Source organism: Pedobacter sp. 05L430 (assembly GCF_056397585.1).
In genome coordinates this window covers 1-57671 of sequence record NZ_JBFTNT010000006.1, presented here as the reverse complement: position 1 = coordinate 57671, position 57671 = coordinate 1, and the positions used below count along the sequence as shown (strand labels likewise).

The 57671-nt window shown below is 37.4% G+C and carries 54 protein-coding genes and 2 tRNA genes (1 of these 56 running past the window's edge); 24 read left to right on the top strand and 32 right to left on the bottom strand.

The features are described from left to right. Window positions 1-120, top strand: the 3' end of a protein-coding gene (locus AC1DG9_RS03140; protein ID WP_288881884.1) for a thermonuclease family protein. It extends 453 nt beyond the left edge of the window; only the last 120 of its 573 coding nucleotides appear in the window; its start codon lies off the left edge, out of view; its stop codon occupies window positions 118-120. Window positions 121-352: 232 nt separating this feature from the next. Continuing rightward, window positions 353-2980, top strand: a complete 2628-nt coding sequence (locus tag AC1DG9_RS03135) for a zinc-dependent metalloprotease (protein ID WP_477634300.1) — start codon at window positions 353-355, stop codon at window positions 2978-2980. A 55-nt stretch (window positions 2981-3035) separates the two neighbouring features. Here the strand turns inward: AC1DG9_RS03135 and AC1DG9_RS03130 are convergent, their stop codons facing one another. Next, window positions 3036-3890 carry a PAS domain-containing protein gene (locus tag AC1DG9_RS03130; protein WP_288881888.1) on the bottom strand — a complete coding sequence of 285 codons (855 nt, stop codon included), beginning with the start codon at window positions 3888-3890 and terminating at the stop codon, window positions 3036-3038. A gap of 43 nt (window positions 3891-3933) precedes the next feature. Here AC1DG9_RS03130 and AC1DG9_RS03125 point away from each other — a divergent pair, with 43 nt between their 5' ends. The 3 genes from AC1DG9_RS03125 (at window position 3934) to AC1DG9_RS03115 (ending at window position 6763) form a co-directional block, all read left to right on the top strand. Further along, complete coding sequence (locus tag AC1DG9_RS03125) at window positions 3934-4713, top strand: SDR family NAD(P)-dependent oxidoreductase (RefSeq protein WP_172661628.1); 780 nt, start codon at window positions 3934-3936, stop codon at window positions 4711-4713. Window positions 4714-4965: 252 nt separating this feature from the next. Continuing rightward, window positions 4966-5772: a phytanoyl-CoA dioxygenase family protein gene (locus tag AC1DG9_RS03120; protein ID WP_337717271.1), complete on the top strand. Its 807-nt coding sequence runs from the start codon at window positions 4966-4968 to the stop codon at window positions 5770-5772. A gap of 166 nt (window positions 5773-5938) precedes the next feature. Continuing rightward, on the top strand, window positions 5939-6763 hold the full coding sequence (locus tag AC1DG9_RS03115) for an SGNH/GDSL hydrolase family protein (RefSeq protein WP_337717269.1): 825 nt from the start codon (window positions 5939-5941) through the stop codon (window positions 6761-6763). Window positions 6764-6772: 9 nt separating this feature from the next. Here AC1DG9_RS03115 and AC1DG9_RS03110 read toward each other — a convergent pair whose 3' ends face one another. Continuing rightward, on the bottom strand, window positions 6773-7363 hold the full coding sequence (locus AC1DG9_RS03110) for a GIN domain-containing protein (protein ID WP_337717267.1): 591 nt from the start codon (window positions 7361-7363) through the stop codon (window positions 6773-6775). Between the two features lie 354 nt (window positions 7364-7717). On the opposite strand from AC1DG9_RS03110, the gene AC1DG9_RS03105 reads away from it, so the two are divergent. Further along, complete coding sequence (locus AC1DG9_RS03105; RefSeq protein ID WP_337717265.1) at window positions 7718-8440, top strand: peptidase associated/transthyretin-like domain-containing protein; 723 nt, start codon at window positions 7718-7720, stop codon at window positions 8438-8440. Window positions 8441-8741: 301 nt separating this feature from the next. On the opposite strand, the gene AC1DG9_RS03100 is transcribed toward AC1DG9_RS03105, so the two are convergent. Then, window positions 8742-9221, bottom strand: coding sequence for an FKBP-type peptidyl-prolyl cis-trans isomerase (locus AC1DG9_RS03100; protein ID WP_337717263.1), 480 nt, complete (start codon window positions 9219-9221; stop codon window positions 8742-8744). A 121-nt stretch (window positions 9222-9342) separates the two neighbouring features. On the opposite strand from AC1DG9_RS03100, the gene AC1DG9_RS03095 reads away from it, so the two are divergent. Next, a complete protein-coding gene (locus AC1DG9_RS03095; protein WP_337717261.1) occupies window positions 9343-10077 on the top strand; it encodes a class I SAM-dependent methyltransferase in 735 nt (244 codons plus the stop codon). A gap of 26 nt (window positions 10078-10103) precedes the next feature. Here the strand turns inward: AC1DG9_RS03095 and AC1DG9_RS03090 are convergent, their stop codons facing one another. From AC1DG9_RS03090 to AC1DG9_RS03080, 3 genes are all read right to left on the bottom strand, one after another. Further along, window positions 10104-10373 (bottom strand): hypothetical protein, encoded by a 270-nt coding sequence (locus AC1DG9_RS03090; protein WP_048907616.1) that lies wholly within the window; start codon window positions 10371-10373, stop codon window positions 10104-10106. Window positions 10374-10483: 110 nt separating this feature from the next. Continuing rightward, window positions 10484-10969, bottom strand: coding sequence for an SRPBCC family protein (locus AC1DG9_RS03085; protein ID WP_337717259.1), 486 nt, complete (start codon window positions 10967-10969; stop codon window positions 10484-10486). After that, a complete protein-coding gene (locus tag AC1DG9_RS03080; protein ID WP_172661621.1) occupies window positions 10956-11297 on the bottom strand; it encodes an ArsR/SmtB family transcription factor in 342 nt (113 codons plus the stop codon). The genes AC1DG9_RS03085 and AC1DG9_RS03080 overlap by 14 nt, the downstream gene beginning before the upstream one ends. Before the next feature lie 157 nt (window positions 11298-11454). On the opposite strand from AC1DG9_RS03080, the gene AC1DG9_RS03075 reads away from it, so the two are divergent. Next, on the top strand, window positions 11455-11772 hold the full coding sequence (locus tag AC1DG9_RS03075) for an isoleucyl-tRNA synthetase (protein WP_288881901.1): 318 nt from the start codon (window positions 11455-11457) through the stop codon (window positions 11770-11772). On the opposite strand, the gene AC1DG9_RS03070 is transcribed toward AC1DG9_RS03075, so the two are convergent. The 8 genes from AC1DG9_RS03070 to AC1DG9_RS03035 all read right to left on the bottom strand — a co-directional run bounded on the left by AC1DG9_RS03070 (window position 11769) and on the right by AC1DG9_RS03035 (window position 20944). Further along, a complete protein-coding gene (locus AC1DG9_RS03070) occupies window positions 11769-14120 on the bottom strand; it encodes a phosphocholine-specific phospholipase C (RefSeq protein ID WP_477634299.1) in 2352 nt (783 codons plus the stop codon). The two genes, AC1DG9_RS03075 and AC1DG9_RS03070, sit on opposite strands and share 4 nt — an antisense overlap. Before the next feature lie 71 nt (window positions 14121-14191). Continuing rightward, window positions 14192-15544, bottom strand: a complete 1353-nt coding sequence (locus AC1DG9_RS03065; RefSeq protein ID WP_337717255.1) for an alkaline phosphatase family protein — start codon at window positions 15542-15544, stop codon at window positions 14192-14194. A 1-nt stretch (window position 15545) separates the two neighbouring features. Continuing rightward, window positions 15546-16754: a metabolite traffic protein EboE gene (gene eboE / locus AC1DG9_RS03060; RefSeq protein WP_477634298.1), complete on the bottom strand. Its 1209-nt coding sequence runs from the start codon at window positions 16752-16754 to the stop codon at window positions 15546-15548. Between the two features lie 2 nt (window positions 16755-16756). Further along, window positions 16757-17935 carry a 3-dehydroquinate synthase gene (locus AC1DG9_RS03055; protein WP_288881911.1) on the bottom strand — a complete coding sequence of 393 codons (1179 nt, stop codon included), beginning with the start codon at window positions 17933-17935 and terminating at the stop codon, window positions 16757-16759. 16 nt (window positions 17936-17951) lie between these two features. Next, entirely contained in the window at window positions 17952-18839 is an 888-nt protein-coding gene (gene eboC, locus AC1DG9_RS03050) for a UbiA-like protein EboC (protein ID WP_288881914.1), read from the bottom strand. 11 nt (window positions 18840-18850) lie between these two features. Next, window positions 18851-19837, bottom strand: coding sequence for a TatD family hydrolase (locus AC1DG9_RS03045; RefSeq protein ID WP_172661616.1), 987 nt, complete (start codon window positions 19835-19837; stop codon window positions 18851-18853). A gap of 10 nt (window positions 19838-19847) precedes the next feature. After that, window positions 19848-20558: an EboA domain-containing protein gene (locus AC1DG9_RS03040; protein ID WP_477634297.1), complete on the bottom strand. Its 711-nt coding sequence runs from the start codon at window positions 20556-20558 to the stop codon at window positions 19848-19850. Between the two features lie 11 nt (window positions 20559-20569). Then, on the bottom strand, window positions 20570-20944 hold the full coding sequence (locus AC1DG9_RS03035) for a transmembrane 220 family protein (protein ID WP_172661614.1): 375 nt from the start codon (window positions 20942-20944) through the stop codon (window positions 20570-20572). Between the two features lie 179 nt (window positions 20945-21123). Here AC1DG9_RS03035 and AC1DG9_RS03030 point away from each other — a divergent pair, with 179 nt between their 5' ends. Further along, complete coding sequence (locus AC1DG9_RS03030; RefSeq protein WP_172661613.1) at window positions 21124-21948, top strand: NHL repeat-containing protein; 825 nt, start codon at window positions 21124-21126, stop codon at window positions 21946-21948. 7 nt (window positions 21949-21955) lie between these two features. Here the strand turns inward: AC1DG9_RS03030 and AC1DG9_RS03025 are convergent, their stop codons facing one another. The 5 genes from AC1DG9_RS03025 to AC1DG9_RS03005 form a co-directional block, all read right to left on the bottom strand. Further along, the gene (locus tag AC1DG9_RS03025; protein WP_337717252.1) at window positions 21956-23374 is read right to left on the bottom strand and encodes an amidohydrolase family protein; all 1419 of its coding nucleotides are present in this window, start codon (window positions 23372-23374) and stop codon (window positions 21956-21958) included. Window positions 23375-23382: 8 nt separating this feature from the next. Beyond that, entirely contained in the window at window positions 23383-23985 is a 603-nt protein-coding gene (locus AC1DG9_RS03020; RefSeq protein WP_288881926.1) for an ankyrin repeat domain-containing protein, read from the bottom strand. Window positions 23986-24115: 130 nt separating this feature from the next. Further along, the gene (locus AC1DG9_RS03015) at window positions 24116-24958 is read right to left on the bottom strand and encodes a helix-turn-helix domain-containing protein (protein ID WP_288881929.1); all 843 of its coding nucleotides are present in this window, start codon (window positions 24956-24958) and stop codon (window positions 24116-24118) included. An 8-nt stretch (window positions 24959-24966) separates the two neighbouring features. Beyond that, entirely contained in the window at window positions 24967-25425 is a 459-nt protein-coding gene (locus tag AC1DG9_RS03010) for a lipocalin family protein (RefSeq protein ID WP_477634296.1), read from the bottom strand. A gap of 42 nt (window positions 25426-25467) precedes the next feature. After that, window positions 25468-26718, bottom strand: coding sequence for a hypothetical protein (locus tag AC1DG9_RS03005; protein ID WP_477634295.1), 1251 nt, complete (start codon window positions 26716-26718; stop codon window positions 25468-25470). Window positions 26719-26828: 110 nt separating this feature from the next. Here AC1DG9_RS03005 and AC1DG9_RS03000 point away from each other — a divergent pair, with 110 nt between their 5' ends. The 3 genes from AC1DG9_RS03000 (at window position 26829) to AC1DG9_RS02990 (ending at window position 29459) form a co-directional block, all read left to right on the top strand. Beyond that, window positions 26829-27014: a hypothetical protein gene (locus tag AC1DG9_RS03000; protein WP_288881935.1), complete on the top strand. Its 186-nt coding sequence runs from the start codon at window positions 26829-26831 to the stop codon at window positions 27012-27014. Between the two features lie 556 nt (window positions 27015-27570). Then, window positions 27571-28197, top strand: coding sequence for a helix-turn-helix domain-containing protein (locus AC1DG9_RS02995; RefSeq protein WP_337717249.1), 627 nt, complete (start codon window positions 27571-27573; stop codon window positions 28195-28197). 74 nt (window positions 28198-28271) lie between these two features. Continuing rightward, complete coding sequence (locus AC1DG9_RS02990; protein ID WP_288881939.1) at window positions 28272-29459, top strand: serine hydrolase domain-containing protein; 1188 nt, start codon at window positions 28272-28274, stop codon at window positions 29457-29459. A 77-nt stretch (window positions 29460-29536) separates the two neighbouring features. On the opposite strand, the gene AC1DG9_RS02985 is transcribed toward AC1DG9_RS02990, so the two are convergent. From AC1DG9_RS02985 to AC1DG9_RS02965, 5 genes are all read right to left on the bottom strand, one after another. Then, the gene (locus tag AC1DG9_RS02985) at window positions 29537-30979 is read right to left on the bottom strand and encodes a TlpA family protein disulfide reductase (RefSeq protein ID WP_477634294.1); all 1443 of its coding nucleotides are present in this window, start codon (window positions 30977-30979) and stop codon (window positions 29537-29539) included. A gap of 254 nt (window positions 30980-31233) precedes the next feature. Next, window positions 31234-31311: transfer RNA gene (locus tag AC1DG9_RS02980), tRNA-Val, on the bottom strand. 75 nt (window positions 31312-31386) lie between these two features. Next, a tRNA-Val gene (locus AC1DG9_RS02975) sits at window positions 31387-31464 on the bottom strand. A gap of 114 nt (window positions 31465-31578) precedes the next feature. Beyond that, window positions 31579-32304: a DNA repair protein RecO gene (gene recO, locus AC1DG9_RS02970; protein WP_172661605.1), complete on the bottom strand. Its 726-nt coding sequence runs from the start codon at window positions 32302-32304 to the stop codon at window positions 31579-31581. Between the two features lie 3 nt (window positions 32305-32307). After that, entirely contained in the window at window positions 32308-32655 is a 348-nt protein-coding gene (locus AC1DG9_RS02965) for a diacylglycerol kinase family protein (RefSeq protein ID WP_172661604.1), read from the bottom strand. A 103-nt stretch (window positions 32656-32758) separates the two neighbouring features. On the opposite strand from AC1DG9_RS02965, the gene rlmF reads away from it, so the two are divergent. After that, the gene (rlmF, locus tag AC1DG9_RS02960; RefSeq protein WP_337717245.1) at window positions 32759-33703 is read left to right on the top strand and encodes a 23S rRNA (adenine(1618)-N(6))-methyltransferase RlmF; all 945 of its coding nucleotides are present in this window, start codon (window positions 32759-32761) and stop codon (window positions 33701-33703) included. A gap of 6 nt (window positions 33704-33709) precedes the next feature. On the opposite strand, the gene AC1DG9_RS02955 is transcribed toward rlmF, so the two are convergent. Genes AC1DG9_RS02955 through AC1DG9_RS02945 form a run of 3 tightly spaced genes read right to left on the bottom strand, consistent with a single transcriptional unit; the run spans window position 33710 to window position 35993 of the window. Then, window positions 33710-34018, bottom strand: a complete 309-nt coding sequence (locus tag AC1DG9_RS02955) for a hypothetical protein (RefSeq protein WP_337717243.1) — start codon at window positions 34016-34018, stop codon at window positions 33710-33712. Window positions 34019-34027: 9 nt separating this feature from the next. After that, entirely contained in the window at window positions 34028-35314 is a 1287-nt protein-coding gene (locus AC1DG9_RS02950) for a DUF2130 domain-containing protein (protein ID WP_288881952.1), read from the bottom strand. 10 nt (window positions 35315-35324) lie between these two features. Then, window positions 35325-35993 carry a metal-dependent transcriptional regulator gene (locus AC1DG9_RS02945; RefSeq protein WP_172661600.1) on the bottom strand — a complete coding sequence of 223 codons (669 nt, stop codon included), beginning with the start codon at window positions 35991-35993 and terminating at the stop codon, window positions 35325-35327. Between the two features lie 121 nt (window positions 35994-36114). Between AC1DG9_RS02945 and AC1DG9_RS02940 the strand changes: the two genes are divergently transcribed. The 4 genes from AC1DG9_RS02940 to AC1DG9_RS02925 all read left to right on the top strand — a co-directional run bounded on the left by AC1DG9_RS02940 (window position 36115) and on the right by AC1DG9_RS02925 (window position 41879). Then, window positions 36115-38394 carry a TonB-dependent receptor gene (locus AC1DG9_RS02940; protein WP_337717241.1) on the top strand — a complete coding sequence of 760 codons (2280 nt, stop codon included), beginning with the start codon at window positions 36115-36117 and terminating at the stop codon, window positions 38392-38394. Window positions 38395-38417: 23 nt separating this feature from the next. Continuing rightward, a complete protein-coding gene (locus AC1DG9_RS02935; protein WP_172661598.1) occupies window positions 38418-39560 on the top strand; it encodes a putative sensor domain DACNV-containing protein in 1143 nt (380 codons plus the stop codon). A 406-nt stretch (window positions 39561-39966) separates the two neighbouring features. Continuing rightward, the gene (locus AC1DG9_RS02930) at window positions 39967-40332 is read left to right on the top strand and encodes a PadR family transcriptional regulator (protein ID WP_048907523.1); all 366 of its coding nucleotides are present in this window, start codon (window positions 39967-39969) and stop codon (window positions 40330-40332) included. Then, window positions 40332-41879 carry a PspC domain-containing protein gene (locus AC1DG9_RS02925; RefSeq protein ID WP_477634293.1) on the top strand — a complete coding sequence of 516 codons (1548 nt, stop codon included), beginning with the start codon at window positions 40332-40334 and terminating at the stop codon, window positions 41877-41879. Before AC1DG9_RS02930 ends, AC1DG9_RS02925 begins: the two co-directional genes overlap by 1 nt. A gap of 6 nt (window positions 41880-41885) precedes the next feature. Here AC1DG9_RS02925 and AC1DG9_RS02920 read toward each other — a convergent pair whose 3' ends face one another. Further along, window positions 41886-44606: a carboxypeptidase-like regulatory domain-containing protein gene (locus AC1DG9_RS02920; RefSeq protein ID WP_172661595.1), complete on the bottom strand. Its 2721-nt coding sequence runs from the start codon at window positions 44604-44606 to the stop codon at window positions 41886-41888. Between the two features lie 198 nt (window positions 44607-44804). Next, window positions 44805-45437, bottom strand: coding sequence for an NAD(P)H-dependent oxidoreductase (locus tag AC1DG9_RS02915; RefSeq protein WP_477634292.1), 633 nt, complete (start codon window positions 45435-45437; stop codon window positions 44805-44807). 223 nt (window positions 45438-45660) lie between these two features. Between AC1DG9_RS02915 and AC1DG9_RS02910 the strand changes: the two genes are divergently transcribed. Further along, window positions 45661-46644 carry an outer membrane beta-barrel protein gene (locus AC1DG9_RS02910; RefSeq protein ID WP_172661593.1) on the top strand — a complete coding sequence of 328 codons (984 nt, stop codon included), beginning with the start codon at window positions 45661-45663 and terminating at the stop codon, window positions 46642-46644. Window positions 46645-46733: 89 nt separating this feature from the next. On the opposite strand, the gene msrA is transcribed toward AC1DG9_RS02910, so the two are convergent. Then, window positions 46734-47366: a peptide-methionine (S)-S-oxide reductase MsrA gene (gene msrA / locus AC1DG9_RS02905; protein WP_448104846.1), complete on the bottom strand. Its 633-nt coding sequence runs from the start codon at window positions 47364-47366 to the stop codon at window positions 46734-46736. 213 nt (window positions 47367-47579) lie between these two features. Between msrA and AC1DG9_RS02900 the strand changes: the two genes are divergently transcribed. Then, complete coding sequence (locus AC1DG9_RS02900; RefSeq protein ID WP_172661592.1) at window positions 47580-48542, top strand: isopenicillin N synthase family dioxygenase; 963 nt, start codon at window positions 47580-47582, stop codon at window positions 48540-48542. Between the two features lie 86 nt (window positions 48543-48628). On the opposite strand, the gene AC1DG9_RS02895 is transcribed toward AC1DG9_RS02900, so the two are convergent. Both AC1DG9_RS02895 and AC1DG9_RS02890 read right to left on the bottom strand, forming a co-directional pair. After that, window positions 48629-49195: a DUF1579 domain-containing protein gene (locus AC1DG9_RS02895; protein ID WP_477634291.1), complete on the bottom strand. Its 567-nt coding sequence runs from the start codon at window positions 49193-49195 to the stop codon at window positions 48629-48631. A gap of 124 nt (window positions 49196-49319) precedes the next feature. Further along, window positions 49320-51137 (bottom strand): serine hydrolase domain-containing protein, encoded by a 1818-nt coding sequence (locus AC1DG9_RS02890; RefSeq protein ID WP_477634290.1) that lies wholly within the window; start codon window positions 51135-51137, stop codon window positions 49320-49322. Window positions 51138-51329: 192 nt separating this feature from the next. Here AC1DG9_RS02890 and mutL point away from each other — a divergent pair, with 192 nt between their 5' ends. From mutL to cysS, 5 genes are read left to right on the top strand one after another with little or no spacing between them, the layout of a single operon-like run. Next, window positions 51330-53216, top strand: a complete 1887-nt coding sequence (gene mutL, locus AC1DG9_RS02885) for a DNA mismatch repair endonuclease MutL (RefSeq protein WP_288881969.1) — start codon at window positions 51330-51332, stop codon at window positions 53214-53216. A 6-nt stretch (window positions 53217-53222) separates the two neighbouring features. Then, complete coding sequence (locus tag AC1DG9_RS02880; RefSeq protein WP_288881971.1) at window positions 53223-53948, top strand: rhomboid family intramembrane serine protease; 726 nt, start codon at window positions 53223-53225, stop codon at window positions 53946-53948. Next, window positions 53941-54801, top strand: coding sequence for a rhomboid family intramembrane serine protease (locus tag AC1DG9_RS02875; RefSeq protein ID WP_337717239.1), 861 nt, complete (start codon window positions 53941-53943; stop codon window positions 54799-54801). The genes AC1DG9_RS02880 and AC1DG9_RS02875 overlap by 8 nt, the downstream gene beginning before the upstream one ends. Window positions 54802-54834: 33 nt before the next feature. Continuing rightward, a complete protein-coding gene (locus AC1DG9_RS02870) occupies window positions 54835-55947 on the top strand; it encodes an endonuclease/exonuclease/phosphatase family protein (RefSeq protein ID WP_288881976.1) in 1113 nt (370 codons plus the stop codon). A gap of 18 nt (window positions 55948-55965) precedes the next feature. Continuing rightward, window positions 55966-57426 (top strand): cysteine--tRNA ligase, encoded by a 1461-nt coding sequence (cysS, locus tag AC1DG9_RS02865; protein ID WP_288881978.1) that lies wholly within the window; start codon window positions 55966-55968, stop codon window positions 57424-57426. The last annotated feature ends 245 nt before the right edge of the window (window positions 57427-57671 follow it).

Sequence of the window (57671 nt, the reverse complement as noted above, 5' to 3'; positions counted from 1 at the left end):
CCAGTAACTACTCCTATAAGCAACATTACCCAAATAGACCTATATGAGAACCGCTATGTAATTGGTGGGCTTGTTATAATGTTCATTATTCTGGGTATTAATTATCGTTTAAGAGCTTAGTGATCGAGATTTATTTGTCAGGCATACAACTAACAGGATAATTTAAGATTGTTTAATTAAGGAACAAACATGCCTTTTTTAATACCTCGTTTAAAGAACAAGTAGATTAATTTTCTGAAAAGCGATTTTGACATATTCTTTTTGCCTGAAAATTCATATTTTTAGTAACATTTATTGCGTGAAAGCATCATACACAAGATAAATTCGTAACAAAAACAAACTATTATTTCATATGAAAAGAACCATTACACTGCTCACGCTAGTATTATTCTTGGCAGGGGGCGCTTTTGCCCAAAAAAAGAAGAAAAAAGAGCTTGCCGCTGATTCGCTAAAAAAAGCGATGGCCAAGCCTGCTAAACCAACAATAAATGACAAAATAAAATCAAGTAAAAAGATTGACGGTCTTTTTTCGATGTATAGAGATACCGTAACGGGTAGCCTTCAGATGTATATTAAGAAAGATCAGTTAGGCAAGAATTACATTTATCAAAGTTTCTCGATGGGTGGGCCAACAACTTTGTTTCTTAACCAAAATATGATCAGAACTACCTGGTTGTTTTATATCCAGAAATCTGATGATAAAATTGAGCTTCTTCAAAAGAATACTAATTTTTACTACGATAAGGCAAATCCGGTAAGTAAATCAGCAGATGTTGACGTATCAGATGCAGTTTTTTATAGTGATAAGGTAGCTGCACAAGATTCTTTAGGCTACCTGATTGCTGTAGACGGTCTTTTTCTTGGAGACAAACTGGATCCCGTTAAACCGGTTTTTCCTCCAACTTTGCCTCCGGGGGCTGTATTTAATCTTGGAAACCTAAATACCTCTAAATCAAAGTACCAAAAGATACGCTCATTCCCGGGAAATACAGACGTAGTTGTGGAACTTGCTTATGATAACCCTGTGCCTTTAAACGGGGGAGGAAAAGACATTACTGATGCCCGCTATGTAAGGGTTAAAATGCAGCATTCTTTTCTTGAAGTTCCTAAGAATGATTTCCGCGCCCGTYGTGATGATCCAAGGGTAGGTTATTTTGGATCCGAAGTAGATAACCTGACTTCTTTATCACCTGCACCATATAAAGATTTTATTAGCCGCTGGAACCTTAAAAAGAAAGATCCGTCGGCGGCATTAAGCGAGCCGGTAGAACCAATTGTATTTTGGATTGAGAATACTACCCCGCTAGAGTATCGCCCGATTATAAAAGAGGCAGGTGAGAAATGGAACGAAGCATTTGAGAAAGCGGGTTTCAAGAATGCTGTTGTAATGAAAGAAATGCCTGATACGGCTAGCTGGGACCCGGCAGATATTGCTTACAACGTAATCCGTTGGGTGTCTTCGGCATATCCTTCTTATGGTGCAATAGGCCCAAGTTTTTATAACCCATTAACTGGCCAGATTTTAGGCGCCGACATTACTGTTGAATGGCGCTCTGGAGCAGGTACAATTATTACAGACGATCTTTATAACGGTGGAAATTCTGCTTTAAAGCTGCCTTGGGAAAATCCTATTGAGGCTGCTTCTTTAAAATCAGGTCAAGGGCATAGTTTCGATAAAAACCATATGGCTTCTTGTACATTGGCCCAGGAGCTAAGTATGCAGTATCAGACTGGTTTAACAGCAATTGAAGCGTTGGATGCTGATGTTCCAGAAGCAAAAAGAGCAGAAACTGTCCGTGAAATGCACAAACAATTCTTATACTATCTTATCATGCACGAAATGGGACATACGCTTGGACTTAATCACAATATGAAAGCCAGTCAAATGTTAACCCCTGCTCAAATGAATGATGTAGCGCTTACCCGTAAAATTGGATTGCAAGGATCTGTAATGGATTATCCTGCTATTAACGTAAGCAGCGATCGTAGTAAACAAGGTGATTATTATACCACTAAAGCGGGTCCATATGATTTATGGGCAATAGAGTATGGCTATACTCCATTTAGCGAGTCGGAAGAAGAGGCCGGACTAAATAAGATTTTAAGCCGCAGTACAGATCCACAGCTTGCATTTGGTAATGATGCAGATGACATGAGAAGCCCTGGAGGTGGTATCGATCCAAGAGTGAATGTTAATGATCAGACTAATGACATGGTTGCTTACGGAGAGGATAGGTTTAAATTGATTAACACAATGATGCCAAAGCTGAAGTCTCGTTTTAGCAGAACTGGTCAGAGCTATCAGGAGTTACGCTTACGCTATCAGCAGCTTAACGGACAACGTGCAAGTATTGCAGCGGCGATAAGCCGTTTCGTTGGCGGTGTTTATGTAGATAGAAGTTTTGTGGGACAGAAAACTACTGYTGCCCCATTTACGCCTGTTCCTGTTGCTTATCAAAAAAAGGCAATGGCACTGTTGGGTAAATATGTGTTTGCTCCTAATGCTTTTGATGCAGATAGCCCACTATTCCCTTATCTTCAAATTCAGAGACGTGGATTTGGATTTTTTGGAAGTAACGAGGACTTTAAGCCTCAGAATACATTCATGTCTATACAGTTAAGTACGCTTGCCCAAATTCTACATCCAAATACGTTGACGAGAATAAACAATAGTGGGCTTTATGGTAACACATATTCTGTAGCAAGTGTAATGAACGATTTGGCGAATGATATTTTTGCTGCAGATCTTAAATCGAATGTGAATCTATTCCGTCAAAACCTACAGACTGAATTTATAAAAGCTTCAGCAAGCATCGTTTCTTCACCTGGCGGATATGATAATGCAAGTAAAGCTGCGGCATTATCTACCTTAAAAAAGGTAAAAACCCAGCTTGGTGGTGCGGTTTCAACAAATGAACAAACTAAAGCTCACCGTACAAACCTGACTTTTTTAATTGATAAAGCTTTGGCAGTTAAATAAATTTGTAATTGCTTTAATAAAGAAGCCTGCGCCGATATCGGTGCAGGCTTCTTTATTAAATTTGGTCATTGATCTTCAATACAGCATTGTCCAATTCTCCTGCCGAGATTTCTAGAAAATTAACTAAGCCCGTAAGGGTCTCCTGGTCGCCAATTGAATCCTTTAATAAAGGGATAAGTCCTAGCAGATTAGATAGAGGTCGTCTTACTTCGTGAGAGTTGTGCCAGGCAATTTCTCTAAGCTTTTCATTCTGAGCTACGAGCTGCTCTTCATGTTTTACTCTTACATCTATATCCTGCATTGCTCCAAGCATTCTAAGCGGGTTGCCGGAATCATCGAAGATTAGATAGCCGCGATCAAAAACATGTTTGTAACTGCCATCCTGACAAAGGTATCTGTATTCTGCTTTCCACTTGTTCCCTTTTGTTTTTATGATTTTCTCAAATTCATAAATGATACGGGCCTGATCGTCGGGATGTACCCGGGACATAGCCCAGAAGGAATTGTGAATAACCTCATTGTCTTCATGCCCAAAGATCTCTTTATACCCACTCATCCAGGTTAATTTGTCATTGGCTATGTCATAATCCCATATCACATCATTGGTGGCCCTGGTAACCGTATTGTATAGGAGGACTTGATCGTTTAACTGTTTCTCATGTGCAATAAGTTCATTTTTATATCTTCTTTCTGTATTTAAAAGGCTACTATAATGGTAGTTTAAGCCTATTACTGCCGCTATAGCAGTGCCAATTAAAAATATAAAGTTTTTAAGGTAGTATAAGTTCCTTAAATCAGTTGCCGGGTATTGCCGATCAAGCCAACCGATAAATTGCGAACCTATAAGTAGCCATGTTCCACCTAAAATTAGATAAGTGATGACGATTCTGATTAGTGCGTTGTTTTTCAAAATAATTAGAGCTGATTTATTGTAAATTTACATTTTTAGCCTTATGAATCAATTCGCATTAATAACAGGAGCAAGTAAAGGAATAGGACGGTCAATAGCCATTTCGTTAGCCAAAAGAAAGTTTAATCTTTTACTTGTGGCAAGGTCGGCTCCTGAACTTAATGCACTTAAACTGGAACTTTCCAGCCAGTATAATGTTAGTGTGGAAGTTTTCGCATTAGATCTGTCTGTACACGGAGCTGCAAAGCGCGTAACGGAATGGTGTACTGACAATGCTTTTCCTGTCTCAGCCCTTGTTAATAATGCTGGTTTTGGCGTTTGGGGCAAATTTGAAAGCCTTTCTATAGATGAACAGTTAAATATGTTACAACTTAATGTAACGGCACTCACCGAACTTACTTATTATATGCTTCCAATTTTAAGACAAAACCAGCAAGGTTATGTGCTTAATGTTTCTAGTACGGCAGCGTATCAGGCAGTGCCTACATTGGCGATGTATGCGGCGTCTAAATCATATGTTTTGTCGTTTAGCAGGGCCATTAGATATGAACTAAAAGATTCATCCATATCAGTAACGTGTATTAGTCCGGGGCCTGTTGGAACTGGTTTTGCCGAGAGGGCAGGACTCTCAGTTATTAACGATATCGCCGAAAAATTTAATATGGATGCAGATGTTGTTGCGGAGATTGCAGTTAAAGCGATGTTAAATCGGAAAGCAGAAGTAATACCTGGTTTCACTAATATTATATCGGCATATGCGAATAGAGTCTTACCAAAATCACTTATTGAGAAGATAACAGCCGGCATCTATAAAATCAAATAATCCGGAATCAGAAAATATTTTTTAAAAATAAATGCTTGGTATTCAATATATTTTATATGTTTGTAAAATAAACTACTAAACACATAGACTATGTCTATTAAAACAGGTAACAACTTTTCATTAAATCACTCCATGGCAATGCTTCAGATGATGAAGCCCATGCAGTGTTGTTGCTGTTAATTTCTTAGGGTCGCATGCACCCACCTCTGATTTCAAATATTACCTTCTTTTAATTTTTTATAAAATATACCTATGGCAACTTCATATCCAAAGTTTTCATTAGCTGAAACTTTAACCGCTGAGCAGAAAGACTTTTTTAATACAAACGGCTTTATTCATTTCAAAAACTTTATAACACCTCAAACTGTAAAATCAATTGTAGATGCTTCTCTGGAAGTGCAAAAAAAATGGTTAGAAAAGGATGTAAGTAAAGTTAATGGCGTTCCAATTAAATATGGACGTGATCTCGATGGCTCTTCTATAGTACAACGATTTGCATTTATTAACCAGCATCATTCGGCCTTTAGTGGTCTTTTACTTGATCCAAGACTAAATGGTTTACTTGAACTTGCTGGTGCAGGTGCCAGATTAGGCGACAGTGAAAAAGACGGAATGGTTTTTAATCATTATGTAAATGGCCCGGATAGTAAATTCACAAAAATGGGGTGGCACACTGATGGCTTAAGAGATGTTTTTTATGGGCAAAAGCTAAATCCAATGCTTAATGTGGGAATACATCTGAATAATCTGGAACCTGAAAATGGAGGTTTAAGAATAATTCCAGGTACGCACAAGCAAGGACTTTATCAAATGCTTTTCAGAAAAAAATATTTTCTTGACCACGATGAAGATGCTGAAGAAATTGCAGTAGTACCTGAGGTGGGCGATCTTACTATCCACGATGGAAGATTATGGCATCGTGTTGCACAATCTACAGTAATTGGTGAGCAAAGTCGTAGAAGGGTAATTTACATTCCAATTATTGCAGGCAAATATGCTCCTAAAAATGAAAATAGTCCAACCGTGTTTTACCAGCGTTTTGCAGGTATTGTTAAATAAGTAGTCATGTTATTCTTAATCATCATAAATTATTTGATAAGGTCGGGCCGACTGGATAAGCCTATTTTGTTTGTAAAAACGGTATATAAAAGAAGCATCGCAAGATAGATTGCAATCGTATTTTATTCTTATGTTTACTATAAAGTAAATGTTAATTTGATCTCAAATGAAAAGAATATTATTGCTGCTTACCATTGTTGTTACTCTTGGATCTTTTACCAAGAAGGAAATTACATGGACTGCTATTGGTGACTCCATTACCTATTTAAATGAACATCAGGACGAAACGGGTAACCGGGTTACCAGCGGTTACATGACCAGGGTGGTAAGCAAGTTGCCTAATATTCGTTACATTAATCAGGGCCATAATGGTTGGACAGCTGTTGGTATTGCCAAGGAAATCGAAAATCTTGGCCTCCAGAAATCCGATGTATATTCAGTTTTTTTAGGTACAAACGATTGGTGGTCAGGCCAACCATTAGGAACTTTAAATGACTATATCAATAGCACTGGTCTCAAAACAGTTTACGGTTCGTATCGCATCATTATTAACAAGCTTAAAACCCTTAATCCTGATGCCAAAATTATTCTGATTACTCCAATGCAACGTGTAGATTTTGTATACATAGCAAATAGTAATAATAACGCATGGGGCTCTTATAAGGAGAAAAAGGGACAGATGCTATCGCAGTTTGCAGATGCTGTTAATGAAATTGGCCGTCATGAACATTATAAAGTAGTGGACTTATATAATAAAAGTGGCATGGAGTTAAAAACCCTGGTAAAGTATAAAAGATTAAAAGATCCTGAAACAGGAGCTTATAAGAATTATAGCTATCCTGATTTTAAGGATATTCCTTTTAATCCTGATACTGATGAATACCCTTATCCGATAGAAGCAAGTGACAATACTTTCGATGGCTTACATCCCTCAGATAAAGGTTATCAGATCATAGCGGATATGCTAGTTAAAATCATGAAGAAATATTAAAAGGCCAATTTATTGTTTAGAAGCTATTAACTCGTTAGTTAGCCTGTCTGTTTTCTGGCAAACAAAGTTTTCAAAGCTTATGTTTTCGATCTTATTAGCTATATAAGTATGTGAATCTGCAGTACCACTTAATTTTAAAGTCGATTCTCCTTTAAGAATGGTATACATGCTGTTTGCATTGGTTCTTACGTTGGCGGTAGCATTATCATTTAAAAAGATTTGCAAGCAAGTAAGATTAAGTTCACCTCTGGTAACTACTGATGCATTACCTGATGCCTGAATTCTGTTTAAATCTTTTACTGTAACTATAATGGTAACAGGATACCTATCGGTAGAATTGATTAGTAGATTATAACCTTTTCTGGCGATTGTGGTTTTCGAGGAATTATAGTATTCGTCAATTCTGACTTCTTCCTCCGAGCCTTTCACTAAAATGACTTTTACATTTCCACTAATAACAACCTTGTTAAACGTAATAGTGCCTGTTTTAAATGAAAGTAGTTGAGTACTGGGATTTGCAGCAAAAGTTGAGATAGCGGAAGATGTTAAAATGATTGCTGTAAACGCAGAAGCAAATAGAGTTTTTGTAAGGGTTTTCATGACGGTGTGTATTTAAGATTCTTTGATTATTTATCAATAAGATGCTTCCGTCAATAAAAAAGTTGCACAGCTATTATCTGTTTTATACCATGGGGCATTAAAATACGACGAACGGTCAAAAGGAATCGACCAACTAGAAAAGAAAATTATAGAATTGTTTGCGACCAGAAATGGTTTAAAATAAGAAAAGGGGATAGGCCTTTCGACTTACCCCCTTTAAATTAACGCTCTCGGGGGCAAATGTAATAAATGTTTAAACACTTATTTATCATGGAATTGTCATCAGTTAAATACTGTTAAAATTTTACCCGTCTCTACAGAATGTATTAGTTTCGTTTATAAATGGAAAATGTAATGCTAAGAAGTTCTATCTTTTTGTTTTTCATGTTGTTATGTCAGGGTGTTTTTGCGCAGCTAATAAAAGGTAAAGTAATAGATATCCAAACAGAACGCCCGCTCGGCGGTATTTCAATACAATTAAAATATGCAAAAAAGATAAGTAGCGCTACTGGTGATTTTTCATTAATTGCCTCTGCAGCAGATACTGTATGGTTTTCAGGAATAGGCTATGAAAGAAGATATGTTCTTGTAAAAGATTGGAAGTCTCCTCTAATGACAATTGGACTTAAGCCAACTTCTTTAGACCTTGAAGAAGTTGTTATTTTTGGTCAACGGAATCACAAAGCAGATTCACTAAAACTAAGGAAAGATTTTGCAAGAGAGTTCAATTATAAACCTATTGGTATTAAAGATGTTTTTATAAATTCTTATCAACCCAGGGGCCGGTTTGAGTTTGTAAAGATTGACGTATTGCAATTGGTAAGGTTATTAGGGCGAAAAAATGATATTCAGAATAAGCTAAAGAAAAGACTTCATGAAGATGAAAAACAGGCTTACATAGATTCAAGATTTGGAAAGTCTTTTGTTTCATCGCTTACTAAGCTCGAGAGCGATTCTCTTGATTTATTTATAGAACGATACAGGCCTACTAAAGAAGAGTTATTGGAGCTATCTGATTACAATTTGATGTTGAAGATCAAGTCGGATTTGAAGACGTTTAAAGAAAAGAAGAACTAAACCTTAAAAATAAGGCACAAAAAAAAGGTAGTCTTATCCAAGCACTACCTCTTTTTAACCAAATATAAACCCAGTATGAACGGGATCTTTTTCTTTAAGACAATAATCGCACCATTGTCTGTTTTAATCGTTTAATAATCAGCTACGCTGTATTAACAATACAAATGTAAGAATTATTTTTAGATAGTGTAATAAATACACTAAGTAATTTTTCAAATGACAATACTATGATAATTCTATGCATAAAAAAGGAGGCCATAGCCTCCTTTTAATGATCTGATAAATATTTTAATATTTGGTTTTATTTTAGATCTGTGATTTCTATCGTGAAATCGAGTACTGAGTTAGCAGGCACAGGACCGTTTCTCACATTCCCATAAGCGTAAAAAGAAGGGATAATTAAACGAATCTTACCTCCCTTTTGAATTAACGGAATGCCAATCTGCCATCCACCAATTAAACCACCCATTGTAAATACAGCACCGTTTTTAGAATCAAACTCTGTTCCATCTAGTAATCTTCCTGTATAATTTGCAGTAACCTGTGTTGTAGATACATACTCTATATTTCCTGTGCCAGGTGCAATGATTTGATAAAAGACTCCAAATTGTTCGTCCTTTTTTGTGACAATATTGTTTTTTGTTACAAAAGCTCTAATAGCATTTGTATCAGTTGTAAACTGAGCAATTGGATCGTGGTTATCTTCTACGGAATCTTTTTTGCAAGCTACAAGGCATCCTGCCATGCAGATGAAAAGTAATAAATGGTTTATTTTGGTCATGATAATCAAATATATGTTTTTTTAAATCATTACTTGAAGTTAATAAGTCGTTTTAGCAAAAGCAAACGTCTGTTTTTAATAGATTGAGTTTATTAGCTTTGACAAGTAATAAACAGAACCTATGAAAGAAAATAAATATGATAATCCTGCTTTTTTTTTGCAGTATAGCCAAATGACTCGTTCAGTAAAAGGGTTAAAAGGAGCTGGCGAATGGCATGTTCTTCAAAAAATGCTCCCTGATTTTAGAAATAAACATGTCTTAGATTTAGGTTGTGGCTTTGGCTGGCATTGCCAATACGCTGCAGAACATGGTGCTAAATCAGTGCTAGGAATAGATTTGTCAGAAAAAATGCTGAATTCTGCCAACGAAATGAATAAATTTTCATTTGTTGAATATAAGAGAATAGCAATTGAAGCTTTTGATTTCCCTGCTGATTCTTATGATGTTGTACTCAGTTCCCTTGCTTTCCATTATCTGGAATCTTTTGAAGAGGTGTGTCGTAAAGTGTACCAAACGCTTTCTACCGGAGGGGTCTTTGTTTTCTCGGTTGAGCATCCAATATTTACGGCCTATGGAAGTCAGGATTGGATTTACAATGAGGCGGGTGAGCGTATTCATTGGCCGGTTGATAAGTATTTCGATCAGGGAATTAGAAAGGCAAAATTTTTGGGAGAGGAAGTTGTCAAATATCACAAGACTTTAACTGCCTATATTAATGGGTTATTAAAAAATGGATTTGAAATAACGGCCCTGGTGGAACCAGAGCCGGATGAAATATCTTTAAAGACTATTCCTGGAATGCAAGATGAATTACGCAGGCCTATTTTTCTTATTATTTCAGCATTAAAAAAATAAAGTTGGGGGATTGGGTTTTAGCAGTTTTAGTTATTAAAAACTGCTTTGAATGCATTTCTGCAATCTTTACCTATTTCTAAAGGTAGTCCATCTTTTAGGTAAAGTTGAATTTCACCTTCAGCGGTATAGAAATAACGAAAATAGTTGTTAATCTTATCCGGTGCTCCGGTAAATGGGTTGTTCTTTGTACCAAACCATCTAGAATATTTATTATCAATCTCTTGAAGCTTTTCTTCAAAAGCCAGTTTTTTCTTGTCAGTAGTTCCTACCTGCGTTTCGTTTATAATTTCGCTCATATTTTGAATAACGCACAAGATACATAGAATATATCTATTGCTATGATAAATAGGCATTTATAGCTGCATTGTGACAGCTAAATGTTATATTTCTATAAATCCTTATGCTTTTACTTTTTAATCGCGATTAGATCATTTAATTTATTAAACATTTTGATCCAGCTTTGATAAGCACCTGTTTGTTTCGCGTCCTCTTCAGAAACAGTTTGATGGATAGCTAATTTTGTCTGATTTCCAATTGAGGTAAAAGTCACTGTAGTAATGGTTTCTTCTGGCCAGTCTTCAGGTTTTCCGGCAGCAACAGATGCTATTGACTCGCCGTTTTCATTCGTAAGAATCATTGAGAAAACTAGTTTTTCGGGAAATATAACCTGATCGTAGACGCCCTTTATCCAACAATCTCCATGTATAGGATCATGAATACAGGAGTGAAATGTACCACCCTCCTTTACATTGATGTACTTGAATTCGATGGTACAGCCATCAGGTGCATACCAGTGTTTTAATTGCTCTGGATCTGTCCAGGCATTAAATACAAGTTCACGTGGGGCATCAAAAAGATGCGTAATGAAAAGTTCTTTTTTAGATTGTCCCATCTTCTTTCTGTTTAGTTTGTATTGTTTGTAGGTAATTGTCTAGTTTTTCAAATTTGCTGACCCATTGTTTCTTGGATTGCTCAACCCAGTCAGCCACTTCATTTAGTTTATCAAGCTGAGGCTCACAAAATCGTTCTCTGCCTACCTGCTTAATTACTACTAATCCACATTCAGTGAGGATTTGTATGTGTTTGGATATTGCTTGTCTACTAATATTGAAAGCCTCGGCTACAGCGTTGAGATTCAAAGGCTCTTGTGCTATTCTTTGAATAATTTCGCGGCGGGTAGGATCAGCGATGGCTTGAAATACATCTCTTCTTGTTATCATTTTGCAACTATATGGTTGCAAATATAGATGCAATCATTTGATTGCGCAATATTTTTGAAAAAATAAATTCAAAGCGACGACCTTACCTTTTTAGATGCTTTATGAAAATGGTTTGATTTTTGTCCACTATTTAAAACTATTTTAATACCCTCTGGTCATGATTAAAACGCTAAAACTTCAGAAAGCAGTAATTGCCTTTATATTGGGCATACTGGCGCTAATTGCTTATAAAGTGATGAGTGTGAACAAAGTGGAATCAAGTAATTACATGTTGTCGTTTGCAGGCATTTTATTTATCGCAGGAGCATTGATGCTCATCTATCCCATTCTTTTTGCAAAAAAAGATAAAGAAGGGTGTGTAGAACTTGATCCTGAAATACAAGAAGAAATGGTTGCAGCAGAGGCACAAGTATCCACAACTGAAGAACCTGTAACTGAAAAAGTTGTGGTAAACGAAAAAATGGGAGAGGCTTAAACCACCCCACCCATGTATGGATCCGTTATCGAATCTTCTCCTGTTTCAACATGTCCTGCATATTGCTTTGAAAATGCATTGTAACCCTCTAATTGAATTGTAAAATCATACCAACCTGAACTCTTTTGAAGGTCAATAATTAAAGTTTTTTTACTTTTCGTACCTAATGATATCGATCTGGTGGCATCGCTTTTATAAACATTGTCGATTAAATTTATCTTTAAATCCTGATCACCCTCATTTTCAAGAATAAGTTCAATGTTGCCACTTGGCTTTTTGCTTAAAAACCCTTTAACCTCATAATGGCAGTTAGCCTTTAGCGAAGGGTCATTTTTATCACCTTTAAACGCTCTGAAAAAACCATTAGGAGCACTTATACATAAATCATATTGCCCATCCCCAAAATTTTGCAACGTTAGGCGGTCTAGAATTTTGTCTCCATTTTTTACTGCATATGCCCAGGTCTTTCCTGCCTGCCCGTTATATAGATTAGTAGTGTATACATTAAAGGGTGCTCCGACTGGCAATATTTTTTGCCCGAAATTGCCTCTGCCTGCTTCTAGCCAAAGTTCTACTTTGGTTTTAGAACTATCAAGATTACATTCTGCAAAGAGTTGATACGGTAAAGCGCAAGCCTTACTTGTTCCTCGTTCTTGTTGAGGTAAATAAGCCCCTGAAGCTATTTCAGTTTTTGATAAAGGATTTGGCTTAACCTGTGCCGGCTTATTTTTTGCATTTTGAATATTGGTAACAACTTCTTCTCTTTTTAAAGGTGCTGGTGCAACAGATGACATCCCTGTTGAAGGCCTGAAAGCTGATGTCAGATCGCCACAAATTACTCTTCTCCAACTGCTAATCATATTACTGCGAATTTTCTTCCCGGTTTTTTTGCTAAGTATGTTTTCTAAAAACATGAGTGAAGAGGTGTGGTCAAAAACTTGCGAATTTACATAGCCCCCTTTGCTCCAGGGAGAGGCAATGATCATTGGCACACGATAACCTAATCCAATAGGGCTATCTTTTTCTAGCTCATAATCGGCATCAACAGAAATTCCTTCAGAAACTTTTCCACTCGATGGGTCGTTAGGTTTTGGAACTACATATGGAGGGATGTGATCAAAGTACCCATCATTTTCATCATATGTAAGGATGAAAACTGTCTTTTTCCATACTTCGGGGTTCTTTGTTAAAATGTCAAGCGCTTCAGATACATACCATGTTCCATACAACGGTGAACTGGTATGATCAGAGAATCTTTGCGGAGCTACCAGCCATGAAACGGTGGGTAGTTTGCCATTGTCAACATCAGAGCGAAACTGATGGAAGATATCGTTTTTCGGGATGCTGATGGTTTCTTCGTGTCCCCGGTCATTAGTAAAGGTAAATGGAGCAAGTTCCAGATAGTTAAACGGCGCATTTATATTGCTGGCAAATGCTTTGTCTATTAAATTCTTTTCACGGGTAGATAGCTTATTGTATTTTTCGGTTACCTGTGCTGCAGTGAGGGCAGGCTTACTTGTCGAATCACCATTCTTTCTGAAATATGCCGCAAGCTTAACGTTGTAGCGTTTTACATACTCAATTGCATTGTCCCCGTAATTACCTAACCAATCATCTACATTGTCACCTTGTAAATCTGCTGTCCATATTTCATTTTGGTAGATCTTCCAATCAATGCCATTATCTTCTAATACCTCTGGAAATGTATCCCAGTCTACAAAAGCACCCTCTCTTGATTCTGCTTGAGAATTGTTTACAGCTGCTACCGAACTCCCGTTTAATTCAGGCCGAATGTTACCTGTCCAGAAAAATAACCTGTTTGGAGTAGTGCCGGTAAGAGATGAGCAAAAATTATGGTCACAAATTGTAAAGGCTTCGGCCATTGAATAATAAAAAGGAATATCTGTCCTGTCATAATATCCTAAAGACATAAGTGATTTTACAGGTACCCATTTATCATACTTGCCGTTGTTTCGGGCAGCAAGCTGGTCCGACCAGGAGTGAGGCAGCCCACCTTGCCAGGTAATCTTTGTTTTATTAATGTCTACATGAAACGGGGCATAGGTTTTACCCTCATTATCTTTTTGTAACCAGACCTTATCCTTATCAGGAAGTGTAAAAGCTCTTGGATCATTAAAGCCACGAACACCTTTGAGCTTACCAAACATATGATCAAAAGAGCGGTTCTCCTGCATCRGGATTACAATATGCTCTGCATCATAAAATGTAGATCCGGGATCTGCTTCGATTGCCATTGCCTTTTGGATAGACATAGGAATTACATTGGGTAAACCCACTGCTCCAGATAATAGGGCAGCTTTTTTAAGAAAGTCTCTTCTTGAGTTCATAGTGGTTCATTTGTATGTTGTGTGTTTGAACCAAATGTAATAAGAATAGAAATAAGTTGGTAACCGATAGATTACCCCTTTAGCGCTTTCCAGATCAGGTCATGAATTTCCGTCGCCTGTACATTGCTGTTGTTTAGCTTTTGATCCGTAATTAAAACAGGGTGAAACTCTGCAGGTGTGTTGATGCTGCCATGTGAGCCCTTAATTAAGGTGGCATCTAATGGAATAACATCCATTACATAACGGAAACCTGCTTTTTTTCTTAATAGCTTGTATGCCGCACGCGGTTTAGAAGACATGAACATTTCAACAGGGTCATACCCTGGTTTTTTATGAATATCTACGCACCTGGCATAATCAGGAGCTTTTGCGTCGTCAAGCCAGAAATAATAAGTAAACCAGTTTGCCGGTTCAGCAACCAATACAAAGTCGCCCGCCCTTTCATGGTCCATTCCATATTTCTTTTTGCCTTCCTTATCTAAAACCATAGCAATGCCAGGAGTTTTTTCAAGAATAGTTTTTACCTGGTCGGTTACCGTTGGATCATTGATGTAAACATGTGCAACCTGATGATCCGCAACCACAAATGCTTTAGAAGCACCCGCATCTAATAATTCTAAACCTCGCTCTACACGAATCTGCAACAGCCCGTTTTCTCTAAAGATTCTGTTTAGGTGAATCGGTTTGCTTACCGGAACAATCCCGTATTCGGATAGAATAATGATATTGGCTCCTTTTTTTTCATAAAATGTTACCAGGTCCTTTACCAATTCATCTATCTCGCCAAGTTCTTTGCTGATTTTATCAAAGTCACTGCCGAATTTTTGCAGACAATAATCCAGATGTGGCAAATATATTAAGGTAAGGGTAGGATTGTAAAGATCCTCAGTAATCATAGATGCATCAGCAATCCATCGGCTAGACTTTATATTTGCACCTGGTCCCCAAAATTGAAAAAGCGGAAACTGACCTAATTTATCCTGTAAAATATCGCGTAATTCTGCCGGTTCTGAATAACAATCAGGAAGTTTTCTGCCATCAGCTAAATAGTTTGGACGTGGAGTTACACTGTAGTCAGCATTTGAATACATGTTGTACCACCAGAACATATTGGCGCAAGTAAAATTAGGATCTTCTTTTTTTGCCTTGTCCCAGATCTTCTCTACAAGCACAAGCTTGTTTGATTGCTTCCAGAACTTGATTTCCGAATCCATATGGTCGTACCATCCGTTCCCGACAACACCATGTTCTGTTGGCTGTCTTCCTGTTAAATAAGTTGATTGTACACTGGTAGTTACAGCCGGTAGCATTGGTGCTATTGCACCAAGGTTTTTATCTTTTATGTATTGTTCTAAAAAGGGAGTATGCTTGCCAATAAGGTTCGAGGATAAGCCAACAACATCTATTACTACAGTTTTCTTCATCTTAAACATTTGTTTTAATTACCCAGTTCAGTTCATTACTGATAGATTGGGCAATCGGTAATTTTAATTGCTCCGGTAATACTTCCCAGGYATAGGTTTCTACTTCCAGATGGTCAGTAAAAGGGGCATTCTTTTGAAGTTCCAGAACAGTGGTAATATCATCCTGAGTAGATTGTAATAATCCGATCTCTTTAATTGATATTGGTACATGGAAATGTGCCCTCCATTGCGTGGCTTCCTGATTTTCAAAGTCTTCAAGAGCAGGAGTAAGGTCCGAATAACGAATCAGCCCACCATCTTTCTTTAAGGCAACTACCTGATGCAGATAGGTTGGCTCATTAAACGTCTGAAAGCTGTTCTTTATGATTTCTCTATCTGCTTCTGATTTATCAAGATTTGCTTTTAAAGCAGCACTGATCTGTATTTTGCCTACTTTAATGCCTTTTGCTTCAAGTTCTTTTAGAACCTCATCATGAGCTTCATAGCCTATAGCAAAGTGACAAACATCATAGCAAAGGCAAAGGTGTTTTTTAATTAATGATTCGGCTTCAATGCCAGCAACATTAAATGAACTTTCAATTGCCGGAATGCCAAGTGGCAGCAAATCATTCTCAAACCAATCTATAAATTCCCTTCCGGTTTCAAGTATGCCATCAGGCTCAGGTTCCAGATCAAGGTGCATAATTTTACCAGTTTGCTCGCTAATTCTAATCAGTTCTTTTATAACCGCTATTACATTCAAGGTAGCAGTGCGTTTTGCCTGTGCAAAATCGTCAGCAGTTTTAAACCAGTGCCTGTAACTAAGTGGCGATGTTGAAATCCCCCCATTCATACCTTCAGGTAATAGAGATTGGAGTATATTAAAAAGTCTGATAGTATATTCTCTGCGCGCGTCTGTTGTCCAGTCAGGTGTATGTACATCTTCTTTAACCACTGTGCGGTGAAATTCTCCGTAAGGGAAACCATTCATGGTAAAAACATAAGCGGCATTTTCCTTAAGCCACTGCTTAAATTCAGCCAAAGCATCTTCTTTAATCAATTCAAGACTAGAGATATTTGACAATCTAAGTCCTAGTCCAAGTGGTCCGTTTGGTGAAACAGATTGTTTGATCACAGGGAAATTCTCTTGTAACGCTTTAAAATCATCATCCCAGTTTTTGCCCGGATGTATGTTTGTGCAATAGGTTAAATGGCCAGTGTTGACTTTCATTATTATTGGTTGCTTATAGGTAAACCAGCGTGTGTACTGGTAAAGTTTAAAACATAGTTGCTCGCTTCCATCAATAACTGGTGATCCATCTGATGTACCTCTTTCCCAGTACCCAAATCAGTAAGCAGGGTAATGGTAAGTTTGCCGCCAAGATGTTCCTGAAATTCTGCCAATCCACGAAGTATTGGAGATTCAGAATCGTTAATCTGGATAAATGGATTAGAAATGTCAAAAGACAGGTGAATCAGTACACTTAATATGCGCTGTAATTTTTCTTCTGTTAGCATTCCTGTCAGGAAAGAATAGGTGCTATCTAAAGCAATACCCATTGCCACAGCTTCACCATGTAAAACGCTGAAGTTACTTAGCTGCTCTAGTTTATGTGCACTCCAGTGGCCAAAATCTAGTGGCCTGGCCGATCCTGTTTCAAATGGATCATCACCGGCAATATGGTTTAAATGCAATTGAGCACAACGTTTGATCAGGTAATTCATCGTATCCATATCCCGTGCAACCAGTTGTGCCGCATTATCTTCAATCCAGTAAAAGAATTCAGGATCTTTGATAAGGGCAACTTTTACTGCTTCAGAAATACCCGAACGCCAATCTCTGTCACTTAACGTAAGCAAAAACTGGTCATCGTTAAATACTGCCGATGGCGGTGCAAAAGTGCCAAGAAAGTTCTTTTTACCATTGTAATTGATGCCATTTTTAACACCAATACCAGAGTCGTTTTGCGAGAGTACAGTTGTAGGGATACGGATATGTTTAATACCGCGGTGCGAAACTGCAGCCGCATAACCAACAAGATCAAGTACGGCGCCCCCTCCAATGGCAGCAATGTACGAATGCCTGTCAATTCCATAAACATTCACTGCTTCAACCAGTTGGTCAAAAAGTGCAGTGTCATTTTTTGATGCTTCTCCGCCCGGAACAATCATGATGTCCTTAATCAGCTCCACATCTTTATGTTGCTCAAAGTAAGCCTTAATTGATGGTACAAGGTCAGGATGAGCATCGGCAACACCCTTGTCCAGTACGAAAAATATTTTGCGCAAGGCCTCTGAAGGCTTCTCCTTAAAGAAGTTTGCCAAGATAGGATTGCCTGTATCAAATAGCGAAGCAGTGAAGTATATTTTATACTCAAATTTTACACTAAACGACTGTTCTAAATAACTCATAGTTGAAAATTCCTGACTAAGTAACAGCGAATGCTTTACTTAGTAATATTGATAATGGTAATAAAATAACAATTGATAGGGCTACTTTCCAGTCGGCAAAGACGCTAGCCCAGGCAGCATTCATTAATATTAATGCAATAACACCTGCTTTTACTGCCTTACCTATATTTGGCCCTATTGGATTTTGTATGGCTTTTAACAGCGGTATAAATATCATTAAAGCAAAAGGTACAATAAATGCCAATGTGATGCGTATATCGCCTTTTGTGGTGGCGAAAAAAAGAATGCTGGCAATTACAATAGCGTAAAGTATCGCAGCAAAATAAAGCATATTTTTACTTCCTCCGTGTACTTCACCTCTGCTAATCATGGTAATAGACGCAATATAGATAATAGGTACAAGGGCTAAAAACCACCATTGTTGCACCTGAGAGCTAATAATACTTACGCCTAGCAATAGGTTTAATCCACGACATAACCCCATATTTAGTGGGCCTAATATGGAATGATGTTTAGCCCATCTGTTATAAGTAAGGCATGCAATCATAATAGACACTGCAAGTACTGATGTTGTGGTGCCAAAAAGGTTGGCTGCCGCAATTCCTATAAAGAAGAATACTGCGCCAAAAATAGTTGCTGCTTTTTTGCTTACTAATCCGCTTGGGATTGGGCGTTCCGGACGTTCTATCTTATCCAGATCGGCATCATAAACATCATTAAAGATAATGCCGCCACTGTACAAACCTATTGTTGAGATGCAAAGCAGTATAACAGGTAGCTGTAAAGTGCTCCATCCCGTTAATGAAAAGGAACCCGAAATAGCTATGCCCGCCAGTACATCTGCAACAGAAGTAACAACATTTGCAGGCCGCATTAGCCTTATATATCCTAATAGTTTTTTCAATGTATACCTAATTAGGAAATGATGATAGAATTTTTATCTATTCTTGGTTGTTGCCCGCCACGCAAAATCGAATTGCTTTCAAATTTCTGACTTTGATCAATGTTTTTAACTGAAATAAAATCGTTCTCATCAATTTGTCCACTTTGTGCAAATGCTGTTATAGCATTTCTGTAACTAACCAGTTCAATATCAGTAAGGCTAATTCCCGATTTTTTCATTAATGCCGCAGTTTTAGGTACTGCAAGTGGATCCGAAATGCCCCAGTCTGCTGCTGAATTGATCATGATTCTTTCAGATCCATATTGTTTTACCACCTCTACCATGCGCTCATTGCCCATTTTGGTAAAAGGATAAATGGTAAATGCGGCCCAAAAGCCTCTGTCCAGAACTTCCTTAACAGTTTCCTCGTTATTATGATCTACAATTACCGAATATGGAGAAAGTCCATGTTCTATCGCAATATCCATACTACGTTGCGTGCCTTTTTTCTTATCTCTGTGTGGTGTGTGAATCTGCACAGGCAACCCTGATTCTTTTGCCAGTTCCAATTGCAAACGGAAATATTTTTCTTCGGCAGCAGTCTGATCATCAAAACCAATTTCGCCAATACCAACTACCCCTTCTTTAAAAATAAAGTGAGGAAGTATTTCCATTACTTGTTCTGCCAGTTTTTCGTTATTGGCCTCACGAGAGTTTAAGCCTATGGTGCAATAATGCTTAATACCGAATTGTGACGACCTGAATCTTTCCCAACCAATAAGGCTGCTATAATAATCGGTAAAACTGTCTACTCCTGTACGCGGCTGACCCAGCCAAAAAGCCGGCTCTATTAAAGCTACAATACCTGCATCGGCCATAGCCTGGTAATCATCTGTAGTACGTGAGGTCATGTGTACATGCGGGTCAAAAAATTTCATCCCGCTGATGTCATTTAAATCAAGAGAAGTTTGAATTTTTTCTCCTTCATTTCTTTCCTGAAAATTATCATTACAGCACATAATTCAAAATTTATATTTTCTGATTTTTTTGTTCTATCAATTTGTATATCTCCGGATTAACAGTTCTGTGAGCGGYTAAACGTTCTTGTACATAGTCGCTTAAAGTATCCGATAATGCCTGGTTGGATCTCTCCTTTAATCCAATGATGTGATTAACGTCTTTCTCTGTAAAAAATGCTTTCAGCACCAATTGGTTCCATGCCCCTTCTGAAAGGAAATGAGCTGGGTATGGGTTGTGGTACATAATGGCTTCCAATACGGTGCCAATATTGCTGCGTATTCCATCCTCACATCTGGCAACCCATTCTTCAGCATAAGCTAAAAATGGCAAGGCAGAATAAAGTGCAATTTGCTCGTTCATTTCAGAGGCAATAAACAACCCGTTTATCTTTTTGATATAGGTTTCTTTATGCTCATCTGGAACCTGCATCAATAGCCAAACACGAGAAAGCCTGTCGGCAGTCCACCCATTTAATGAAAAACCGGGTAGTAGCCCATCTATTTTTTCCTCATCCTCTGTCTGCACCTCTATCGGCTTTTTTCCGGCCAAACGTGGCAGATGCGAAAAGGCGAGGTTTAATTGTATTGATTTTTCTTCTGTCTTAATCAATTCAATCTTATTCTCCAACCACAACAAGGCATCACTGCTAAGGTTTTGTTTAATGATTTGCAGAAAAAGATCATTAAGGCTTTTTATCCCTTCTATATCTATCAAAAGCATGATGTTCTTTTTTATAAATTGACAGCTACAAAATAGTTGATGGCAAGTGCACCGCTTATAATCAGAAGACCAAAGAACTCTCTGGTTTTCTCTATATAAGGCTTGGTGGCCTGCATACTCTCAACTAAGCTTGGGCTTCGGTACTTCATTATCCAGTCGCGCACTCCGTCTTTTGCAAAAAAGAGGATGATTGCGTAAATAAGATAGAAAGATATGGCAACAAGATATACGATGGGATAAAAAAGATTAAAAATGGCAAATCCACAACAAATGGAAGCCACCATATAGATAGGCACCCAAAGCCATGAGTCTTTGTCATTAAGGTTTACATACGCAAATAGTATAAACGCGATGCAAAAAATAGAGTTTAAAATGCTAAGTAGCATAACAATGAAGATTAAATTTGTGTGTGTATTTAATTAACAAATACAAATAAACAGATAATTAACTCGATTTAATAAGGTCGTATTGTAAAAAAAGAAATAGGGTACACAAAAATATTACTTTCAATGTGTTGGTTTTTATGTAATTTCATTGGTAAAGTCTCTATTTTAAGGAAATTGTTATGAAGAATTTTTTGAGTTTATCTTTTGTAATGTTGCTGGCTCTATGTGTTAATGCACAGCACAAACTGGAAAAAATATGGGAAACAGACAGTATAATTAATCTGCCTGAATCTGTATTGCCTGATGTTAAGGCCGGAGTATTGTATGTATCAATAATGGGAAATAGCCCCGATAATAAGGATGGAATTGGTGGGGTAGGCAAACTGGATATGAACGGAAAGGTGATTAATTTGGATTGGATTACCGGACTTAACTCCCCAAAAGGGCTTGCAATACATGGCAGCAAAATGTATGTTGCTGATTTGACGGATGTGGTAGTGATCGACATCCCTACAAGTAAAGTTGAGCTGACTATACCAATAGAAGGATCTAAGTTCTTAAATGACGTTACGGTTAGCGATAAAGGCGTGGTGTATGTTTCAGACTCCCGGACAAAAAGAATCCATCAGATCATTAACAATAAAGATGTTGTCTATATGGAAAATATAGATGGTGTTAATGGACTCAAAGCAGTTGGCGACGATCTTTATATCGCTGGTGGGGGCAAGAACCTTTTAAAGGCCAATGCAAAGAAAGAGATGATCAAGATTGCAGGGCTGCCTTTTGGTGGAGACGGAATTGAGCCAATTGGCAATGGCGATTTCTTATTCTCATGTTGGGGTGGTTATATCTATTATGTATCTGCCAATGGCACTTCCGAACTATTGTTGGATACGCATCTGGAAAAGAAAAACACTGCTGATATTGGATACGATCCGGTTAAAAAAATAGTTTATATCCCTACTTTTTACAAGAAGAGCATAATGGCTTACCAGTTAAAATAGATTCCTTCTATTGTGCACTTAATTGCTTAACTTGTTCAAGCATATCATCAAGTGTCTTTCTGTTAAGTGCTTTGCCTGCAGTTATCACAGCGAAGATCTTTTGAGTTGCACTTATATTGCTCAAAGGATTTTCGTCTAATAATAGTAAATCTGCTTTTTTCCCCTCAGCAATACTACCATACTCTTTTTTGCCAAGAAAATCTGGTGAATTGATAACAGATGCCTGTAAAGCCTGTAATGGGCTTAAACCATATTTCACAAGCAATTCTAATTCTTTATGGAGACCAATACCAGGGTAAGCGTAAGAATTTAGATAACCTGCATCCGTACCGGCTAATATTTTTACACCTGCTTTTTCCAGAAGCGGGAGTGTGGTTACAGTTTTTTCAAACAGCTGATGTCTGAAAGCAATAGCTTCTGCATCATCTTGCTCAACTCTTTTTACACGGCCTTCATAAGTTTTTTGTAAACCTTTTCCTATGTACTGCAGGTAGCTGTCATTTTTATGATTGTCTTTCTCAAAATAGGTAAGGATATAGTTTAGGGAAAGTGTTGGCGTAACATACATGCCATGCTTAGCCATATTTCTGTAAGTTGATAAGGCAGCGGTTTCATCAAAAGTTTCCATAACTTTTTGGTTAAACGCCTTACCTTTCAGGGTGCCTGCTGCAACTTCAGCTGAGATCTCTTTTTCTACTTTTGATCCGGCTTTAAGTGCATAGCCCAAATGCTCAACAGAACTTAAACCTGCATTTGCTATTTGTTCCATTGTTAAGGCACTTGGGATGTGTGCCGACACCCGATATCCACGCTTACGCGCTAGTTTTATAGCTTCTAAAAAGAGATCGGGCTTTAGCGTATTATCTGTTATTTTAACAAAATCGACACGCATTTTTTGTAAAGAATCCAGGGCTTGCTCTATCTCTTTAGTATTTCCAACTTCAATATCACCTTTCCAAACAGATTTATACCCTTCTAGTTTAGGTCCAGAGGTGAAAATGGATGGACCAAGTAGTTTCCCTGCTGCAATTTCATCTCTCCATTGTAATACACTAGGGCTAATGTCAGCTGCTGCATCACGTACGGTTGTAATGCCATAAGCCAGAAATAGCGGTAACAGGTTCTTATTTTCATTGATTAAAGAATCGCCACCACCAAAGTGCATATGCATATCCCAAAGGCCAGGCATCAGATACTTGCCTTTTGCATCCAATATTTGTTTTGAATTGTATCCGCTGATCAGCTTTTCATTAAATACGTTAATGATTTTCCCATCTTTAATAGCTACGGCTTTTCCGGAAATTATTTTGCCTGTTTTAACATCAATGATATTTGCAGATTTGATAATTATATCAGCGTCTTTTTTCTGTGAGAATACGCCAGAGGCCGCTAAACAGAAGAGGATAGAGAATATTAATTTTTTCATTAGGAAGGTTATTTCTTAGCTGCTTCTTCAAGAACAGCTGTTATTTCTTTAAAATTTCTTTTTTTGGCGTGGCTAAGTGCATCAACGCCTTCTTTATCTTTAATGGTAATGTCGCAGCCGGCATTTACCAGAAGCTGAACAATTTTTACATATTTATCGCTTCCATCACCAAGAATAACGGCTTCCAGTAATGCTGTCCACCCTAATCTGTTTATATGATCAATAGGATAGTTTTTGTCTTTTAGTAATTCAGTAACTATTGCAATATGACCCCTTTCGCATGCAGGTATTAACGCAGTACCATTATACCGATTAAACACTTTATAGTTCGCGCCCGCTTTTAAGCAAAGCTGAAGTATTTCGAGATAACCGGAAGCCCCGGCGTATAGAAAAGGGCTGTTTAGCATATTGTCTTGCTGGTTTACATTAGCTCCGGCATCGATCAGCATTTTTGCCAGCGTAATGCGATTGCTGTAAGTAGCATTCATTAAAGGTGTTTCTCCTTTGCTATTTCGCAGCTCAACGTTCTTATTTACAGAAAGCCATTGCGATAGCTTAGTGCTGTCGTTTGCCGCTATGATTTTGAAAACCTCTAATTCGTTTTGTTCCATGTTTTTTTTCTGCGAACAAGCATTCATTGCAATGCAAGTAAGGATGATGACAGATAAGATTCGGAAATTCATATGCAAATTTAGTTCTTAAAGCCTCAGCTAAATAGGACTGATTATCATAATAAGGGTACTAATTATTTGTTTTCCGAAATTGCTGAGGACTAACACTCGTATTTTTCCTGAAAAATCTGGAGAAATAAGAGGTGTCGTTAAACCCAAGAGAATAGGCAATCTCTTTAATATCAAGGTTTGTTAACGTTAGCATCCTTTTTGCTTCGAGCAAAATACGCTCTCGAATAAGGTCTCCGGCAGTTATTCCTGATTTTTTCCTGCAAATCTGATTCAGATAATTAGCAGTAACGTGTAGCTCTGCAGCATAAAATGATACCTCGCTATGCGCAGCGTAATGCTTATCGAGAAGTGCAAGGAAATTGTTAATCAGGCGATTGTCGGTAGTAGAGTCCTGCAGATCAAAGCAGTCTGAATACCATCTTTTCAATAAAATCAATACAATTTGTAATCTGGTTTGAATTAGTTCAGTTTCAAATTGTCTGGGGGTAGTTAATTCCTTCAATATTTGCTCTAGCTCCTGAACAAGATCCGGGTATTGATTATTTTTAAGGGCCAGAACAGGAGAGGACGACAAATTGAAAAATGGCAACCTTAGACTCCCGGGAAGCATAAACTTCTGCGAAAACATTAACTGATAACCAGATGTTTTTTCTGAGAGCTCCCATTGGTGGGCCTGCCCGGGTGCAAGGAAAAACACCATTTTGTTATGAACGATATGCTCTTTAAAATCTATGGTATGCGTGCCGCTACCCTGATCTATAACAAGGAGCATGTAAAAATCATGCTTATGCGCATGAGGAATGGAGGGCATGTTAATAGGGTCGTGGCGTAGTAACTTAAAGTCTTCCCCTGTGTAAGGAAGTTTAAAGATCTGTTCGATGCCCACCGTAGGTAATAACATACCTTATCCTAGTGTAACTTAACGTAGGTTTCTACGATCTCATGATTAACATTCAGGCTATCTATTTTTTCAATGCCACGTTGCACCAATGTATCATTACTTATTTTTAATGTAAAACTGAATTTCAGATTTTCCCAATCTCTAAAGCTGCAGTATTGAAGATGTTCTTCGTATTTATCTCCATTTAACGTATATGTGCCACTACCCGCATCGAAAATAGCTCCTTTGCCCYTTCCTTTGTTAACATCATGCTTGAAAAAGGAAAAATGAGTATCATTAAATTCTTTAATCATCTCCTGATTTTCTACAGGAAAAGTATTTGCGGTATCACCTTTGGTTATCACTTTTGCGGATATAAGTTTCCAGGTTCCGTTTATAGATTGCTCAGATGATTTTTTGGTTTCTGTCTGCCCAGAACAGGAGGCTAATGTAACTGCGGAAAGGATGATTAATTTTAATAGTTTCATGGTTTGATCTCGTTAGTTTCAACGTTATTTAAATATAAATAATTATTTTATGATCATACTGAATGCACTCTCTTTTAAGGCTAACACATCTTCCCGTTTTATAAAATGCTCATCGGATGTGAATATCAAATCAATTTGACCTTTAAAATAAGTTGTAAACAGAGTTGTCGGATTACCGAACGGAAAAATTGTCGAAGGGGATTGCAAAGATTCGATTTCAAGCGCACCATATTTTTCGTTTATGCTTACTTTTCCCATGTTTGAAAGGGTAAAATCATGGGCTCCTTTATCAGCCTTGGCATATCTGGTMATTCTTGGTAAAGAAGGCAAAAGGCACTCGCTGTATAGCAATACGGTATTTACATTCATCTCATCTATTTTTTTTGCCAGGCCATTTTTAAATTCACGGGTTTGGTTCCAAAAACCATCGGTTTTTTTGTTCGAAAGATTGAGCCCAACCATTGCCGGAAAAGCAAAGAGCATATTGCTTTTAACTTCTGGCAGGAACTTCCGCATGTCTACTGCGCAATAAAGTCTGGAATGCGATTTTATGGTTTTAATTTCTTTAAACCCTCTTAAAAATGCCACACTTAGTGCATCGTGGACAGAAGCCCCTTCAGATTTGCATTTTTCAATAATTAGGGAAGATTCTTCTTTGCTAAGTTTCCAATGTAAAAAAAATGGTTTTTCTCTTTTAATCTCTTTTTTAAAGGCCACCGCAAGTAAGGCAAGCTTTGCAACTTTAGAAAATAATTGAATCTTTAATTTGTTTGCCTTGCTTTCCTGGATTTCGGGAGGAATAAAATCCTGTATAGAGGAAAAGGATTTATAGGCACCTATTTCTTTTTCCGGATCGCCTAACAAAGACAATGTTTCATCCATAAGGTTCAGGATAGATCTGCCATCACATATACAATGATGGCCCACAACAATCAGGTCAGAAACACTTTCTGATTTTAACCACACCAACCTAACCAAAGTATCATTCTTAGTGTTAAATGGGGTAAGGCATTCTGTGATAGATTCCCTTTCCCAATCCTGGTCTGTTTGTCGGTTAACTATGCGAAGGCCGATTCTTTGAACCGGATTCTGTTCAACAAAATAAGGGATACCTACCTCATCTTCCCAAACATTACTGCCTAGCAATGGGTGCCTGGCCTGAATCTTTAATAGTGAGGCATGTAATTCAGATTCCTGAACCGTACCTTTAATTGTAACAGAGGAAACAACATTCACAGCTGTTTGGCCGCCTGCATACATGGTCCCTTCAATTAAAGATAGTTTTCTTTTCATTTCATCTAGTTGCGCTATTATTAGTAAAAGTACTAATAATGACAACTAAATAATTGATAAGTTATATTATTCCAAAGTCCATGTTGAGTCCATGTTTTTCGGATAAAAACATGGATTTATACTGTAATTTGAATGAAATCACATTGGGATGTGGTACTGTTAAAGATAAAGGAGTGTTTAACTGGGTTAAAATACTGGTTCCCTACCTGACCCTTTCGAATCAATTCTTGTGGGGAGTAGGTTTATGGTGGGATATTTTATCCAGGATCTTTTTGATCATGTTCTTTCCAAAATGACTGATTTCTATGCTTTTCGATCCAATTTTATGATTGGGATAAAGAAAGATCGTATCCGAGAATATTAATATATTCGCATTGAATGATCAACCTTAATCCAGAAACACTTGTATCTGCAATAATCTGTGTAAATTTTTTCTCTATCGGTCTTTACACATTTCTGATAAGACAAAATCGCAGCAAGACTGCTAGCCTTTTTCTCTTGTCTTTTTGCATTTCTCTTGGTTTAAATCAGTTATATGATTTATTGGTTTTCAATGGGATCTACGGGAACTACTTTCGCTTTCTGGATGAATTTTCGCTGCTTATTGCTTTCTCATCACTCTATTTTTATATCGCTTCCCTGACCCAAAACTTGTTCCGTTTTCAGAAAAAACATATTGTTCATTTAATACCTATTCTTATATTTCTGTTAATCTGGGTATTTCCATTACCCATTATAGAACAGTACCACAATAGTTCTTTTTTAAGAATTTTATACAAATATTATAATAACATCCAGGGAATAATTTACGTGTTCCTCATTAATGGTCTCGTAAATCAGCATCAACAAATCTTGAAGGATCTTACCTCTACAGCTCGGGAAAATGACCTTAACTGGGTAAGAATAATGGTGATTTTATTGTTGATTGTCATCGTCTTCTGGACATTAAGTGGTTTCGAAAAAGATTGGCTTAATCTGACAGGGTACAGCCTTTTAATTTTCAGTTATTGGCTCGGTTATCATATTATAGCACAAAAAGGCATTTACAGAAGCATGCTGCCGGAGCTTGAGGTAGCGGAACTAAAACAAAGGGAAAAGAGGTACAAAAATTCAACCTTATCTGTTCTGGAGAAAGCCGAAATGGTTGAACATGTTAAACACTTAATGGAGATCGAGAAGCCATACCTTAATAACGAGCTTACGCTTACTTCTTTGGCGGATAGATTACAAATGAAACCTATTCATCTTTCGCAGGTATTGAATGAAGAGTTTAAGGAGAACTTCTACTCCTTCATTAATAGGTATCGAGTAAATGAAAGCAAAAAAATGTTACTTGAGCCGAGATATTCTCATTACAATATTCTTGGGATAGCTCTTGAATCCGGTTTTAATTCAAAAACAACCTTTAACAAGGCTTTTAAAGAGAACACAGGTATCTCTCCTTCCGAATTTCAACGTACCTCAACACGTGCGTCTTAGCTTAGACGGGCGATTGGCACATACATATTATCCAGTTTTGCACTATTAATTGGTGTAAAACAAATAATAGAACAATGAGATTTCTTAAAATTCTTCCTCTCCTTATGGTATTATTTCCAGGCGTTGTGATTGCACAAACTACTGTTGACTCGCTGACGTATCATCTTGATGAATACCTGCATAAAAAGGATCTGCCGGGTTTTGCAGTGGTCATTCTAAACAATAAAGGGCCAATATATCAGAAAGGATTTGGATACGCCGACATTAAGAATCAAAAAACATTTACGCCAAAAACCATCCAGAATATAGGCTCGGTAAGTAAAACAGTTGTTGCGGTTGCGCTAATGAAAGCGATTGAGTTAAACTATTTTACGTTGGAGACAGATATCAACGAGATACTACCTTTTAAAGTGGTAAACCCTTATCGCCCGGATCAGTTAATAAGAGTTAAGGACCTCACTACCCACACTTCTGGAATTATCGATAATGAGGATATGTTTAACAGGACCTACCGTTTCAGGAAATCGTCTGATTTAGATCCAATACTAGGTCAGTTCATGAAAGCGCATGGATATACGTCGGACCTCGCGGATACAACGCTACAAACTTTCTTAAAGTCTTACTTAAGTCCGACGGGAAAATTATACAGCGCTAAAAATTTTTATGACAGCGAACCGGGAAAACGTGCAAGTTATAGCAATGTCGGGTCCGCATTGGCGGCTTATCTTATTGAGGTCAAGTCAGGCATGTCATTTCCTGCGTTTACGGAAAAATATGTTTTTGGACCTCTCAAAATGCATCATTCTGACTGGTATTTAACTAGAAGGAATTTAAAACAACATTCGGTTCCTTATTTCACCAAACAAATGGCTTTTCCATATTATACATTAACAACCTATCCAGATGGGGGGCTCAGAACTTCAGCACTGGACCTAAGTAAATACGTCCTGGAAATGATCCGTGGCCTAAATGGTAATTCGAAAATACTTGCAAACGAGTCTGTTAAAACCATGTTTAAGCCTGTCTTTACGGCAGCTACCGTACCTGCTAATATGAACCTTCAAACACGTAATAAAGGAGTGTTTTGGAATATTTACAACGACGGATATATCGGTCATGACGGGGACGATCCGGGAGTTACCACCAATATTTTGTTTAACGATCATATTGGTATTGTTTTCTTGACCAATATTTACCTGAAAGACAGGACAGATATATTGAAGATCCTGAAAAAATATGGGGAAAGACTAGTAAAAAAATAATCTAAAGACTGGATATGTTGCTTGTATGTTGAGTTCTCCTTAATTATTATGAGGGTACTTTGCGAACTAAATTGAGACTATTTGCTCTTTTCAACTTTTAAAGCTTTATCCAGATCATTTGCTCCATCTCCTGCTAGTTGGTATAATCCCGGGGCGTTATTATTGATTATTTTGCCTTCTTTATCAATTAACACATAATGCGGAATAGCATTGATATTGTAATCCTTGCACACCTGATTGGTGGTCCAGCCCTCAGCAACAAGGTTCACTCCATCAAGTTTTAATTCCTTTACCTTATCTGTCCAGGTACTTCCTTTTTCATCCACACAGATGTTTAAGAATACAACATCTTTGTCTTTATATTTCTCATGCATCTTTGTCCCGTTTTCTTTGATATCACCAATACAAGGGCCACAGTATACCCCCCAGAAATCAATGTAAACTAATTTGCCCTTAAAATCACTTAACGAAACGGAGTTACCCTTCATATCTTTCAGGTTAAATGCGGGCGCAGGCTGCCCGGGCGCTAACTTTCTGGCATTGTCATAAAATGTTTTGACCGTATCAAGGTAAGCTGGCGTACTCCCGTGTGCCAGGTAGTCATCATAAACTGACTTGACATCTTTAAAATCATAGTGCTCAAAACCAAACATGATCGCTTTTGCCGAAAACCAGTCTCTAATAGGAATGATATTTAAAAAAGCCTGTCCCGACTGATAGTCTTTTTTTGCTGGATTGAAAGCAGCATAGCCTGAGCCATTTATTGCTGTATAATATTTAAAAGGTTGGTGAAATCGGACCTGATCAAAAAGAAAATCGCGGTAAGGTGCAGATTGTATGAAAATTTCTTCTGATAAGTAGGTATGATCAAATTTAGCATACTCAGGACTGGAGTAGCGGTCGTCTGTTTTGAGTTTATAGATATTTAACAAGTTGCCACGTAATCCCCTCAATAATCCCACATGTTTAAAGTATGCATCATAAAAAGTCTTAGTGATGCTGTATTTGGTATGGGGAGCACTAAATATGATGTTTAACTCTGCATTGTACGAGTCATTAATTAACCTGTATTTAGAAGAATCTGCAAGCTCTTTTTCTTCATACAGTTTCCTATTCAAATCAAGAAAGGGTTGTCTTCTCTTGTTATAAATCGCCATCATGATAGACAAATCCTGAGCGMGCTCTGGCGATGGACTATTGATTTTGAAGGTGTTTTTAAAATTCTTTTGATCCCAATTCACTTCTATGGTGTCACCAGGCACAGCAAAAGCAGTGATGGCATCATTATTCAGATACAGATAAAAGTCCTGAATACCGTCTATGTAAATGTGTTTAGAAAAATTACCTTTTTTATCTACTAATACAGCATTCACAGTATTGTTAAAATACCCTGTAGTGGCCAATTCAAAAAAGGTGTCATCCAAATTCTTTACATTTCCTTTAAGCAGGAAGCTAGTGGTTTTTTGAGCAAAGGAGCTCGCCGTGATTAAGAAAGCACATAAGAAGGGTATTAATTTCATGAAGAGCGATAATTACGAAGCGAAATCTGTGTTTGGTTTATTGTTCCGAATTGCCTGCCTTCAAGTATAATTTTAGGGTGGTTGATGCAGACTATTAAATGTCGTAATTTAATTTCAAATAAAGAAGGAGCAATTGTTATTTCGGAGAAAGCGGCTGACCCTTGCAACGCTAAAGAAGCTTATTGCCGATATCACAAAAGTTTTAAAACAGCCAAAAAAAAGGACAACTCCGGAATTATCGAGGTTGTCCATTATGGTGGGAGATACTGGGTTCGAACCAGTGACCCCCTGCTTGTAAGGCAGGTGCTCTGAACCAGCTGAGCTAATCTCCCCTTAGTTCTACTCTTTTGTTTAAAAAACCAGCTGAGTAAGCTGTTGTTAATAACCTTCGAATCCTCGTTAGGTTTTGGTGGGAGATACTGGGTTCGAACCAGTGACCCCCTGCTTGTAAGGCAGGTGCTCTGAACCAGCTGAGCTAATCTCCCCTTTGGTTCTACTCTTTTGCTAAAAGGCCAGCTGAGTAAGCTGTATTAATCCCTAATTGTTAGGGAGTGCAAATATACACCTCTAATTTAAAACTCCAAAACTTTTGTAATATTTTAAGAGAGCACATCCTCTAAAACTTGATGCGAACGAATATCTCCAAAAGATGCTGTGTGTAAAGTGTAGTAAATCAATATTTTATCTAAAATGAATCTTCTTGTTTTATTTTCTAATTTTATTTGATTTATTTTTTCAAAAGGTGAAGTAAACAGGGAAATAAAGAGAATTGCATCAGATTTTTCCAAATAGTGGGGGTGTACAGGGAGCATCGACTTAAATTCTCCTTCCTGTAAATCAAAATAACTCTGGTCGCTTTTAGTTTGCATACTGGGCGCAAATCCCAAATACCTTGATAGTTTAAGCAAAAATGCAAGGTGGAAATTTACGTTTGTTTCGCTGTTTTCATCGAGCCAGCAAATAGCACTAAATATAAAATCAAATAGATGCTCATCTGCCATTTGCTGTCTTATGCTCTTATACAATACTTCATTTAGGAAGATTGCCATTGTACTTTTTATGATATCATAAGGAATACTACTAAAAACAGGAGATGGCCTGAGCTCAGAAACACGCTGTATACTAATATTGGTTTTATGATAAACCACCATATCTACAAGATGCAATGGCTGGAGCATATTCATTCTGATCTTTGCCCTGGGTTTTTTAACGCCATTGATCATGTACGATTGGATGCCAAACTTTTCGGTAAAGATTTGTACAACTACACTGCTTTCACTATAGAGTGTAGTTTTTAAAACAATCCCCCTGGTTTTATGCAACATGACCTAAAAAATTTTAGGAATAAAGATGATCAAGCCAATTATAGCTGCACCAATAGCTGCAATCAATACACCCCCGGCAGCTGCATCTTTAATGATCTTTGCTTTGGGATTAAAGTTTGGCGAAACCAAATCAACAAGTACTTCTATAGCGGTATTCAACAATTCTGTTATTAAAACAATAGCGGCAGCGGCAATTATCCAAAGCCATTCATTTATAGATAATGCAAAATACCACCCGGCAATGGCCGTTACAAGGAGGGCCGCAATATGAAATTTAAAATTAAGCTGTGTTTTAAAGGCATAACCAATACCCGAAAACGCATACCCAAATCCCTTGATAAACTTTAGCATAGTACCTTCAAAATTGAAAAATTATACATGCAAAGTACGTCATGCTTTCTAATATATCCAATTGTTTACTCAGAACGCTTAACTTTGGATAATTTTTATACGAATGTCAGCAGAAAAAACACCCCTCCATCCACGAAATAAACATCGCTTCAGGTACGATTTTCCCGAGTTGATTAAAAGCTATCCGGAATTGAAAAACTATGTTGCAGTTAATTCATATGGAGACGAATCTATATGTTTTTCTGATCCTGAGGCTGTTAAAAGTCTTAATAAAGCACTTCTTAAGCATTTCTATAGTATTTCGTATTGGGATATTCCGGCCGGATATCTTTGTCCACCTATACCGGGTAGGGCAGATTATGTGCATTATCTGGCAGATTTGCTCGCTTCTGTTAATGATGGGATAATACCAACGCGAAAATCAGTTCGAGGGTTAGATATTGGATTGGGTGCTAATTGTGTTTATCCGATTATTGGTCATCAGGACTATGGTTGGAGCTTTGTGGGGAGCGAAATAGATTCCGGAGCCATAAAAGCGGCTAAAGCAATTATTGCATCAAATCCGGAACTGACAAATGCTATAACTTGCAGGCCACAGAGCAATAAACATCATATTTTTAAAGGGGTTATCAAGCCAGAGGATCTGTTTGATTTCACCATGTGTAATCCACCTTTTCATTCTTCTGCCGAAGAGGCTCAATCTGGCACAAGACGGAAATTGCAAAATTTGGGTAAGCAAAAAGGCAAAGAGGTAACACTGAATTTTGGGGGACAAAATACAGAGCTTTGGTATGAAGGAGGGGAAGTCGGATTTATTAGAAAAATGATAGAGGAGAGTGCTTCTTTTGCAAATCAATGTTTATGGTTCTCGACCTTAGTTTCAAAGAGCGGTAACCTTCCTTTTATTTATAAAGCGATTCAGAATTTTAACGCATTTGAAGTTAGAACAATAGAAATGGCGCAAGGACAAAAGATCAGTCGGTTTGTGGCCTGGACGTTTATGGATTTTGAGAAACAAGAAAACTGGCGCAAAAGCAGATGGTTGTAACTGGATTTAAGTGAAAATAGTGACGCTCGCCTTCTTGTTTTTGTAAGCGCCAATTTGTTCTCCAGTGGTATAATCTTTAAAGAAAAGTGAATCACTTTCTTTAAAACGCTTTTTTAGCATACAATACAGATGAAGGCATTTAATCCAATTTAATGCTGTTGGTTTATCCTTAAGGATTTCAGGATATACATATACCTCGTTTCCTTCAATCCTTATTAGATTCTTTTCCTGAAGCTCTTTTACATTTGCAATAATTTTGGCCGTTTGGGCGGCCAAATGAGCAGTCTGTTGTACTTTCTTTTTTGCGTATATCATAAGCCAGATTTATTCTAACAATAAAGGGTCGTCCTCGTCATCAGTAAGGCTTAGCTGTATACTATCTGTTCCGGCAATGCCCTCAATTGAACCTCTGATGTGTGCTGCATTTAGCAGTACTTTTTCTAGTTGCTTTTCTCTGGCTTTCCATAGTTTTTCCATAGCATCGCGTTCTCTTTGGATAGATAATTTCATGCTCATGAAACCTTCTCTAATGGCTTTCCATTGCTCAGAGAACTCATTGCTGGTTAAATAATCATACAGCATATGCATTTTATCTCCACGGTTTTCTTGAGATTTTGAAGCGCTGAACAGCTTCACAATTCCATCTCTAAGGATATAGGAAACGGCTTTAACTTCATCAAACGAACAGATCCAAACACCATCTTTTTCGCCGAAACAGTCCATTCCTTTTGGATAGGTTTGGGTAACTATAACTGCAACATCAACTCCCATACTGCGCATGTCTTTCTTTAATTTCTCAATCCATTCCATCGAGAAATCTTTAGTGCGCTTACTTTCATAGATAATTTTACCGCATTCCTGCCCAAATTGATTTCTGACATGATGAACGCAGTCKGCTCCTCTTACTCCTTTACCTACTTCAGATACCAGATCAAAAGGGAATGCATTTCTAAGTAATTCTTCTAAAATTAGTTCTTGTACTTCGCCTTGTAACTGCATAGATCCTTGTTCTGCTTTACGCTTCATCTCTTCTGCCAGTTTTTTCTGATCGTCGAGCTGTTTCTCCAGTTCTTTTACCCTCAGTTGATGTTCGGTCTCTTTTATGCTGTTTTTTTCGGCCTCTTGCTTTCTGATCTGTTCCGTCATATCAGCGCGCTGCTCTTGTAGTTTACGCTGTAGCTGAAGCTCCATTTCTTCTTCCTTTTGCTTCATTGCCTGTTCCTTTTTCAGGAAATCAAGCTCTTTAGCGCGGGCAGATTTTAATTTTTCTTCGTTCTCTTTGTTGGCATTATCAAGTATTTGCAGCTTGTTTTCGAAATCTGTTGCTATACTTTTGCGCAAGCTTTCTTCGAGCACGGTTTGTAGCTGCTTTTTTTCTTCGCTTAATTTTTGCTCATAAGCTGCCGCTTGTTTTTTTTGCTGCTGCTCAAAAGCAAGTTCCTGCTGTTTTTGCAACGCTTGAAATTCATTTTGCTTTTTAGCAAATTCATCTTCCTTTTGTTTGGTAAAGGTAACCATCTTCTCTCTGAGGTCTTTTTTATATTCCTCAGCCATCACCTCTTCAATGGGAAAAGTATGCGCGCAATTAGGACATTTTATTTCGGTTGACATATAATGGGTGTTATGGAAGTTGGTTAATAAATAAACTTTCTGCAAATTTCATAGATACGCTTCTGGGCTCTTCGTTTTCAATCTGAATATTCAATGACCCATCAAAAGCAATCACTTCAAGTACTTTTATCCTGGTACCAATGGTTATCTTCAATTTCTCCAAATATTGAAGAAATAGAGTAGAAGTATCTTTAACAGCTGCCACTTTGCAGTTTTGGCCAGCATTTAACTCTGATAATAACGTTTTTGCAATGGCGGGCATGTCCCCGTTTGCTTTTGGAATTGGGTCGCCATGTGGATCAAATTCCGGGAAGTTAAGAAACTCTTCCAGCTTATCTACCAATTTAGCTGATTGTATATGTTCCAGTTGCTCAGCAACTTCATGGACCTCATCCCAGCTAAAATCCAGTTTCTCATATAAAAATGTTTCCCAGAGTCTGTGCTTTCTTAAAATGGCGATGCCGTTTTTTCTGCCGATATCTGTAAGTAATATTTTGCCATACTTTTTGTAAGTAACCAGATTTTTCTCTTTCAGCTTTTTTAACATATCTGTGGCAGTAGCAGGTTTAACACCTAAATAAGCTGCCATTTCATTGGTGCCTGCCTCGGGCCTTTCTTCGTTCTGAAAGCTCAGTTTTAATAAAGCTTTTAAATAGTTTTCTTCTGTATAAGATAGCATAGTACAAACTTATCGCTTTATAAAGGAAATAAAAATAATAAATGTCAAATTATATTTGTTAGACTAATCTAACTTYATTAGTTTTGTTGAAATTATTTAACTATTAGATTAATATAAAAATATGTTTAGCAAAACTTTACTTTCAATTCTTTCTATGTTGTTTGTTATTAATGCCATGGGCCAAACCGGAAGCATTAGTGGTAAAATTATTTCTGAAGCGCTACCCTTAGCTCTCGTAAATATTAAGATAGAGGGGACTCAACTAATCACTCAAACTGATAGTATGGGGAATTATACACTTAGTAAAGTTAAATCGGGCACTTATAGGATTCAGGCATCGGCAATAGGGTTTAGGAAAATGGTTAAAACCATTACATTAAGGAATGATGAGTCATCAGTTTTAAATTTTGATCTCAGCAACCTTCAAAATGATTTAGATGAGGTTGTAGTTACGGGAACTTTAAAGGAAGTAAAGAGATTGGAGAGTCCGGTTCCGGTAGAAGTCTATACGCCAGGGTACTTTAAAAAGAATCCTACACCTAGTATTTTTGAGGCGCTCCAGAACGTAAATGGAGTAAGGCCACAGCTAAACTGCAATATTTGTAATACCGGTGATATTCATATTAATGGTCTTGAAGGACCTTATACCATGATCTTAATTGATGGAATGCCAATAGTAAGTAGCCTTTCGACTGTTTATGGACTTTCAGGAATTCCGAATTCACTGGTAGAACAGATTGAAATTGTTAAAGGACCTGCATCGTCTTTATATGGTAGCGAGGCAGTTGGAGGCTTAATCAATATCATTACTAAAAAGCCTGAAAATGCACCGCTGCTCTCTGCAGATTTTTTTGCCACCGATTATCAGGAATACAATGCTGATCTTGGATTTAAATTCAACCTCGGGAAAAAGGCCATCGCATTAACAGGGGTGAATTATTTTAAATATGGCAATCCGGTAGATCACAATCATGATAACTTCACAGATGTGACGCTTCAGGATCGTATCTCTGTATTCCAGAAATGGAGTTTTGAAAGGAAAAACAAACGAATATTTACGCTTGGCGCAAGGTATATGTATGAGGACAGATGGGGAGGAGAAATGCAATGGAACAAGTCATTTAGGGGAGGAGATCAGGTTTATGGTGAAAGCATTTATACCAAACGCTGGGAATTAATTGGAAATTATCAGTTGCCGGTAAAAGAGAAGATATTTCTGGCTTTTTCGTATAATGAACATAATCAGGATAGCAGGTATGGAACAACATCTTATATTGCCGAACAGAAAATAGGGTTTGCCCAACTTACCTGGGATAAGAAGATTCACAATCATGATCTTTTGCTTGGGACAGCTTTAAGGTATACTTTTTATGATGATAATACTGCGGCAACCACTGGCCTTAACCAGGAGATTGCAAAAAATACCTGGCTCCCGGGAATTTTTATTCAGGATGAAATAACACTAAGCGCAAAGCATAAATTTCTTGCAGGATTTAGGTATGACTATAATTCTGTTAATGGAAATATTTTTACGCCCAGAGTTGCTTATAAATGGAGCATAGATGATAATAATATTCTTAGATTAAATGCAGGGACCGGCTTTAGAGTGGTAAACATCTTTACTGAAGATCATGCTGCCTTAACAGGCGCCAGAACTGTAGAGATACCGAATGAGCTTAAACCTGAAAAGACATATAATGTAAATCTTAATTATTTAAAGAAAATATATACAGATAACGGGACTTTTTTAGGTATTGAAGGCTCAGCATTTTATACTTATTTTAACAACAGGATCATAGGCGATTTTGATACAGATCCTAATAAGATTATTTATGATAATTTAGATGGTTATGCCGTAAGTAAAGGATTAAGTGCTAATGTTGATGTGGCTTTTAACAACGGACTGAAGGTTATAGTTGGGGCAACTTATCAGGATGTTGCCAGTTTTGAACATGGAATTAAGAAGCAGCAAATTCTTACAGAAAAATTTTCAGGAAACTGGGCCATTTCATACAAAATCAAACCATTTAATCTTGCTATTGACTACACAGGAAATGTTTACAGCCCTATGCGTTTACCATTGCTAAGTGATCTTGATCCAAGGAAAGAATTTTCACCAGTCTGGAGCATACAAAATATTCAATTCACATTTAGTGGATTCAATAGATTTGAACTATATGGTGGAATAAAAAATCTATTAAACTGGACTCCAAACAAAGGCAATCCTTTCATAATTGCGAGAGCTAATGATCCCTTTGATAAACATGTGGAACTCGACAAAAACGGCCAGGTAATGGTTACTGCTGAAAACCCATATGGGCTTACTTTTGATCCAAGTTATGTTTACGGCCCGAATCAAGGAATACGGGGATTTTTTGGCATTAGATATACAATTAAATAAATCGAATACCTTAACTTTATGGCATGATCTATCAATCTACCTATCAGGCAGCACGGATTATTGCCCCTAAAGTTGAGGCTATTTTTGCCGCACATCTTGCTGCTGCCAGAGATAGTGGAGAGGACGATCTCGCACCTTTACCTACAGCAGATATAGTTGAAGCTATAATTGATGCGACTTTTTGGGCAAGTTTACGTAAAGAAGAAGGACATTCTCCAAAAATATCATTGGCATTTTTACCTCCGCAGCAAGCGGGCAACCCATTATTATTTAAAAATAGATTGCCTTTAAATCCGGGCACCTTAACTAAGCTGGCACCGGGCATAGAGCGTGCGGGGATACATCTTGGCGTTTGGGAAGAGGATGGGGCACTTTATATTTGGGGAACTACCGTTAGTATTCCTAATTTTTGTTTTGTACTTGATGTTTCTGAACCTGCATTGCTTGTAATTAAGCATAGAAGGATTTATGGGTTTGGAAAATTTACAAACATTGCAGTTCTTAAGGGTGACCAGGTCAAAATGGTTGACGGACAAAGTACAAGTGTACCGGATTGCCCGCCAATGCTTTTATCATTGCTGGATCTTACCGCCCCTTCTTATTGGAATGATTCTGTTAATGTACTAATCCAGCTTGCTGTTTCTATGAGGGCACATGGAAGAGGGGGGACTTTGCTGGTAGTGCCAGGTGAAACCAGTAATTGGTTGCAATCCATTATCAAACCTATTCAATATTATGTGCAGCCGTCTTTTACAGGTCTATCCAAGTTGTTGCAACAAGATCGTAAAGAGGCTAGTCAGATTTTCTGGCAAACTGCATTGAAAAGAGAAGTAGAACATCTTGCGGGTTTAACTGCCGTGGATGGAGCAACTGTTATCAGCAATCAATATGAACTGCTGGCTTTTGGAGCCAAAATAGGACGGGCAAAAGGAAAGGATAATGTTGATGAGATTTCTTTTTCAGAACCGATAACCGGTGGTGATGCCGTAGTAATCCATCCTTCTAAGGTAGGCGGAACAAGGCATCTTTCAGCTGCTCAATTTGTTCATGATCAAAGAGATGCTACAGCATTAGTTGCTTCTCAGGATGGTCATTTTACCATTTATACCTGGTCCGAATATCAGGATAGGGTACAGGCTCACAGAATAGATACGCTGTTGTTGTAAATTAAGAAAAAATAATTGCGCCAATAATAACACTTAGAAATAGAACGATCATTACAATCCGATCTGCATCTATCCATTGTTTTCTGGTCAATTCTTTAGGGGGTGCCTCCTCTTTTCGCCTGGCGAATATATTAAATAAGGAAAAAGTTTTTGTTAACATAGATAGATGGTTTTCAAGTAGATGTATTGATTATTGCAAACTGTGAGCCAAATTAGCGCTTAGAGGATAAAATGTTAATAACTTTGATTTTTGGTTGATATCTCTACTCATATTTTCCGTTTTCAGTTATATTCTACTCTTCGTTTTAAAATTATTTATCTGTAAATCAGAAAGATGTACCTTAAATTTGTTTTTATATAGTACTATGTATTGCATATTACTATATAAAACATATAACTTTGTATTATGATAGCAGAAAATACGCAAACGCAAATGCGAAAGGGCATACTGGAATACTGTGTGCTTCTTATCATATCCAGAGGTGAAATTTACGCCTCGGATATTATAGCTGAGTTGAAATCAGCAAGATTGCTTGTTGTTGAGGGGACATTGTACCCTTTGCTGACCCGCTTAAAAAATAATGGCTTGTTGAGCTATAATTGGGTAGAATCTACCTCTGGTCCACCCAGAAAATACTATTTGCTTACAGAAAAAGGCAAATCTATACTTAGCCAACTCGACGCTACGTGGCAGGAACTGTCGTACGCAATAAATACTTCAAAGAAAGTTGCAGATAATGATACCAACGACCAAATAAATATTAATAAGTAATGAAGAAGACACTCAACATAAATATTGGCAACTCCATCATTCATATAGAAGAGGACGCCTATGAAATGCTTACAGTTTACTTAAATGAAGTAAAACAGCATTTCGCGAAGAATGCAGATGATTTTGAAATTGTAACTGATATAGAAAATAGAATTGCAGAGATGTTTGCAGAAATATTGACCAATCAGCAAAGGCAGGTGATTAATATTCAGGACGTTCAGATAGTTACTGCCCAGATGGGTTCAGTTAAAGATTTTGAATCGTCGGAAGAAGAAGAAGAGGAAACTCAAGAGTACGCTAGCCCTCCTCATTTTAGTGTGAAAAAACTTTACCGAGATACTGATCAGGCAATGATTGCTGGTGTATGTTCTGGCTTGAGCCACTACCTTGATGTAGAATCACGCTTGGTTAGACTTATCGCTATTGCTACAATTTTTCTGGGTGGATCTGGAATATTAGCTTACGTTGTATTGTGGATTATGATACCGAGGGCTGTTACTAAGGCTGAGAAAATGACAATGAGGGGCGAGGAGGCAAACTTAAAAGGATTTGCTAATAGTTATCTGCAGCCTTTGGTGCATCAGTCCAGAGGCTTTATAGCTGAGTTTCTTGATGTTTTGGGTAATTTTATTAATGGAACCGGTAAGGTTATATTCAAAATTATTGCTGCTGGTATTATTGCTTTTGGATCATTAATTATCTTATTCCTTATTGTAGCCCTGGCAGCTTTATTAGGTATGTGGGATTCAAATGTTTATCAGATGTTCCCGCTCAACATTATAAATCATGAGTATATAACTGCATCGGCTATTGCAGCCTTTTTGGTTTTTATGATTCCGGTTTTAGCGCTGGTTCTTTTTTCTATTAGGGTAGCTTTTAACAGCAGACCAGTTAATAAGTCACTTTCATTTGGACTATTGATAATCTGGCTTGCAGGAGTAGCAGTAACTTCATTTTATGTAGTTAAAATTGGGTCTGAGTTTAAAGAAGGTGCTGAATTTACACAAGTGAGTGAAGTAAAACCATTTCAGACGTATACATTAAATATTGATAGAACAAGATTCTTTACAAAAGAAGACAGCTTACGTTACAGCATAGATCCAGGAAATTATAATGGACGCAGAATTTTGACTGATCTTGATCATAACTTTGATGCGCCAAGAAACATCAGGTTAAATATTGAGAAAAGTGAAAATGGAAAGCCCTCATTAAGCCAATATTATAAAGCGAGGGGTAAAACCTTTGAAATGGCATTAAAAAATGCGCAGAATATCCACTACGATTTCCTGCAACATGATTCTTTGCTAACCTTTAGCCCAATGTTGCAATTTGTTAAAGCAGGTAATTGGCGCGGACAAGAGGTTGAGCTTACATTAAAAGTTCCTGTTGGAACCAGGTTAAACATAAGCAAAAACTTTAGCCGTTATCTGGATGGTTATGGCTATTGGGATTGTGATCATGATTCAAACAGTGAGTTCACCGTTTGGAAAATGACCGACGCCGGTATCAAATGCGAACACGAAGAGACAGRAAACAGCGGGGAATAATCCTAATTACTTAACCGTATAGCGGTAGACGGAGCGGGATATATTTCCATCTTTGTCTACCCCTTCAATTACAGCTCTATAGGTTCCGTTTCCATCACCATTATAATAATCTAGCGATAATACCCCTGTTGTATCTGTAACTACTTTAGGGTTCCAGTAAATTGTACTGCGCAAATCATTAAAATTATAGGTGCTGGCTGCATTTACATATTTAGGTGAATAGAATTCTCTTTGTGTACTAAATCCTTTAGGGCTAAACTTTAACAGGTTAGCTTCGGGCATAAGTTTTTTAAATTCAGCTAAACTCATTTTTGTGCCTTTAGGAGCTTTTTTCATATTCACGACTAATACTCCATTGGTGCCATAAAGTCTGTTTACTGTTCCTAATTCATCCCTTGGAAATATCTCTACAGACTCAACTTCAGAAGATTGAACAGCAGTTAACGCAAAATAATCGCTAGGTGTACCATTAATAAAAATTTGAACCGGTGTTTTGTTACCTTGATTATAATCTCTGGTTACATAGAAATTGTTCTCAAAAAATGTTAGGCCCATTGCCTGTGTTTGCAAACATAGTGCGAATGTGTTACATCCTTGAAAACGATCACCATCTATTGTTGTTCCTGTAATATTGCTCAACCCGGATAAAGATGGATAATCTGCATGGCTTGGCCTTTTGGCCTTAGCACCCTCAATTTTTACCTCTTTAAGTGTGCGGAGGTAGCTATACTGCTTTTTACTGTTATTTAAATAGGGCGCTAACGCGCTGTCTATATTAACAACCTCATCAATCTGTTTAGGGTTTTTGGAAACAGGAGGGGCCATTTGTCCATCAAGCAATATCATTAAGCTTGAGCCATTGGCGTTATATTTTGCATTTATTACTACTTCTGATGAATCTGGGATGTTAAGGTTAGGGAACGCAAATACACCTGTGTTATTGGTTAATGCCTCTGCAGAATATTTACTTCCTGTGACAGTTAGTCTTAATGCACCTTTTCTAACAGGCATACCCGTACGATCTCTTAATGTACCTGTGATTCTCATATCCTGTTCAGGCAATAAGGTAAGCGGTGGGAACGGCGCGGTCATGATATCTTTAAAATTAAAACGGCGATAACCTTGCGTAAGCATAAGTACATCCAGATCACTTATCTTTTTCTCATCCGGCTTATTGAAATAATAGTTTGGTTTTTCAATGTAGCCTTTTAAATCAGAGGTTAATAACAGTGAGCTTAAAATAGTTATTTCATTATCTTCATTAACAGGAACTTTTTGGTCATCGGTAACAGAAATAGAATAATTTCCTTCAATAGGTACTGCGCCGTTCTTTGCTGTTACGGTCATTTTTACCTTTTGTCTGGGTTTATAGGCTGCTAAATCAGTTTTTAAGGATACGCTTATGGTACTTTTTGGATAATTGAATGCTAATCTCTCACTAACTGGATCACCTGCTTCAGAGAAAAGCGTAATTTGAGTAATGCCTGCCGGGAATTTGTCTTTCGGAATTTTGGCATTTGTAACCAGGCTATTTAACTTGGTTTTTGCTGCGTAGTAAACAATTCCACCATTGGATCCTACAATAAATACCATTTTTCCTTTGTTCGCTTCAAAATATGTTTCGTTGGCAAATATTTTGATGCCTAAAGCTAATGGATCTGTATTGCTTACCTGAAGTGTAATGCCCGAAGCAACTGGCTTTGGCAATTCAATGCTCTTGGTGGTACCGTCTTTAAACGTAACATTTGCTGTATAGACTTTATTATTCTCTGGATTCAGATAAAAGGAGCCCATACCTAAATGGCTTGAAGTAAAGTTGGTAAGCGTATTGCCTCCATTGTCGGTAATTGTACCCTTTAATTCAACACCAAGTCCAGATCCGTTGATGGCCTTAAAAGCAATTCTTGTGGCTACGCCGTTAATTAAATCTCCACCTTCCGGGAAAAATTGAACATCGTTGTCACTTTTAGCTGGTTTAAGCTTAAAGTTCGAAGTAACTATATTCGTTTCGCTTAAAGTCATGTCGGTTATAAGTTCGCCACTTGTAATAGGTTCTTTACGGGAATCAATCTTTATCCTTAAAATCCCATTCTGGTCGGTTGTGCCTTTGCCTTTACTAACCACATCAAAATTAGAAGTTACCTTCCAGTTTACTGTTTTATTTGCCTGAGCAATGTTCTCACTGTTTTTGAATTGGACTATTGCTTCAATGTTTTGGTTTTTATCCGTCTGAGTAGTTTTATAGCTAAAATGAGTAATCAATTGTTTATCAATTGCCTCACCTACAGGGATGGTTTTGCTAAAGAAAAAGTCTTCTCCAAAGTTTAGCATCCATAAAGTATATGCTTTTATATAATAGTTTCCTTGTTTATAAGTACCAGGGGTGAGAGGTATATTCCCAGCGGCCACTCCTTTTACAACGGGTAGTTTTATGGTTTGAACTAAAGAATCCCTACTGTTTATTACATCAACATAAACGATTTTACTTAGTATGGAAGGAAGATTTTGTTCCATTGTTAAATACGTTTTAAACCATATGGTATCAGCTACGCTATAATAAGGTTTATCAAAATGAACATAAACCCTTTCTGTCGGACGTTCTTCCGCAAGTTTTTTAGATTTATTCATGATGTTATCTAAAACAATACTGTCTTGCTGTGCATATGAAGAAAGCTGCAGTGCAGTTGAAAATAATATTAGGGCAATTACAAATTTTACGAATCTCATCAAAATGGTATGCTGTTAATCATGCTAATATATTCATTTATGAATTGAATAGGTTAGTTACAGTGCATCTTTAACATATTTTGACATATCATTGCTATTTAATACTGGGTATTAAGACAAAAAAAAGACCCTGAATATGGTTTCAGGATCTCCTTAATTTTTTTGTTACGCTGAATCTAATTCCGCAACTTAACTATGTTATTTGAATTCAATTACAAAATCTTGTAAGGGGGTACGAACCTTTTTAAGGTTTACTAACCAATCGCCACCGGCATCTCTATATCCTAATGGAAGTAAGGTCGTACTACGTAATCCCCGTTCTCTTAAACCTAATAATTCATCAAGTTCTGCAGGGTCAAAGCCTTCCATTGGAGTAGCGTCAACTTTTAGAAAAGCAGCTTCGGTTAAAGCAACTCCAAAGCCAATGTATGATTGTTTGGCTGCATGGTTAAAGTTTTCTTCTTCGGTTCTTGAGGTATAGATACCTATCAGTTTATTTACATAGTCAGCAGTTGCTGACTCAGGTAATCCGCGCTCATTATTGGTATGGTTAAAAACCGCTTTGATACGTTCTTCGGTGTAATTGTCCCAGGCAGCAAAGATTAATAAGTGAGAACAATCAGTAATCTGAGATTGTCCGTAAGCTACGGCCTTAATTTTTTCTTTTAGTTCAGGGTTGSTAACTACAATAATTTTAAATGGTTGTAAGCCTGACGATGTTGGAGCTAAATGTGCGGCTGTAAGAATCTGATCAACTTTATCTTGTGAAACTTTTTCACCATTCATTTTTTTTGTGGCATATCGCCAGTTTAAGGCTTCTATTGAGCTCATATTGAAAATCTTAGTTTATTTTTTTATCGTTTAGCACTTATTTTTAACTCTAACATGAGCTTTAAAAATAACAGTGTTAGCAAATGTAGTTACGTTAGTCAAAACAAAAAAAAATACTGAAGCTTATGACTTTAAAATGATAACAAACTTTTTTCTGGTTTCATACGTTAATTACTATGCATGCATAGATAAAAGTGAATGCATATACCAAATTTAATCTACTATGAAAAAGTTACTTCTATCAGCAGTATTACTAGCCACTGCCTCTCTGTCTTCATTAGCACAAGAAAAAGGCTTTTACATTAAACCGACGGGTAGTTACTTTATGAAAGTTACTCCTGTTGAGTTTCCAGCAATAAACGGGCAATTAGCAAGAGACAAAACAACAACCGTTACCGGAACTGGTGCAAGTGCAACGACAACAACCTCAGAAACAGCATTGACAGGGTCTTTTGGACAAGGTTTTAGGGCAGGTCTGGTTGGCGGTTATCAGTTTAATAAAATTATTGGTCTGGAAGTGGGAGTTAATTATTTTAAGAGTGAAGAGCAGGATATGCTGAGGCAAACGGTAATAAATAACGGAACAAATGTGTTAAGTCTGCATGCTGTGGGTAAAGTAAAAGCATTTGACGTAACACCAGCATTAGTTTTCCGAATTCCGAATACAGGGAAATTCCAGCCATATAGTAAAATTGGGGTGATCATTCCTGTTGGAGGATATTTACAAATCAATACTTCAGTTAATGATCAGACTGGTCAGATTGCAGCTTCTCAAGGAACGGTGTCTCCTCCGGGTACTCGTACAACTCTTGTTCTGGCAAGAGAAGAGCACATCAATCCGAAACCAACAATAGGATTTCAAAGCGCTTTAGGATTTGATTATAAGATTGGAAATAATATAAGTTTATTCTCAGAAATAGAGTATCGTAATATTTCGGTTGGCGGTAAAGATAAAGAACTTAGAAGTTACGATGGAACAGCAACTGTAGTTGTTAATGCCACAAACACTCCGGCGGGGTCAAAACAACTGACGCTAGAGGATCAACCAAAAGGAGATAGAGAGGTTAACTATCATAAAACCATTAATTCTACAATGAATGTTAAAGGACAGCCTAATTATGATCCTACTAAACCTTCAGATGATTTACGCTCGTATATTAACATTGGTGGATTAGGGTTAAACGTTGGACTTAAAATTGGAATATAGTATTACTATATTCCAGTGTAAGGTCGACATTCTGCCGTCATGTCGACCTTACATTTTGGACACTCTCCTCAATTATTAGAAAAAGCTTTTTAATGTTTCAGCTTTGCTTTAAATATCTTTTCGAGTTTTTCCACCTTTGGTAAAATTACAAGACGGCAGTACGGTTGATTCCCATTTTTATTAAAATAATCCTGGTGATATCCATCTGCTACATAAAATGTAGATGCCTTATTGATAGCTGTTACAACTGGCTTGCCAAAGGCTTTGGTATCATTCAATTCCTTTTTATATTTTTCTGCCAGCGCTTTTTGCTCTTCATTATGATAAAAGACAACTGAGCGATATTGAGTGCCAACATCTGCGCCCTGCCGATTTAAGGTAGTTGGATCATGACTTTTCCAAAATACTTCAAGAAGTTCATCGTATTTTATTTTAGCAGGATCATAAGTGACCTCAATTACTTCAGCATGACCAGTAGCTCCGGTACATACATCTTCGTATGATGGATTAGCAACATTACCCCCTTCAAAACCTGATTTAACATTTGTAACTCCATTTAAACGCTGAAATAGCGCTTCTGAGCACCAAAAGCATCCCATACCAAATGTCGCTTTTTGCAGGCCTTTAGATTGCGCATTGGCACCGCCTGCCGACAAAAGGATTATAGCCATAATTAATATATTTCTCATAATTCGAATACAATTTTGAAAATCATCTTTCATGTAAAATTACGTAGCAGGAAGGTACATAGTTTTTAATTAATTTGATTTGATTCTAAGTTTACAATTACCTGATAATCTTATTTTGTCCTTGATCTTGTGAATAACTTAAGGTATTTACTTGCAGAATGTTATATGTGTTGCCGATGTGCCTTTACTGTTTATTAACAATTGTTTCTTAAATTAGATTGTTATTACTCATAAAAATAAATCACTATGTCAACACCTTATATTCCTTGTCTGGACCTTGGTTCATACATCAATGGAAATGAAGAACAGCGTAAAAAATTCTCTGACGAATTGGGCAGGGCATTTAATGATTCTGGTTTTGTAACCATCACTAATCATGGGGTAAGTCAGGAATTAATCGAAAAGCTGTATAAGAATATACAATCTATGTTTAATCTTTCTGTTGAGCAAAAGAAAAAATATGAAAGAGTTGAACTTGCTGGTCAACGTGGTTATACCAGCGCCGGTAAAGAAACAGCAAAAGGAGCTAAAACAGCTGACTTAAAAGAATTCTGGCAAATTGGACAGGAGGTTATGGATGGTGATCCTATTAAAAGTCAATATCCGGATAATGAGTATCTTGAAGAGATCCCGGAATTTAATGAAGTTACAAGAGAGATCTACCAACGTCTGGAGGGGAATGGAAAGCATTTGTTGCGTGCAATTGCTACTTATCTAGGGCTTCCAATAGATTATTTTGATAAGCATGTTCATAATGGTAATTCAATTTTAAGAGGAATTCATTATTTTCCTATTCAGGATCCGGATGCTTTACCGGATGATGCAGTTCGTGCAGGTGCTCATGAAGATATAAACCTTATCACTTTGTTGATTGGGGCAAGTGCAGATGGTCTGGAGGTGTTAACACGCAGTGACGAATGGCTGCCTATTAAAGCTGGCCATACTGATATTGTGGTAAATGTAGGAGATATGCTGCAAAGGTTAACAAACAATAAACTTCGTTCTACAACACATAGGGTTGTAAATCCTCCAAGAGAACTGATGAAAACTTCGCGGTTTTCGGTTCCTTTCTTTTTGCATCCTCGTTCTGATATGGATTTAACAAGTCTGGAATCCTGCATAGATGCTGAGCATCCCAAGGTTTATGATGACATGACTGCGGGGGAGTATCTTGATGAAAGATTGAGAGAAATTGGATTAAAAAAATAAATTAGATATTCCACAATAAGGGCCGGTTTTGCAATCTTTCAAAGCAAAACCGGCCCTTATTGTGGAATATCACCCGGATTAAATTCTTATTTTCTGGTAAATTTAATCTCCATGGTTTTCATTTCCTTGCCATCAGTGGTCATGTACATTTCCATCAGATGGTTTTTATCGTCAATTACTTTATATACTTCTCGAACATCCAGGTCCTTGCCTGTCATTGGATCAGCAGTTTTTCCTTTAAGCGTAATAGACTTTGTAGCCTCATCCCATGTTCCTTCCATATTCATAATTCCAGTGCCCATATTATCGACCCAGGAACTAACAAATGTTTTTTTTGCATTATCATATCYCATAAGTCCCATACCTTCAAAAGGCTTTCCCATCATGGTTCCTTTAAAGGCCGACTGCTGATAACGTCCACCCATGATCATGGTGTTTGTGCAAGAGCCTGTACTTTTTGCTGGCGGGGCATCGGGGCTCATCCACATGCTTACCTCTGCATTCCATGTGCCATCATCTTTGGCCATCATTTTATGTACATCACCGGGTGTCATGTAGGCCTCCCAGGCTTTCATCATGGCGTCGTCCTGAGCTGGGGCTCTGCCTACTGCGATAAGCATTAGCAGAACCGCAATAATTGATACTTTTTTCATAACTATATGATTTTAGGTTATACCTAATTTACGAAAAAAACGCCTCTATATGAGCTGTGGTATTTAAATGTACAAAGTTGTGTAGTGATTTATACATTTATTTGAGATTCAGAAGGTTAGTTGGCTATTTTACGCCCTTGTCAACCGCCTTAATTATTGCATCCTCAATTCTTCCTCTGATTTTCATTGTGCTTAGTTTATCGGTTACAGAAGGGTTTACTCTGTTTGAAAGAAATATGTAAACAAGGCCTCTTGATGGATCAACCCATACACACGTACCGGTGTAACCTGTATGTCCATAAGTTTGTGAGGATGCAAGTTCTGAAGGGTATTTCTTTGTCAAATCCGGATCCCATCTATCAAATCCTAATCCACGTCTGCTAACTGCTGATTGTCTTTGAGTAAACATATCTACTGTTTCAGGTTTAAAATACTGCTGACCTCCATAGGTGCCTTTGTTAAGCAGCATTTGGTACATAATAGCCATATCATTTGAACTTGCAAATAAACCTGCGTGTCCTGACACGCCACCAACTAATGCCGCCCCCTGATCATGAACATATCCTACTAATAAGGTTTTTCTGAAATAAGTGTCGTTCTCAGTTGGGATGATTTGCTCTCTGCTGAATCTGTTTCGAGGTAGAAAACCTGCTGTTTGYATGCCGAGGGGTTGATAGAAATTCTCGCTAACGTATTCGTTTAGCGGTTTTCCGCTGATGCGCTCTACAATATCCTTCATTACATACATGCTAATATCACTGTATACGTATTTGCCTCTGGTTCTGATTGGGGCATTTAACATTTTAGGCCACATTATGTCTTTAAAATAATCCTTTCTTACATAATATCCATCGGCCACTTTTGTTGGATAGGCAGCCGAAGAATCTGGACTATGATCAGTGGGTTTGATGGCATCATGGAATGGAATATATGGAATGAACCCTGCCTGATGAAGCATAACCTCTCTTACCTGGATGTTGTTCATTGGCGTTGTTCTGGCCTTAGGGATATAGGCTCCTATATTTGTATCCAGTTTAAGCTTTTTTTCTTCAAACAGGCGCATTACAGTTGGAGTAGTTGCTGTAATTTTGGTTATAGAGGCCAGATCAAATATGTCGGTAACCTTATCCGGGCTTTTGTCATCATAAGTGTGTGTCCCGTAACCTTTATTGAAAACCACTTTCCCATCTTTAGCTACCAATACTACAAGCCCCGGAGTAGCCCGTGCATTAATAGCTTCACTGGCAATATTGTCAATCTCTCTTAAGTTATCAGTATTTATACCCGCATCTTCCGGGAGTGTATATTTTAAACGGATTGGAAGGGTCGTGAATCCTGAGTTTGCAGTGTACTTGGCTGAAAAGTTGGCGGTAAGCTTTTTGGTAACACCAATTCCTCCAAAAATTACCTGAGGTGTAATAGCAGCTGCCAAAGGTGTGCTTTGATCAGTCCACACAATTGGGGCTTTAATTGCATCAAGGGAAGAAAGGGCTCGTCCATCCCCGAATAAAGAAACAATAACCTGTTTGTTACTGCTTAAACTTTGAATGAAATTAATGTTACGGGCGTCATTAGCTGCTGCGGACGGAAGAGAAATAATAACGATATTGAAATATTTCAGATCATCTTCGAGGTCGTTTAAAGCGGCTGAATTCTGATAATTGGCAGAAGAGAGTGAGGTAATTTTGGCGTATTTATTTAAAAGACTGTCAAATATAGTTTGACTGGCAAATCCGAGGTTAACAGATGCTATATTTTTTTTGTCAAGATTTAGCAGGGGGATTACATTTTCATAGTTATTTAAGAGGGTAGTGTTGCTCTCGATACTATTTAAAATAGCAAGTGTTTGTTCGTTTTGTTTATGGTCCTGAGCACAGGCTGTGAATGTAAATAGGGCGAGGAAACTAATTGCAATGATACCTGCCAGGTTATTTTTTCTCATAGGTGTATTTTCTCCCTTAATGTAGTTTTGTTCTTACAAACGTAATTTTTAACTTTTTGATGCGCGGATCGCGATGTAAATATAATGGTAATTTTATGGTAATATCTGGTCAATGCTCATCAATTATCTGAAAAGAAGAGCCGATATGAGGCTTATTTTGCATAAATTAGCAACCTTTACCAAGGAATATAAATGTCAGATATAATAAAACTTTTACCCGATAGTGTTGCCAATCAAATTGCAGCAGGAGAGGTGGTGCAGCGCCCGGCATCGGCAGTAAAAGAGCTATTAGAGAACGCTATAGACGCGGGAGCTAATAAAATCCAATTGATTGTTAAAGATGCCGGAAAGGCATTGATACAAGTTATAGATAACGGGTGCGGGATGAGCGTTACAGATGCCCGTATGTGCTTTGAGCGTCATGCTACCTCAAAAGTACGTAAAGCCGAAGATCTTTTTGCGATCAGGACCATGGGCTTCAGAGGGGAAGCAATGGCATCTATTGCGGCCATTGCACAAGTTGAAATGAAAACCCGCAAGCATGAAGATGAAATAGGGACTTTAATTGAGATTGAAGGTGCCACCTTTATTAAGCAGGAACCAGTGGCTTCGGCTGAGGGAACAAGTATCAGTATAAAAAACCTATTCTATAATACGCCCGCCAGAAGGAATTTCTTAAAAAGTAATCCGGCAGAAATGCGTCATATTATTGATGAGTTTCAACGGGTAGCAATGGCAAGTCCAGGTATTGCTTTTAGCCTTCATCATGACGGCGTTGAAATTTATAGACTGCCAGCTTCTGCTTTAAAACAAAGAATAGTTCATTTATTTGGTAATAATTATAATGAACGGTTAATCCCTGTTGAAGAGGAAACCTCTATAATTAACTTAAAAGGATTTATTGGTAAACCCGAGTTTGCTAAAAAGACACGTGGTGAGCAATTCTTTTTTGTAAATAATAGGTTTATTAAGGATGCTTACCTTAATCATGCGGTGAACAGGGCTTATGAAGAATTATTACCGGATGATAACTTCCCTTTGTATGTGTTRTTTATTGATATCGATCCCTCAAAGATTGATGTGAATGTGCACCCTACAAAAACAGAAATTAAATACCTGGATGAGAAGTCGATATATGCGATTTTGCACTCTGCTGTAAAAAGATCATTAGGGCGGTTTAACATAAGTCCAACCATAGATTTTGATCAGGAAACCGGATTTAGCAGTATGATAACCCATAAAGCGCCCGAAGAGATAGTACCACCGAGCATTAGCTTTAATCCTGATTTTAACCCTTTTGCGGCAGATAAACCGGCAGCAAGAGATTCATCCTATAGTCAGGATTCTTCTTATGCAAGTTTTCCTAAAAGCTATGGATCGGGAGGTGGTAAAATGCCGACAAGTACAAAAAATTGGGGTTCGCTTTATGAAATCGCAAATCACAATCCTGCTCAGCAGTCGTCTCTTGATTTGCCTGGTAATGAGGGCGATGATCAATTTGTTCCTGTGCAGAAGCAACTGATGCAGCTTCATAACCGCTATATTATATCGCAGATTAAATCTGGTCTTATGCTAATAGATCAGCAGTCGGCACACGAAAGGGTTTTGTATGAACGTTTTATTTTGCATCTTGAAGATAGAAAAGGGGCATCACAGCAAAGCTTATTCCCGCAAACGGTTACTTTAAGCCCTAATGATTATGAGTTGGCAAAAAGTTTACTTGATGACATAAAAAGTTTGGGTTTTGAGGTAAGAGAATTTGGTAAAAATACGTTAGTTATTGAAGGGATTCCTGTTGATCTTGGAAGCAGTAATATAAATGAAACTCAATTATTTGAACATCTGATAGAGGGGTTTAAAAATTCGCAACAGGAATTGAAGCTGGATAAAAGAGATGCATTGGCACGAAGTATGGCAAGAAACAGTGCTATCAAAAGTGGAACAGTATTAGGGCAAGCAGAAATGAATATGCTTATTGAGCAGCTTTTTGCGTGTAAAACTCCTAACTTTAGCATAAGTGGAAAGCCGGTTATTCAAACAATTGGACTAACAGAACTTGATAAAAAATTTGATAAATAATAAAGAATGAATAACATCCATATACCACCTGTTGTAAAGAACCTGTTGATTATCAATGTGATTTTCTTTGCTGCAACTTTTATGTTTAAAGATAGTCAGGGTGGTTATTTACTAGTAGAAAAGCTTTCCGTATTTTATTTCGATTCTCCATTTTTTAAGATCTGGCAACCGATTACTTATATGTTTATGCATAGTCCTGGGACTTTTATGCATATTTTCTTTAACATGTTTGCTTTATACATGTTTGGAGGAGTATTAGAGTCAAGATGGGGAGCTAAGCGTTTTCTTAATTTTTATTTGATAACCGGTCTAGGGGCATTGGCACTTCAATGGGCTGTACAGGCATTTGAGGTATATCAGATCGCAGGGACAGCTATGCCAGGTCAGGCGCTTTATCACTTACAAAACCTTACCGAAGCACAAGTTCAAACTCTTATAGGAATATACAATGGACCAATGCTTGGTGCTTCTGGAGCGGTATTTGGTCTGCTGGTAGCCTTTGGTGTGCTCTACCCAAATACAGAATTGTATATTCTGTTTATCCCAGTTCCGATAAAAGCAAAGTACATTATTCCGGTATACATTCTTTTTGAACTAAGTATGGGGGTAGCAAGAGTTCAAGGAGATTCAGTTGCGCATTATGCTCACTTGGGTGGGGCATTAATTGGCTTTATTTTAGTTAAGCTTTGGAAAGATAAGGACAATAATAGATTCTATAGATATTATGAATAACAGTATATTTCAGGACTTAAAGAACAAAGTATTTCACTCTGGCAATCCTTCGTATTTATATATAGGTTTAAATACGTTTGTTTTTGTAATTGTCGCGATCATAAATGTTCCGTTTTTTCTTTCAGGCAATGGTGTTAATTTCGATGCAATAATAGGAGAGTACTTTGGTTTTCCTGCTTCATTAGCAAAGCTTCCTGTAAGGTTTTATACCATCCTTACCTATCAGTTTTTTCACGGAGGTTTTCTCCATTTGCTATTTAATATGTTGTGGTTGTATTGGGTTGGAAGAATCTTCTTAGATTTTCTGAAACCGCGTCAATTCCACTTTGTGTATTTAGCGGGCGGCTTTGCAGGAGCCATATTGTTCGCATTGGCTTTTAATATCTTTCCGGTATTTATTAGTGGGATTTCCGGACAAGTTATAATTGGTTCATCAGCGGCAGTTATGGCTATTATTGTAGCAACAGCTACACTAGTACCTGATTATAGTATTAGGTTATTGTTATTTGGCGATGTTAAATTGAAATATCTTGCAATAGCATACATCGTGTTAGATTTAATAGGAACCACTTCTGCGAATGCAGGTGGTAGCTTTGCTCATATTGGAGGAGCGATTATAGGTTTTACATATATTAAAGTACTTCAGAAGGGAACAGATTGGAGTAATCTTTTTAAGAAAAAGCCTAAGTTAAGAGTGGTTAAAAATAATGGAGCTAAACCATCTGCTAAGAAAAAAGAGTCATCGGTTGATCAACGAGAAATAGATTCGATTTTAGATAAAATTTCTAAGTCGGGATATGATAAATTAACAAAAGAAGAAAAGGAGACTTTATTTAAAGCCAGTAAACATTAAATAGGGCTTATAGAAGGGGTAAAGTATAGATTAATGAAGAAAAATAAACCAACATTTATTGATAAAGTAGTTCGCCTGGCAGCTGTTGTTTTGGCAATTACTTTAGTGCTTGGTTTTTTAGCTGGTAGATTTGATCCGCGTGAATATAAATACATTCCCTTCTTTGGTTTGGCATATCCTTTTATTCTGCTCTTCAATATCTTCATGATCGTATGGTGGTGTATTAGAAAGCGATGGACCTTTGCGATTGGAACGATTGTATTGATTTTTGTAGGCTGGGGAGCTTTAACAGCAACAATAGGGGTCTTTGGCAAGTCAGGTGAACAAGCCAAAGAGAAACCCGAGCATATAAGAATGATGACCTATAATGTTCATAGCTTTAAACCTTATGGGCTAGATAATATTGAATCGGTGAAACAACAGATGCTGGAACTTATAAGAAATGAAAATCCAGACATCATTTGCTTTCAGGAGTATTTTACCCGTCGTAAAGGCCCTTATGATATCACTGATAGCTTAAAAAGAATATTAAAAACACCATACTATTATTTTGTGCCTTCTTCTGCGAACGATTACGAGGCGACTGGTTTAGCTATATTTTCAAAATATCCCATAAAGGACAAAGGTACCATTGTCTTCGGCGAAAATTTTGGAGGCAATGCCAGTATTTTTGTTGATATAATGATTAAAAAGCAAAAACTGAGGGTTTACAACGTGCACCTGCAGTCCATTTCATTCGATAAGCAAGATTATAGTTATATAGATAAGGTTACGCAAAAGATGGATGCGGATCTTGTGCCTTCGAAACGAATTTTAACGCTTCTTAAAAATGCTTTTGTTAAGAGAAGTGGCCAGGTTGATATTATGAAAGATCACATGGAAACATGTAAAACCCCTTTCTTAATTGCAGGTGATTTTAATGATACTCCAGCATCTTACGCAGTAACGCAACTTACAAAATCATTAAATAATACTTTTAAAGAACAAGGCACTGGCCTTGGAAGAACATATAACGGTAAATTCCCTAATTTTCAAATTGATTATATTGCTACAACTAAAGATATTAAAGTGATCAATTACCGCATTATTGATGCTAAACTATCTGATCATTTTCCCGTTCGCAGCGATTTGAGATTAAACCCCTAAAATTTTTACATTTGCAAAATGAATACAGGCTTACAGCTCTATAATACCTTATCACGTAAGAAAGAACTTTTTGAACCCCTTAATGCCCCTAATGTAGGAATGTATGTTTGTGGCCCTACTGTTTATAGTGACGTTCATTTAGGGAATTGTCGCACTTTTATATCTTTCGACCTAATATTCAGATATTTGAAATACAGTGGTTATAAAGTACGCTACGTACGGAATATTACTGATGCCGGCCATTTGGAAGGGGATAGGGATGAAGGAGATGATAAATTTGCTAAAAGAGCTAAACTTGAACAATTGGAACCAATGGAGATTGTTCAGAAATATACGCTGGGTTTCCATGATGTATTAAGGATGTTTAATACACTACCTCCAAGTATTGAACCTACTGCAACTGGTCATATTATTGAGCAGATTGAAATGATTAAGGAGATCATAAAGAACGGCTATGCTTATGAGATAAACGGTACAGTTTATTTCGATGTAGAAAAATATAGTGAGGAATATAATTATACCATATTAACCAACAGAAATCTGGAAGATATGCTTGCCAATACAAGAGAATTGGGTGGGCAAGACGAAAAGCATGGAAGGTTAGATTTTGCGTTATGGATAAAAGCTAAGCCTGAAACAATCATGCGCTGGGCATCACCATGGGGTGTTGGTTTTCCGGGCTGGCATATAGAATGTTCGGCTATGAGTGCAAAGTACTTAGGAGATGAATTTGATATTCATGGTGGCGGTATGGACCTTGCTGCTACTCATCATACCAATGAAATTGCACAATCGGAGGCTTGCAGTCATAAACAACCCGCAAAATACTGGATGCATACCAATATGCTTACTGTAAATGGCACACGTATGTCTAAAAGTGCCGGCAATGGATTTTTACCTGGGGAACTATTCACAGGAAACCATCCTTTACTTGAAAGAGGGTTTAGCCCAATGACGGTTAAATTTTTCATCCTTCAGGCACATTACAGAAGTACTTTGGATTTTTCCAATGAAGCTTTGGATGCTTCTGAAAAAGGTTTCAGAAGATTGATGAATGCCGTGAATTTATTGGAAAAGCTAACTCCTTCAGCAAATAGTGATTTTGAGATAGAACCAATATTTAACAATTGTGTAAAAGCAATGAACGATGATTTTAATAGTCCGGTTGTTATTGCGGAGTTATTTGAAGCAGTACGTATTATTAATACCGTTCATGATGGAAAAGGCAACATATCTGAGGTTGAGCTGGAAAAATTAAAAAAACTCATGAATGATTTCGTTTTTGATGTTTTTGGATTGAAGGACGAAGAGACTTCAAACACTGAATTAAACTCAGTTCTTGATCTCGTTATAGACATAAGAAAAGGGGCTAAGGAGAATAAAGATTATGCTACATCAGACAAGATACGATTGGGTTTACAAAGCATGGGTATCCAACTGAAAGACAGTAAAGATGGAACAACCTGGAATAAAATCTAATTTTGTGTAATTGTTAATTACTTTTTAAAGGAAAAAATTACTCAACCCTTATCTTAGCACAGAAACTATTTAAAAACGATGATGAATAAATTTCTTTATACAATTGCTGTTGCATCCATGACGATTGGTGCTTACGCTCAAAAATCAGATGGAAGCACTAAATCACTTGTTAAAGCAGAGAAAGATTTTGCCGCGAACCTGGCAAAAAATGGTGCAAAAACTGCATTTACTACATATTCATATTC

What these genes read in the sequence shown, in the direction of transcription:
- AC1DG9_RS02990 (WP_288881939.1), top strand. Translation starts at nt 28,272, where the DNA reads ATGAGATTTCTTAAAATTCTTCCTCTCCTTATGGTATTATTTCCAGGC.
- AC1DG9_RS02900 (WP_172661592.1), top strand. Translation starts at nt 47,580, where the DNA reads ATGTCAACACCTTATATTCCTTGTCTGGACCTTGGTTCATACATCAAT.
- AC1DG9_RS03100 (WP_337717263.1), bottom strand. Translation starts at nt 9,221, where the DNA reads ATGACCAAAATAAACCATTTATTACTTTTCATCTGCATGGCAGGATGC.
- AC1DG9_RS03085 (WP_337717259.1), bottom strand. Translation starts at nt 10,969, where the DNA reads ATGGGACAATCTAAAAAAGAACTTTTCATTACGCATCTTTTTGATGCC.
- AC1DG9_RS03125 (WP_172661628.1), top strand. Translation starts at nt 3,934, where the DNA reads ATGAATCAATTCGCATTAATAACAGGAGCAAGTAAAGGAATAGGACGG.
- AC1DG9_RS03075 (WP_288881901.1), top strand. Translation starts at nt 11,455, where the DNA reads ATGATTAAAACGCTAAAACTTCAGAAAGCAGTAATTGCCTTTATATTG.
- AC1DG9_RS03045 (WP_172661616.1), bottom strand. Translation starts at nt 19,837, where the DNA reads ATGTGCTGTAATGATAATTTTCAGGAAAGAAATGAAGGAGAAAAAATT.
- AC1DG9_RS03020 (WP_288881926.1), bottom strand. Translation starts at nt 23,985, where the DNA reads ATGGAACAAAACGAATTAGAGGTTTTCAAAATCATAGCGGCAAACGAC.
- AC1DG9_RS03030 (WP_172661613.1), top strand. Translation starts at nt 21,124, where the DNA reads ATGAAGAATTTTTTGAGTTTATCTTTTGTAATGTTGCTGGCTCTATGT.
- AC1DG9_RS02910 (WP_172661593.1), top strand. Translation starts at nt 45,661, where the DNA reads ATGAAAAAGTTACTTCTATCAGCAGTATTACTAGCCACTGCCTCTCTG.
- msrA (WP_448104846.1), bottom strand. Translation starts at nt 47,366, where the DNA reads ATGAAAGATGATTTTCAAAATTGTATTCGAATTATGAGAAATATATTA.
- AC1DG9_RS03095 (WP_337717261.1), top strand. Translation starts at nt 9,343, where the DNA reads ATGAAAGAAAATAAATATGATAATCCTGCTTTTTTTTTGCAGTATAGC.
- AC1DG9_RS03000 (WP_288881935.1), top strand. Translation starts at nt 26,829, where the DNA reads ATGGATTTATACTGTAATTTGAATGAAATCACATTGGGATGTGGTACT.
- AC1DG9_RS02935 (WP_172661598.1), top strand. Translation starts at nt 38,418, where the DNA reads ATGATCTATCAATCTACCTATCAGGCAGCACGGATTATTGCCCCTAAA.
- AC1DG9_RS03120 (WP_337717271.1), top strand. Translation starts at nt 4,966, where the DNA reads ATGGCAACTTCATATCCAAAGTTTTCATTAGCTGAAACTTTAACCGCT.
- cysS (WP_288881978.1), top strand. Translation starts at nt 55,966, where the DNA reads ATGAATACAGGCTTACAGCTCTATAATACCTTATCACGTAAGAAAGAA.
- AC1DG9_RS02965 (WP_172661604.1), bottom strand. Translation starts at nt 32,655, where the DNA reads ATGCTAAAGTTTATCAAGGGATTTGGGTATGCGTTTTCGGGTATTGGT.
- recO (WP_172661605.1), bottom strand. Translation starts at nt 32,304, where the DNA reads ATGTTGCATAAAACCAGGGGGATTGTTTTAAAAACTACACTCTATAGT.
- AC1DG9_RS03115 (WP_337717269.1), top strand. Translation starts at nt 5,939, where the DNA reads ATGAAAAGAATATTATTGCTGCTTACCATTGTTGTTACTCTTGGATCT.
- AC1DG9_RS02880 (WP_288881971.1), top strand. Translation starts at nt 53,223, where the DNA reads ATGAATAACATCCATATACCACCTGTTGTAAAGAACCTGTTGATTATC.
- rlmF (WP_337717245.1), top strand. Translation starts at nt 32,759, where the DNA reads ATGTCAGCAGAAAAAACACCCCTCCATCCACGAAATAAACATCGCTTC.
- AC1DG9_RS03035 (WP_172661614.1), bottom strand. Translation starts at nt 20,944, where the DNA reads ATGCTACTTAGCATTTTAAACTCTATTTTTTGCATCGCGTTTATACTA.
- AC1DG9_RS03025 (WP_337717252.1), bottom strand. Translation starts at nt 23,374, where the DNA reads ATGAAAAAATTAATATTCTCTATCCTCTTCTGTTTAGCGGCCTCTGGC.
- AC1DG9_RS03065 (WP_337717255.1), bottom strand. Translation starts at nt 15,544, where the DNA reads ATGAAGAAAACTGTAGTAATAGATGTTGTTGGCTTATCCTCGAACCTT.
- AC1DG9_RS02875 (WP_337717239.1), top strand. Translation starts at nt 53,941, where the DNA reads ATGAATAACAGTATATTTCAGGACTTAAAGAACAAAGTATTTCACTCT.
- AC1DG9_RS03080 (WP_172661621.1), bottom strand. Translation starts at nt 11,297, where the DNA reads ATGATAACAAGAAGAGATGTATTTCAAGCCATCGCTGATCCTACCCGC.
- AC1DG9_RS03105 (WP_337717265.1), top strand. Translation starts at nt 7,718, where the DNA reads ATGCTAAGAAGTTCTATCTTTTTGTTTTTCATGTTGTTATGTCAGGGT.
- AC1DG9_RS03015 (WP_288881929.1), bottom strand. Translation starts at nt 24,958, where the DNA reads ATGTTATTACCTACGGTGGGCATCGAACAGATCTTTAAACTTCCTTAC.
- AC1DG9_RS03055 (WP_288881911.1), bottom strand. Translation starts at nt 17,935, where the DNA reads ATGAGTTATTTAGAACAGTCGTTTAGTGTAAAATTTGAGTATAAAATA.
- AC1DG9_RS03110 (WP_337717267.1), bottom strand. Translation starts at nt 7,363, where the DNA reads ATGAAAACCCTTACAAAAACTCTATTTGCTTCTGCGTTTACAGCAATC.
- AC1DG9_RS02955 (WP_337717243.1), bottom strand. Translation starts at nt 34,018, where the DNA reads ATGATATACGCAAAAAAGAAAGTACAACAGACTGCTCATTTGGCCGCC.
- AC1DG9_RS02930 (WP_048907523.1), top strand. Translation starts at nt 39,967, where the DNA reads ATGATAGCAGAAAATACGCAAACGCAAATGCGAAAGGGCATACTGGAA.
- AC1DG9_RS02920 (WP_172661595.1), bottom strand. Translation starts at nt 44,606, where the DNA reads ATGAGATTCGTAAAATTTGTAATTGCCCTAATATTATTTTCAACTGCA.
- AC1DG9_RS02945 (WP_172661600.1), bottom strand. Translation starts at nt 35,993, where the DNA reads ATGCTATCTTATACAGAAGAAAACTATTTAAAAGCTTTATTAAAACTG.
- AC1DG9_RS02940 (WP_337717241.1), top strand. Translation starts at nt 36,115, where the DNA reads ATGTTTAGCAAAACTTTACTTTCAATTCTTTCTATGTTGTTTGTTATT.
- AC1DG9_RS02870 (WP_288881976.1), top strand. Translation starts at nt 54,835, where the DNA reads ATGAAGAAAAATAAACCAACATTTATTGATAAAGTAGTTCGCCTGGCA.
- AC1DG9_RS03090 (WP_048907616.1), bottom strand. Translation starts at nt 10,373, where the DNA reads ATGAGCGAAATTATAAACGAAACGCAGGTAGGAACTACTGACAAGAAA.